This window comes from Microvirga vignae, from assembly GCF_001017175.1.
Classification (GTDB): Bacteria; Pseudomonadota; Alphaproteobacteria; order Rhizobiales; family Beijerinckiaceae; genus Microvirga; species Microvirga vignae.
Map to the genome: position 1 here is coordinate 9,025 of NZ_LCYG01000033.1, position 54,058 is coordinate 63,082.

At 62.8% G+C, this 54,058-nt stretch carries 59 protein-coding genes, 2 pseudogenes and 3 riboswitches (1 of these 64 cut by a window edge); of the genes and pseudogenes, 27 read left to right on the plus strand and 34 right to left on the minus strand.

Annotated elements, in window-relative coordinates; all coding sequences use genetic code 11:
• From AA309_RS14075 to AA309_RS14095, 6 genes and pseudogenes are all read left to right on the plus strand, one after another.
• On the plus strand, window positions 1–537 hold a 537-nt coding region (locus AA309_RS14075), incomplete at its 5' end, for a pantoate--beta-alanine ligase (RefSeq protein WP_150117560.1).
• On the plus strand, window positions 534–1,175 hold the full coding sequence (locus AA309_RS32035) for a hypothetical protein (RefSeq protein WP_052954722.1): 642 nt from the start codon (window positions 534–536) through the stop codon (window positions 1,173–1,175). The genes AA309_RS14075 and AA309_RS32035, both read left to right, overlap by 4 nt.
• Window positions 1,172–1,399 (plus strand): hypothetical protein, encoded by a 228-nt coding sequence (locus AA309_RS14085; RefSeq protein WP_047189663.1) that lies wholly within the window; start codon window positions 1,172–1,174, stop codon window positions 1,397–1,399. Before AA309_RS32035 ends, AA309_RS14085 begins: the two co-directional genes overlap by 4 nt.
• Window positions 1,396–1,761 carry a hypothetical protein gene (locus tag AA309_RS14090; RefSeq protein ID WP_150117555.1) on the plus strand — a complete coding sequence of 122 codons (366 nt, stop codon included), beginning with the start codon at window positions 1,396–1,398 and terminating at the stop codon, window positions 1,759–1,761. The genes AA309_RS14085 and AA309_RS14090 overlap by 4 nt, the downstream gene beginning before the upstream one ends.
• Window positions 1,762–2,411: 650 nt before the next feature.
• Complete coding sequence (locus tag AA309_RS36095) at window positions 2,412–2,564, plus strand: hypothetical protein (RefSeq protein ID WP_210166513.1); 153 nt, start codon at window positions 2,412–2,414, stop codon at window positions 2,562–2,564.
• Between the two features lie 851 nt (window positions 2,565–3,415).
• Window positions 3,416–5,022 (plus strand): annotated as a pseudogene (locus AA309_RS14095) (MFS transporter).
• Between the two features lie 352 nt (window positions 5,023–5,374).
• On the opposite strand, the gene AA309_RS33095 reads toward AA309_RS14095, so the two are convergent.
• Window positions 5,375–5,521 (minus strand): DUF1127 domain-containing protein, encoded by a 147-nt coding sequence (locus AA309_RS33095; protein WP_084731233.1) that lies wholly within the window; start codon window positions 5,519–5,521, stop codon window positions 5,375–5,377.
• A gap of 281 nt (window positions 5,522–5,802) precedes the next feature.
• Between AA309_RS33095 and AA309_RS34260 the strand changes: the two genes are divergently transcribed.
• Window positions 5,803–6,018: a hypothetical protein gene (locus AA309_RS34260; RefSeq protein ID WP_150117556.1), complete on the plus strand. Its 216-nt coding sequence runs from the start codon at window positions 5,803–5,805 to the stop codon at window positions 6,016–6,018.
• A 297-nt stretch (window positions 6,019–6,315) separates the two neighbouring features.
• Here AA309_RS34260 and AA309_RS14100 read toward each other — a convergent pair whose 3' ends face one another.
• From AA309_RS14100 to bioB, 6 genes are all read right to left on the minus strand, one after another.
• Window positions 6,316–6,546 carry a hypothetical protein gene (locus tag AA309_RS14100; protein ID WP_047189665.1) on the minus strand — a complete coding sequence of 77 codons (231 nt, stop codon included), beginning with the start codon at window positions 6,544–6,546 and terminating at the stop codon, window positions 6,316–6,318.
• 1,106 nt (window positions 6,547–7,652) lie between these two features.
• Window positions 7,653–8,645: a beta-ketoacyl-ACP synthase III gene (locus tag AA309_RS14105; RefSeq protein ID WP_047189666.1), complete on the minus strand. Its 993-nt coding sequence runs from the start codon at window positions 8,643–8,645 to the stop codon at window positions 7,653–7,655.
• Window positions 8,642–9,919 carry an adenosylmethionine--8-amino-7-oxononanoate transaminase gene (locus AA309_RS14110; RefSeq protein WP_047189667.1) on the minus strand — a complete coding sequence of 426 codons (1,278 nt, stop codon included), beginning with the start codon at window positions 9,917–9,919 and terminating at the stop codon, window positions 8,642–8,644. Before AA309_RS14110 ends, AA309_RS14105 begins: the two co-directional genes overlap by 4 nt.
• Window positions 9,919–10,557, minus strand: coding sequence for a dethiobiotin synthase (bioD, locus tag AA309_RS14115; RefSeq protein WP_047189668.1), 639 nt, complete (start codon window positions 10,555–10,557; stop codon window positions 9,919–9,921). Before bioD ends, AA309_RS14110 begins: the two co-directional genes overlap by 1 nt.
• Window positions 10,554–11,699, minus strand: a complete 1,146-nt coding sequence (locus AA309_RS14120) for an 8-amino-7-oxononanoate synthase (protein ID WP_047189669.1) — start codon at window positions 11,697–11,699, stop codon at window positions 10,554–10,556. Before AA309_RS14120 ends, bioD begins: the two co-directional genes overlap by 4 nt.
• Entirely contained in the window at window positions 11,696–12,688 is a 993-nt protein-coding gene (gene bioB / locus AA309_RS14125) for a biotin synthase BioB (protein WP_047189670.1), read from the minus strand. The genes AA309_RS14120 and bioB overlap by 4 nt, the downstream gene beginning before the upstream one ends.
• Before the next feature lie 155 nt (window positions 12,689–12,843).
• On the opposite strand from bioB, the gene AA309_RS14130 reads away from it, so the two are divergent.
• Window positions 12,844–13,476, plus strand: coding sequence for a GntR family transcriptional regulator (locus AA309_RS14130; RefSeq protein WP_047189671.1), 633 nt, complete (start codon window positions 12,844–12,846; stop codon window positions 13,474–13,476).
• A 243-nt stretch (window positions 13,477–13,719) separates the two neighbouring features.
• Here the strand turns inward: AA309_RS14130 and AA309_RS14135 are convergent, their stop codons facing one another.
• From AA309_RS14135 to AA309_RS14150, 4 genes are read right to left on the minus strand one after another with little or no spacing between them, the layout of a single operon-like run.
• Window positions 13,720–14,568, minus strand: a complete 849-nt coding sequence (locus AA309_RS14135; protein WP_047189672.1) for a metal ABC transporter permease — start codon at window positions 14,566–14,568, stop codon at window positions 13,720–13,722.
• Entirely contained in the window at window positions 14,565–15,422 is an 858-nt protein-coding gene (locus AA309_RS14140) for a metal ABC transporter permease (RefSeq protein WP_047189673.1), read from the minus strand. The genes AA309_RS14135 and AA309_RS14140 overlap by 4 nt, the downstream gene beginning before the upstream one ends.
• Window positions 15,406–16,341 (minus strand): manganese/iron ABC transporter ATP-binding protein, encoded by a 936-nt coding sequence (locus AA309_RS14145; RefSeq protein ID WP_047189674.1) that lies wholly within the window; start codon window positions 16,339–16,341, stop codon window positions 15,406–15,408. The genes AA309_RS14140 and AA309_RS14145 overlap by 17 nt, the downstream gene beginning before the upstream one ends.
• Window positions 16,338–17,234: a metal ABC transporter substrate-binding protein gene (locus AA309_RS14150; RefSeq protein WP_150117561.1), complete on the minus strand. Its 897-nt coding sequence runs from the start codon at window positions 17,232–17,234 to the stop codon at window positions 16,338–16,340. Before AA309_RS14150 ends, AA309_RS14145 begins: the two co-directional genes overlap by 4 nt.
• A gap of 365 nt (window positions 17,235–17,599) precedes the next feature.
• Between AA309_RS14150 and AA309_RS14155 the strand changes: the two genes are divergently transcribed.
• The 3 genes from AA309_RS14155 to AA309_RS14165 all read left to right on the plus strand — a co-directional run bounded on the left by AA309_RS14155 (window position 17,600) and on the right by AA309_RS14165 (window position 19,596).
• Window positions 17,600–17,839 (plus strand): hypothetical protein, encoded by a 240-nt coding sequence (locus tag AA309_RS14155; protein WP_047189676.1) that lies wholly within the window; start codon window positions 17,600–17,602, stop codon window positions 17,837–17,839.
• Window positions 17,840–18,016: 177 nt separating this feature from the next.
• Entirely contained in the window at window positions 18,017–18,685 is a 669-nt protein-coding gene (gene trhA, locus AA309_RS14160; RefSeq protein WP_047189677.1) for a PAQR family membrane homeostasis protein TrhA, read from the plus strand.
• A gap of 242 nt (window positions 18,686–18,927) precedes the next feature.
• Complete coding sequence (locus AA309_RS14165; protein WP_047189678.1) at window positions 18,928–19,596, plus strand: class I SAM-dependent methyltransferase; 669 nt, start codon at window positions 18,928–18,930, stop codon at window positions 19,594–19,596.
• A 233-nt stretch (window positions 19,597–19,829) separates the two neighbouring features.
• Here the strand turns inward: AA309_RS14165 and AA309_RS37700 are convergent, their stop codons facing one another.
• From AA309_RS37700 to AA309_RS14190, 6 genes are read right to left on the minus strand one after another with little or no spacing between them, the layout of a single operon-like run.
• Window positions 19,830–20,117 carry a zinc finger domain-containing protein gene (locus AA309_RS37700; RefSeq protein ID WP_425286881.1) on the minus strand — a complete coding sequence of 96 codons (288 nt, stop codon included), beginning with the start codon at window positions 20,115–20,117 and terminating at the stop codon, window positions 19,830–19,832.
• A complete protein-coding gene (locus AA309_RS14170) occupies window positions 20,008–21,330 on the minus strand; it encodes a cobyrinic acid a,c-diamide synthase CobB (protein ID WP_047189679.1) in 1,323 nt (440 codons plus the stop codon). Before AA309_RS14170 ends, AA309_RS37700 begins: the two co-directional genes overlap by 110 nt.
• On the minus strand, window positions 21,327–22,175 hold the full coding sequence (gene cobA, locus AA309_RS14175) for a uroporphyrinogen-III C-methyltransferase (RefSeq protein WP_244470359.1): 849 nt from the start codon (window positions 22,173–22,175) through the stop codon (window positions 21,327–21,329). The genes AA309_RS14170 and cobA overlap by 4 nt, the downstream gene beginning before the upstream one ends.
• A complete protein-coding gene (gene cobM / locus AA309_RS14180) occupies window positions 22,172–22,945 on the minus strand; it encodes a precorrin-4 C(11)-methyltransferase (RefSeq protein WP_047189680.1) in 774 nt (257 codons plus the stop codon). The genes cobA and cobM overlap by 4 nt, the downstream gene beginning before the upstream one ends.
• The gene (locus tag AA309_RS14185) at window positions 22,942–23,328 is read right to left on the minus strand and encodes a cobalamin biosynthesis protein (protein WP_052954723.1); all 387 of its coding nucleotides are present in this window, start codon (window positions 23,326–23,328) and stop codon (window positions 22,942–22,944) included. Before AA309_RS14185 ends, cobM begins: the two co-directional genes overlap by 4 nt.
• On the minus strand, window positions 23,325–24,578 hold the full coding sequence (locus AA309_RS14190; protein WP_047189682.1) for a bifunctional cobalt-precorrin-7 (C(5))-methyltransferase/cobalt-precorrin-6B (C(15))-methyltransferase: 1,254 nt from the start codon (window positions 24,576–24,578) through the stop codon (window positions 23,325–23,327). Before AA309_RS14190 ends, AA309_RS14185 begins: the two co-directional genes overlap by 4 nt.
• Here AA309_RS14190 and AA309_RS14195 point away from each other — a divergent pair.
• Window positions 24,577–25,329, plus strand: coding sequence for a cobalt-precorrin-6A reductase (locus AA309_RS14195; RefSeq protein ID WP_047189683.1), 753 nt, complete (start codon window positions 24,577–24,579; stop codon window positions 25,327–25,329). The genes AA309_RS14190 and AA309_RS14195 overlap by 2 nt on opposite strands.
• On the opposite strand, the gene cobJ is transcribed toward AA309_RS14195, so the two are convergent.
• Genes cobJ through AA309_RS14240 form a run of 9 tightly spaced genes read right to left on the minus strand, consistent with a single transcriptional unit; the run spans window position 25,311 to window position 34,486 of the window.
• Window positions 25,311–26,075: a precorrin-3B C(17)-methyltransferase gene (cobJ, locus tag AA309_RS14200; RefSeq protein ID WP_047189684.1), complete on the minus strand. Its 765-nt coding sequence runs from the start codon at window positions 26,073–26,075 to the stop codon at window positions 25,311–25,313. The two genes, AA309_RS14195 and cobJ, sit on opposite strands and share 19 nt — an antisense overlap.
• Window positions 26,072–26,812: a precorrin-2 C(20)-methyltransferase gene (locus AA309_RS14205; protein WP_052954724.1), complete on the minus strand. Its 741-nt coding sequence runs from the start codon at window positions 26,810–26,812 to the stop codon at window positions 26,072–26,074. The genes cobJ and AA309_RS14205 overlap by 4 nt, the downstream gene beginning before the upstream one ends.
• Window positions 26,813–26,819: 7 nt before the next feature.
• Window positions 26,820–27,452, minus strand: coding sequence for a precorrin-8X methylmutase (locus tag AA309_RS14210; protein ID WP_047189686.1), 633 nt, complete (start codon window positions 27,450–27,452; stop codon window positions 26,820–26,822).
• Window positions 27,449–28,747 carry a precorrin-3B synthase gene (gene cobG, locus AA309_RS14215; protein ID WP_047189687.1) on the minus strand — a complete coding sequence of 433 codons (1,299 nt, stop codon included), beginning with the start codon at window positions 28,745–28,747 and terminating at the stop codon, window positions 27,449–27,451. Before cobG ends, AA309_RS14210 begins: the two co-directional genes overlap by 4 nt.
• Window positions 28,744–32,058, minus strand: coding sequence for a cobaltochelatase subunit CobN (gene cobN, locus AA309_RS14220; protein ID WP_047189688.1), 3,315 nt, complete (start codon window positions 32,056–32,058; stop codon window positions 28,744–28,746). Before cobN ends, cobG begins: the two co-directional genes overlap by 4 nt.
• A gap of 1 nt (window position 32,059) precedes the next feature.
• Complete coding sequence (gene cobW, locus AA309_RS14225) at window positions 32,060–33,097, minus strand: cobalamin biosynthesis protein CobW (protein ID WP_047189689.1); 1,038 nt, start codon at window positions 33,095–33,097, stop codon at window positions 32,060–32,062.
• A gap of 24 nt (window positions 33,098–33,121) precedes the next feature.
• Window positions 33,122–33,517: a DUF1636 family protein gene (locus AA309_RS14230; RefSeq protein ID WP_047189690.1), complete on the minus strand. Its 396-nt coding sequence runs from the start codon at window positions 33,515–33,517 to the stop codon at window positions 33,122–33,124.
• Between the two features lie 3 nt (window positions 33,518–33,520).
• Window positions 33,521–34,294: a CbtA family protein gene (locus AA309_RS14235; protein WP_047189691.1), complete on the minus strand. Its 774-nt coding sequence runs from the start codon at window positions 34,292–34,294 to the stop codon at window positions 33,521–33,523.
• 12 nt (window positions 34,295–34,306) lie between these two features.
• Complete coding sequence (locus AA309_RS14240; protein ID WP_047189692.1) at window positions 34,307–34,486, minus strand: CbtB domain-containing protein; 180 nt, start codon at window positions 34,484–34,486, stop codon at window positions 34,307–34,309.
• Between the two features lie 31 nt (window positions 34,487–34,517).
• Window positions 34,518–34,708, minus strand: a riboswitch (cobalamin riboswitch).
• A gap of 104 nt (window positions 34,709–34,812) precedes the next feature.
• Here AA309_RS14240 and cobO point away from each other — a divergent pair.
• Window positions 34,813–35,418 (plus strand): cob(I)yrinic acid a,c-diamide adenosyltransferase, encoded by a 606-nt coding sequence (gene cobO / locus AA309_RS14245; protein ID WP_047189693.1) that lies wholly within the window; start codon window positions 34,813–34,815, stop codon window positions 35,416–35,418.
• An 11-nt stretch (window positions 35,419–35,429) separates the two neighbouring features.
• Window positions 35,430–36,881: a cobyric acid synthase gene (locus AA309_RS14250; protein WP_047189729.1), complete on the plus strand. Its 1,452-nt coding sequence runs from the start codon at window positions 35,430–35,432 to the stop codon at window positions 36,879–36,881.
• Here AA309_RS14250 and cbiB read toward each other — a convergent pair.
• Window positions 36,871–37,857: an adenosylcobinamide-phosphate synthase CbiB gene (cbiB, locus tag AA309_RS14255; protein ID WP_047189694.1), complete on the minus strand. Its 987-nt coding sequence runs from the start codon at window positions 37,855–37,857 to the stop codon at window positions 36,871–36,873. The genes AA309_RS14250 and cbiB overlap by 11 nt on opposite strands.
• Before the next feature lie 12 nt (window positions 37,858–37,869).
• Here cbiB and cobD point away from each other — a divergent pair, with 12 nt between their 5' ends.
• Entirely contained in the window at window positions 37,870–38,916 is a 1,047-nt protein-coding gene (cobD, locus tag AA309_RS14260) for a threonine-phosphate decarboxylase CobD (protein ID WP_047189695.1), read from the plus strand.
• Window positions 38,913–39,680, plus strand: coding sequence for a precorrin-6A synthase (deacetylating) (gene cobF / locus AA309_RS14265; RefSeq protein WP_047189696.1), 768 nt, complete (start codon window positions 38,913–38,915; stop codon window positions 39,678–39,680). The genes cobD and cobF overlap by 4 nt, the downstream gene beginning before the upstream one ends.
• A 402-nt stretch (window positions 39,681–40,082) precedes the next feature.
• On the opposite strand, the gene AA309_RS14270 is transcribed toward cobF, so the two are convergent.
• The gene (locus AA309_RS14270) at window positions 40,083–41,513 is read right to left on the minus strand and encodes an aldehyde dehydrogenase family protein (RefSeq protein WP_047189697.1); all 1,431 of its coding nucleotides are present in this window, start codon (window positions 41,511–41,513) and stop codon (window positions 40,083–40,085) included.
• A gap of 569 nt (window positions 41,514–42,082) precedes the next feature.
• Between AA309_RS14270 and AA309_RS34265 the strand changes: the two are divergent.
• From AA309_RS34265 to AA309_RS14290, 4 genes and pseudogenes are all read left to right on the plus strand, one after another.
• Window positions 42,083–42,169 (plus strand): annotated as a pseudogene (locus tag AA309_RS34265) (7-cyano-7-deazaguanine synthase QueC); the annotation flags it as partial.
• A gap of 73 nt (window positions 42,170–42,242) precedes the next feature.
• Window positions 42,243–43,625, plus strand: a complete 1,383-nt coding sequence (gene pabB / locus AA309_RS14280; RefSeq protein ID WP_052954725.1) for an aminodeoxychorismate synthase component I — start codon at window positions 42,243–42,245, stop codon at window positions 43,623–43,625.
• Window positions 43,626–43,634: 9 nt separating this feature from the next.
• Complete coding sequence (locus AA309_RS14285; RefSeq protein ID WP_047189699.1) at window positions 43,635–44,234, plus strand: anthranilate synthase component II; 600 nt, start codon at window positions 43,635–43,637, stop codon at window positions 44,232–44,234.
• Window positions 44,221–45,048: an aminotransferase class IV gene (locus AA309_RS14290; RefSeq protein ID WP_047189700.1), complete on the plus strand. Its 828-nt coding sequence runs from the start codon at window positions 44,221–44,223 to the stop codon at window positions 45,046–45,048. The genes AA309_RS14285 and AA309_RS14290 overlap by 14 nt, the downstream gene beginning before the upstream one ends.
• A 58-nt stretch (window positions 45,049–45,106) precedes the next feature.
• On the opposite strand, the gene folK is transcribed toward AA309_RS14290, so the two are convergent.
• The 3 genes from folK to folP are packed head-to-tail and all read right to left on the minus strand — an operon-like array spanning window position 45,107 to window position 46,753.
• The gene (folK, locus tag AA309_RS14295; RefSeq protein WP_047189701.1) at window positions 45,107–45,580 is read right to left on the minus strand and encodes a 2-amino-4-hydroxy-6-hydroxymethyldihydropteridine diphosphokinase; all 474 of its coding nucleotides are present in this window, start codon (window positions 45,578–45,580) and stop codon (window positions 45,107–45,109) included.
• Window positions 45,573–45,941, minus strand: a complete 369-nt coding sequence (gene folB / locus AA309_RS14300) for a dihydroneopterin aldolase (RefSeq protein WP_047189702.1) — start codon at window positions 45,939–45,941, stop codon at window positions 45,573–45,575. Before folB ends, folK begins: the two co-directional genes overlap by 8 nt.
• Window positions 45,938–46,753: a dihydropteroate synthase gene (gene folP, locus AA309_RS14305; protein ID WP_047189703.1), complete on the minus strand. Its 816-nt coding sequence runs from the start codon at window positions 46,751–46,753 to the stop codon at window positions 45,938–45,940. The genes folB and folP overlap by 4 nt, the downstream gene beginning before the upstream one ends.
• Before the next feature lie 269 nt (window positions 46,754–47,022).
• On the opposite strand from folP, the gene AA309_RS14310 reads away from it, so the two are divergent.
• From AA309_RS14310 to queC, 4 genes are read left to right on the plus strand one after another with little or no spacing between them, the layout of a single operon-like run.
• The gene (locus tag AA309_RS14310) at window positions 47,023–47,307 is read left to right on the plus strand and encodes a hypothetical protein (protein ID WP_047189704.1); all 285 of its coding nucleotides are present in this window, start codon (window positions 47,023–47,025) and stop codon (window positions 47,305–47,307) included.
• Complete coding sequence (queE, locus tag AA309_RS14315; RefSeq protein WP_047189705.1) at window positions 47,308–47,940, plus strand: 7-carboxy-7-deazaguanine synthase; 633 nt, start codon at window positions 47,308–47,310, stop codon at window positions 47,938–47,940.
• On the plus strand, window positions 47,940–48,317 hold the full coding sequence (locus AA309_RS14320) for a 6-pyruvoyl trahydropterin synthase family protein (RefSeq protein ID WP_047189706.1): 378 nt from the start codon (window positions 47,940–47,942) through the stop codon (window positions 48,315–48,317). The genes queE and AA309_RS14320 overlap by 1 nt, the downstream gene beginning before the upstream one ends.
• The gene (gene queC / locus AA309_RS14325; protein WP_047189707.1) at window positions 48,304–49,017 is read left to right on the plus strand and encodes a 7-cyano-7-deazaguanine synthase QueC; all 714 of its coding nucleotides are present in this window, start codon (window positions 48,304–48,306) and stop codon (window positions 49,015–49,017) included. Before AA309_RS14320 ends, queC begins: the two co-directional genes overlap by 14 nt.
• Before the next feature lie 28 nt (window positions 49,018–49,045).
• Here queC and AA309_RS34270 read toward each other — a convergent pair whose 3' ends face one another.
• The 3 genes from AA309_RS34270 to AA309_RS14340 form a co-directional block, all read right to left on the minus strand.
• Window positions 49,046–49,351, minus strand: a complete 306-nt coding sequence (locus AA309_RS34270) for a hypothetical protein (protein WP_150117558.1) — start codon at window positions 49,349–49,351, stop codon at window positions 49,046–49,048.
• Entirely contained in the window at window positions 49,335–50,135 is an 801-nt protein-coding gene (thiD, locus tag AA309_RS14335; protein ID WP_047189731.1) for a bifunctional hydroxymethylpyrimidine kinase/phosphomethylpyrimidine kinase, read from the minus strand. Before thiD ends, AA309_RS34270 begins: the two co-directional genes overlap by 17 nt.
• 19 nt (window positions 50,136–50,154) lie before the next feature.
• Window positions 50,155–50,826 (minus strand): hydroxyethylthiazole kinase, encoded by a 672-nt coding sequence (locus AA309_RS14340; protein ID WP_052954726.1) that lies wholly within the window; start codon window positions 50,824–50,826, stop codon window positions 50,155–50,157.
• Window positions 50,817–50,920, minus strand: a riboswitch (TPP riboswitch). Its footprint overlaps the gene before it by 10 nt.
• Before the next feature lie 96 nt (window positions 50,921–51,016).
• Window positions 51,017–51,124: riboswitch (TPP riboswitch) on the plus strand.
• A gap of 58 nt (window positions 51,125–51,182) precedes the next feature.
• Between AA309_RS14340 and thiC the strand changes: the two genes are divergently transcribed.
• The 3 genes in view from thiC to thiS are tightly spaced (at most 10 nt apart) and all read left to right on the plus strand, a layout consistent with a single transcriptional unit that may run on beyond the window.
• The gene (thiC, locus tag AA309_RS14345) at window positions 51,183–53,033 is read left to right on the plus strand and encodes a phosphomethylpyrimidine synthase ThiC (protein ID WP_047189709.1); all 1,851 of its coding nucleotides are present in this window, start codon (window positions 51,183–51,185) and stop codon (window positions 53,031–53,033) included.
• Window positions 53,034–53,037: 4 nt separating this feature from the next.
• Window positions 53,038–53,997: a glycine oxidase ThiO gene (gene thiO, locus AA309_RS14350; protein WP_047189710.1), complete on the plus strand. Its 960-nt coding sequence runs from the start codon at window positions 53,038–53,040 to the stop codon at window positions 53,995–53,997.
• Window positions 53,998–54,007: 10 nt separating this feature from the next.
• A protein-coding gene (thiS, locus tag AA309_RS14355) for a sulfur carrier protein ThiS (protein WP_047189711.1) crosses the window boundary here: on the plus strand, window positions 54,008–54,058 show its start. Its footprint extends 147 nt past the window's final position; only the first 51 of its 198 coding nucleotides appear in the window; the start codon lies at window positions 54,008–54,010; the stop codon falls past the right edge of the window.

A 54,058-nucleotide genomic window follows, 5' to 3' on the forward strand; every position in this document is an offset into this window, starting at 1 on the left:
AAGCTGTTCCACATCGTGCAGCCCCATGTGGCGTTCTTCGGCCAAAAGGATCTTCAGCAATGCGCCGTGATCCGGCAACTGGTGCGAGATCTGAACTTGGCCGTCGAGATCGCGACGGCGCCGACCGTGCGCGAGCCTGATGGGCTGGCGCTCAGCAGCCGCAACAGCTACCTGAGTTCTGAGGAGGGAGAAAGGGCCCGCTGCCTCAGCCAGGGCCTGTTTGCCGCTCAGGTGGCTTTCGAGCAGGGGGAGCGCGACAGCCAGAGGCTGGTCGAGACCGCCCAAGCCCAGATAACGGAGGTCGATCAGCTGCAGTACCTGCAGTTGGTGGATGCGAGCACGCTTGAGCGTGTTACGGGTCCGGTTGACCATCCCGCCGCGCTGTGTGTCGCCGCTTATGTCGGGGCCACGCGCCTGATCGACAACGTGCTCCTGATCCCTTCGCCGACAGCTCTGTCCGATCACGAGCTGGAGTTGGTCTCGCATGCGATCAATTGGCAGGCCGCAGCCGGTGCGGACGGACCGCGATCGTCATGACGGCACGATCCGACACCAATGCCCTTATTCAGGAGCTGAGCACCCGCCTGATCGCCGGGGCCACGGCCACCGAAACGCTCCTGGTGTGGTGCGAAGAGCATGGCCTCTCGCACGGACCGATCAGCGTTGCGTGCCATCAGCGGCAAGTGCTTGCAGCCGTGCCGGATGATGTCAGCACAGCTTTAGCCCCTGCCGCAGGCGAAACCGTCCAGTTCCGGCAGGTTCGCATCATGCGGGGCCCGCTGCCGCTCGCGACGGCCGAGAACTGGTTCGTGCCACAACGCCTGGCGGCAGGCATGAATGAGGATCTGCAAACGACCGATGTGCCGTTTGGAACCATCGTTGCTCCGCTCCGTCCCTCCCGGCGCACGCTCGCTGCGGACGCTCGGCTCCTCACGGCTGATCCTTCTGAGGCTCCGTCGCGGCTCAGCGCCTCAGGGCGCCCGTCCCAACCTGCTATCATCCTGGAGCATACAGCTGTGATCTCCAGCGGGACCGGGACCGCGCTCGCGCTCGTGAAGGAGCGGTTTTTCGCCGAGCGCGTCTCGTTTGCGGCCGTGAAGCCACCCTTGAGCCGAGTCCTCGATGAGAGATCGCGAGCAGGATCAGCGCCGCAGCCTGTGAGGCTTGAGCGATGACACCCCACCTTGGCCTGACGTCTCATGCCTTCCATGATCCTGGCTTGATCGAGGAGATCCAGCTCCTGGATCACCGGATCCGGTTTGGACCGACGCACACCGGCTGGGTGTCCTTTGTGGCGCGTCAGGGCCAAAGTCCGGCCATCGTTCTCGCGCCTGATCGCGAAACCCTGCTCGCGCAGTTGCACAAGCTGGTCGAGCAGCAGATCCCGGGGAGGCGATGATGGGCTATCAGCTTCGGCAGCTGGCGTCCGGCAGCTATGACCTGCTGCTTGGCAACGAGATCATCGGCAGCGCCGTGTGCAGCGGCTCGCGCAGCAAGAGCGTGACGTGGATTGCCGAGCTTCTGGACGACAGCCCGGCAACTCCGCGTCCCTCTCCCTTTGCAGCCGTCGCGGAGGAATCTGAAGCCCTGAGGCGGTGTGCCGGTGGCTGGGAGGCGCTCCCGTTTGGCTTCTGCGCAAAGGCAATGACGTGTCGGCACGTCCCGTTCAGCGATGAGGTCACCAATGGATTTCATGGCCCGTCGCGAATGGCGGTACCTGAGGCGAAGAAGGACTGGAGCTGTGCCGGAGGTGCATCGTAGCTACAAGCTATGCTTATAGGAGCGTGCACGAGATATGAAGCACGCGACATTCCCGTCGCATCGCAGGCAAGTGTTTGACACTTGAACTGCAGCTTTCACTGAGAATGCACCTGTTCAACCCTTACATTTCAGGAGATGTCATGTTGAACCGCATTGTGAACTATCGGCCAGGAACGCTCATCGACCTGTCTCTGATGATCTCTACCGCTTCGTCTGCAGTCACCATCGTTTACTTGTGCTCGCAACTGCCCTAGGTCGGGACAGCGCATGCTCGCATTCCACGGCATGCAGGTGCATGTGGCGGGTGGGGCAGCAGCGTTTCTTCTGCCGGCGCATGGAATGGCTGCACCAGTGCCGTTGGCGCTTTGTTCGAAGGGCCGCGTCGTGCCGCAGCATGCTGCGTTGCTAATAAGCATCCCGGGTAGCCAGCGTGTTGCCGAGCTTTAGTGCCGAGAGGATCTCGGCACCTTTATGCTGTGTGACAGATGAGAATGCGCGCCACCTCGACACCTGCTGCAGGTAATGATAGATGAAAGCGACGGAGCAAATTCTTCTACTTGTTGGCTGTGACATCAGCAGCATGCATCCAGTGCAGCCCTTTCATGAGGCATGTTGCATTGCAAATAAGTCGAATGCAGCCGATATGGGCAGTGGCTGATTTCAACGCGGCACCGCTTTTCTTCCTCCCGGCGCTGCCGTGTCGGCCGTTCCCTCTGGAAGGTTTTGACTTTTATTTGTCGGACCTCAACTTTACGCCGGGCTTCGTGCCCGGCTTTTTTATGGTGGACGCTACAAAGCCGTAGATGCGTCTGGGCGAAAAAGTTGGCCGCAAGCGCCCCGACTTCCGTCTGGGCCGACGTGTGCTTTGCAACTCGGCGACCACGGCTGGCGATCGTGCGCCCATGCGGCGAGACGCTTGAGCGCGCATTGACGCGAGGCGTCGTGCCACTGCGGATCCAGTCGAAGCGCGTTCGTGAAGATCTATGACAGAGTAATCGGCACGCCGCCTGAAGGCTCCGCATCAAAGCACGCCCAGTTCTAGTGCCAGGAGTTCCGCGCGAACTGTGCACGGATGCGACGCAGGGGCTACAGATTGCGCGGAGACAGGCAGGATGTTCTCTGTTAAGGGAGCAGTTCAGATCCAAAATCGGCGACGAAGCAGAGCCACAAGCTATACGCTCGTCGGTTGATCCGGCAGTATTCGTGCCGGAACTCACTGACCTCCCGGAGACTCTCGCATGCCTCCACCCGTGACTTCATCCCACTTGTGCATATGCCCGATGTCACAAACAACTCTTGGATTGTCCTGCGGAGAGCGCGCCTGCAGCGCCTCTCGGCATGCCATGGCTCTCCAGGATCGCGGCCGCCCCGTCACACACCGTCTCAACCTCGCTCGGTCTTTCCGAGCATGCGGGCTTAAACCTATTCCCGATTGAAGCGGCGCGTCTCTGCGGCGCTGTGCGCGGGTTTCATTGGCTCGCAAACCGGTCGGCACCACCGCGTTAGGCGGGGAAAAGACCTAAGATAGAACAGTCAGAAATGCCCTGGCCGACCCGTTCCGGGTTCGGAATGAGTGATCATCCCGCCCTCTTCACACCATCATTCCCGAAGCTCGTGTTGCGCCACCACGATGTCATGACAGAGTCCACCTACCATGTCGAAGAGACCGTCTCCGCTCGTCCTGTTTCAGTACAAAACCTTCCGCTCCCTCTGGTCAGCGTCTCTGGTGTCGAACCTGGGCAGCCTGGTCGAGGGCGTGGCGGCGGCGTGGCTGATGACGAGCCTTGCCACGTCCCATGATATGGTGGCCCTCGTCCAATCCTCGGCTACCCTGCCGGTCATGCTGTTTTCGCTCGCCGCCGGAGCGCTCGCCGACAACTTCGATCGGCGCCGGGTCATGATGGCGTCTCAGCGTCCCTGACAATTCTCGCCTATGCAGGGGCCCTGACCCCGTGGATGCTGCTGAGCCTGACCTTCCTGATCGGCTGCGGCTGGGCGCTGAACGACCCATCCTGGTACGCCTCAACGGGCGAGATCCTTCCCCGGCAACACTTGCCCAGTGCGGTGGCCCTCAACAGCATGAGCTACAATCTCATGCGCAGCATCGGACCGGCGATTGGCGGCCTCATCGTTGCAACCGCCGGGGCGGCCTTTGCGTTCCTGTTCAACGTCGTTTGCTACTTCGCCCTTCTCATCGCGCTCTGGCACTGGAAGACGAAACCGGCGCCACAGTTGCTGCCGCGGGAACCGTTCGGCAGTGCGATGGCGGCAGGCTTCCGCTACGTGCTGTTGTCGCCGAACCTTCTCAAGGTGATGGGTCGGAGTTTCGTATTCGGTCTCACCGCCGTGGTCATTCTGGCGCTGCTGCCCCTCGTGGCCCGGGAGCAGGTCGCGGGCACGGCGATCACCTACGGCATCATGCTTGGGTTCTTCGGCCTCGGGGCGATTTTAGGCGCGCTGCTCATTGGACGGATCCGGGACGTTCTCAGCCATGAATGGGTCATTCGCGGCGCCTTCGTCGCGCTGGCCCTCGGCTGCATCGGTCTGGCCTGGAGCGCCCACGTTTGGTTGAGCTGTCTGCTGCTCGTGCCGGCGGGTATGGCGTGGGTGCAAGCCTGGTCGCTGTTTAATGTGACGGTTCAGCTGTCGACGCCGCGGTGGGTGGTGGGACGCGCCCTGTCCCTCTATCAAACGGCGTCGTTTGGCGGCATGGCGACGGGCAGCTGGCTCTGGGGCGCGGTGGCGGACGCGCAGGGTGTTGCGGGCGCCTTGCTCATGGCGAGCGTTGCTCTGGTCGCCGGTGGGCTGCTTGGCCTGGTTCTGCGTCACCCGGATGGTGAAACCCTGAATCTCGATCCCGCCAACCAGTTCTGCGAACCGGCACTGCAGCTCGACCTGCGGCCGCGCAGCGGACCGATCATGGCGATGGTCGATTATCGTATCGATCACGACGATGTTGCCGAATTCCTCAGCGTCATGGCCCTGCGGCGACGCGCCCGCCTGCGGGATGGAGCCCGCCAATGGGCGCTTCTGCGCGACCTGGAAGAGCCGCACCTCTGGACCGAGCGCTACCACGTCCCGACCTGGGTCGAATACGTGCGCCATAATCAGAGGCAGACGCATGCCGACGCGGAGATTGTGGCACGCCTGGACGCATTGCACCGGGGCGAGGGCCCGCCCAAGATCCATCACAAGATTGAACGGCAGACCGGGCGGGTCCCCGCCGACATGCCGCTCAAGCCGCACTTCGGCAGGACTTGAGGGGGAGCGCGTTGTGGCGCGAAGAGGCGGGCTGGCCACCGGCACTGGGTGACGAGGAGGACTGTGCCTTTTATCTCGGAGGTCTGCCGTGCCGTCTGTTCCGCCAGCTCCCGGTTGCGTTTCGTTGGTGTGACGATGCCGTCTGCGGCTGGAGCCGAGGAATCCTTGAAAAATCAACCGCAAATATCCTGCGATGTGACAATGCCATCAGCCCCTCGCGTCAGCATTCTCCTCCAAAAGAGAGCAGGAGGAGAGGAGGGGCGTTCGTCTGTGCCGCATGTCGTCGAGAACGCGAACGCCCACTCGTCAGCGGGCGTCGACGCGCGCTGCGGTGCCGCACGATGTTAGACCGCTATCGCCGGCGAGCGATGCGGTCGATCTGGAAGCGCCTGATGCCGAGGTCATCGAGTTCCCGATCGGAGAGCCTGGACAGCTCGTTGACGGTCGCGCGGTAATGCATGTAAGCACGGATCTGAGCAAGAATCTGGGACACGAACATCTGGAACTCCTGTCAGTTCGCTGGCGTGAGGGCGGCTGTTGTTCCTGCCTGTGCAGTGCAATAAACATATCTGTGCGATGCACAAATGAGCAGGGATGCGAGAACCGAGGCAGGCATGCTCACGATGCATGCTGGTGTCATAAATCGTTAATCGGAGAGCTCACAGAGCATTGCCGGGACGTTCCGGAGAAGGATTTTTCTGCCCATCCCTCCTTTCCTGGGAGAAAGGCAGTGAAGCGCACAGAATTGTTCACATGATGTGCAAAGAAGAGGTATCCGTCATGCAAGAGCCCGACCCAAGACAACGCACAAAGCTGCTTAAGATCGGAACGCGGCAGTGCCACTTCATCGTCTCCGACGATCCTCGACGGGCCGTCTGCTGCGGAGCACCGACCCAGGTGGGCTCGAGCTGGTGCGGCTGGCACCGGAGGCTCGTCTACATCCCGGCGCATGGAAAAGTGCAGCGCGATGTGCTGATGTTGCCGGAACGCCGTTAGGGGACAGCCACTACAGGCTCAACCCAAGCCAGTACCATCGTTCCCGCGCGGACGATCTGGATACTGGCCTGCTGGACAAGCGAACGTTTCCGCCCAGTCTCAGCGACCCGGCGGAACGAACAGGTCAGGCTACGATCTGAGAAGCAACCCCATAGAGGATGCCCGGGACTCATAAGAACAATGGGAGCCCCCGTGGACATGAGTGATGTTCCGGTTCGCAACCCACCGCAGTCTCCGTACACGGTCTAATGTTGGCTAGCCATTGTGATGCCTGTTCTGTCTTGACATTGAGCTGCCTCAAGCAGCAGACACCTTGAGCCGCTGCGTTTGGCCATAAACCTCTGTCGGTTTTTTGGCGAGGTCTGGACCAATGCGGATCGGTTCGCAATGCTTCGGATCGCCAAGATTCCGCTCGAGCCACTCCATCGTCACGAGAGGGCTTTCATTGGCGGCCTGCACACGGAACGCCGAGAGATAGAGCGCGGTCACAATGGCAGTAACGGTCACCAATAGAGCTTTGGTAATCATGCTGGCCTCACGTTGAGTCACGACGCTGGCGAACTTATTTGCGTGCGGCCCGCTGGCTTCCGCGATGGAGGGAAAGATTGCCAGATCGAGGGACTTGAATGTCAGACTGGCGGCGAAGAAGCGGAGGCCACCCTCAGTGGCAACGACGATGCCGGCTGTGACGTCACCGACTTCGATAACATGCGTGGTATGTGTCGTGGAGCAGGTCTCCTGCCGCCAGCATGCGACTGGCAGTGATGCGAGTTTTCATGGAAGGAGTGGCGGAAAGTTTTTTAGACGCGATACCAGTCGCGGCCGCCGCGAACCCGACGCGCCAAGCGCCGCAGGACGAAACTCAGCAACGGAACCATCATGACCGCGATCCTTCACGTGGATCCGAGGCCCATCGGGCGCATCGTGACACTTTAGCGTTTGTTTTCGCGGCGCAAGCTGTGCACTTCAAATCACTGCGGCTGTTCGCGCGATGCGTTCGTTCAAACAGCATGGTCAGGTTGGGTTCACCCTCTCGCCATGGTCAACGAGATTGTTCTTTTAAAAGATCGTTACACGAAAAGCCTGTCTGCTTGCGGAGACCCTTGAGCTCAGGAGAAAGGCTCTCCACATAGAAATTTCATGTCACGATCCCCACTGCAATAGATAAAATGTTCTTCGTCTGGAAAGGCAGGAGATGGCTCCTGGTCAACGCCAGTTTTGTTGAAGGCGCTTATTTGTCCTGAGGCTGGTCAGGCTTAAATAACATGTGCAGTCATACAGCCGTCGCGTTCCTTATAAAGTCGAACTTCTCCGGAAGATCAGTTTTTAGATGAATCTTTGCTCCTTCCGCTATGATCTTTGGAGGATCAGTTGATTGCTGTTCTGTCCGGTTTGGTGAATAATCCAGTTGTGGCTCGCAGTGTCTTGAATGACGTCCCGCACCAAGCTGCGAATTCCCGACCAGGAGCGAGTCCATACCGACAGACCGTCAACTCAAGATGAACTTCATGCTGCATGGCGTCGACAGCGTATGAGGCCCTCGGCTGCACCGCCGCAACCATGCGCTCGCGTCGATCAAGCGACGCAGGTCCCGTCATCCAGGTTGACCTCATTGCCCAGCCAGCGCGATCGCTCTAGCCGATTCCGAGGACGACCGCCCCACCTGTCAGGCCCGCCCCAACGGCTGACAAGAGCAAGCGCTCGCCGGACGCGAAGGGGCGCTCTTGGTTGGCAAGGGAGAGGGACAATGGGATGGTGGCCGCTGACGAGTTTCCGAATTCCCCAATCGTGCACACCGTCTTTTGGCTCGCAAGACCGATCTGGTCGCAGACCGCATCGACAATCCGGGCATTAGCTTGGTGCGGGACGAAGCGATGAATGTCCGCCGCCGTGAGCCCCGCGCGCTCCATCGCCCGGACAGAACATTGCGTCATCATGCGTACGGCATAGGTGAACACCGCTCTGCCATCGCGCATGGTCATCAATAGTTCGCGCGGATCCATGCCTGCGGCAAACGGCCGTCTGCTACCGCCTGCAGGGATCGAGATCAGATCGTAGTGGTTTCCCTCTGAAGCGAGATCGACGCCAAGGATCCCGGCATTCGGCGCGCGCGATGGAGCAAGGACGATCGCGCCGGCCGCATCCGCGAACATGACTGCGCTGGCCCGTTCCTCCATGTTGATGCGGCGGCTCAAGATATTGGCGGCCACGACAAGGGCGGGTTTGCCGTGTGTCCTCACAAAGCCGTCGCCTAGCGTCAACGCAGAGAGGAACCCCGAGCAGGCTCCGGCGAGATCGACGGCTGCCGAATGAGACAAGCCCAGTCGGTGGGCCAGCAAGGGCGCGGATGGCGGTAAGAGATGGTCTGGCGTCGATGTCGCAAGAAGGGTGAATGCCACCTCATGGCGCGCGATACCCGCGTCTTCGAGCGCGGCGGCGGCGGCTTTCGCCGCAAGGTCGGTCAGCGCTTCGTCAGGAGCCGCCCAACGCCGTGTCCTGATGCCGGTTCGGCGTTCGATCCAGCCGGGTTCGAGGCCCAGGCGGGTCTCGATTTCGGCATTCTCGACGCGCCTGTCCGGCACGTGGTGACCAAAGCCGGCGGCGCGGCTTGAGTGCCAGCTGGTCATGACCTGACCGTTACGATCGTGGAGGCGGCTTCATCGATCGCGACGTAGGCGCGGTCGAGATCGTCGGCCGTCACGCAGTAAGGCGGCATCAGATAAATGACGTTGCCGAGCGGACGAATGAGAAGATCTCTTTGGCGAAAGAATGCTCTCAGCCGAGGGCCGACCTCGGAAAGGTATCCGGACCTCGCGACAGCGAGATCGAACGCCGCGATGGTGCCCGCCTGGCGGACATTGACAAAACGCGGATCAGACCGGAACTGCGCCAGCCTTTCCCGATGCATCCGCGCCAATGCTCCGATTCGCGTCGCGACCGGCTCATCTTGCCAGACGCCGAGATTGGCCAGCGCCGCCGCGCAGGCGATCGGATTGGCCGTGTAGGAGCTCGAATGGAAGAACATCCGGCTACGATCTTGGGACAGATGCGCGTCGAAGATCTCAGTCGAACAAAGCGTCGCCGCCAGCGGCAATGCACCGCCGGTCATGCCCTTTGACGTACACAGAATGTCCGGCGTGATGTCAGCCTGTTCGCACGCAAAAAGGGTACCGGTTCGTCCCCAGCCGGTCATCACCTCATCGGCGATCAGAAGAGTCTGGTGCTGCTCGGCTATCCGCTTCAGCTCGGTCAGCAGATGCGGTGGATACATCCGCATGCCGCCCGCGCCGAGCACCAGCGGTTCGACCAGCAGAGCCGCGATCTGGCCGCCGCGGCAGAATTGCCCGAATGCATCGAGTGTGTCCTGTTCGCGGCCGGGCGCGGGAAAGGGAATGGTGTCGACATCGAAGAGCAGCGGTCCATAGGCCGCGTTGAAGACGCCACGCGCGCCGGTGGACATCGTGCCGATGGTGTCGCCGTGGTAGCTGTGTTCCATGACGACGATGCGCGAACGCGGAGCGCCGCGATTGTAGAAGAAACCCAACGCCATCTTCAGGGCGACTTCGACCGATGTCGAACCGCTGTCGGAAAAGAACACATGGGCGAGGCCCGGCGGGGCGAGCCTGATCAGTCCTTTCGCCAGCTCTTCCGCCGGCTCGTGGGTATATTCGGCGAAGATGACTTGATCGAATCTCTCGCAGGCAACCCGAATCGCTTTCATGATGGCCGGATGACGATGGCCATGGGTGATCACCCACCAGGACGAAATCGCATCGAAAATCGCGCGCCCGTCCTCATCGATGAGATAGGCACCCTCCGTCCTGGCGATTCTCTTGGGAACGGGATCGAGCAGGTGCTGGGTAAAGGGACGCCAGACCGGTGATGGCTGAAGGCGGGACATCACACGCACCTTTCCTGAAACTGGGAAACATCGAAATGCCTGCGGAAGCTCTCGCGCAGCGCGTCAGGGGTCAGCGGATCAAGCCGAGGCAGCCTGCCGAGACTTGGAATGCCGCCCATCTCGACGATGATTCGTTGCGTGTCCGGTTGCGCGTCACCGATGAAGGCGATGCCGAGGACCGGGATCTGGCGGCGGCGCATCGCCTCGAGCGACAGCAGCGTGTGATTGATCGTTCCGAGCCCGGTCCGGGCGCAAAGGATGACGGGAAGCCGCCAGCGCGCGAAGACATCCGCGAAAACCTCGCGCCGCGTCAGGGGTACGAGCAGGCCGCCAGCGCCCTCGATGATGAGGGGCGAGCTTGTTTTAGGCGGGTGAAGTGCCTCGGGGCGGAGCGCCAGGCCGTCGATTTCCGCCGCCAGATGCGGCGAAGCCGGCGTCTTGAGGCGCCAGGCTTCGGGAAGGATGCGCTGCGGCGGAAGGCGGCCGAGCCGGCGGACGGTCTCGCTGTCGGTCTCTTCGTCAAGACCTGCCTGGATCGGCTTCCAGTAGCAGGCGCCCAGCGCATCGGCCAGAGCGGCTGAAAACACCGTCTTGCCGACACCCGTGTCGGTGGCGGTGACGACGAAGCGCAGGCTCATGGCCTCTCCTCCGCCATGACGTGCGCCAATCGCTCGACCATGCGGGCGATCGTTGGAGCATCGACGTTGAGCGTGATGGCGATGCGCAGGCGCGCGGTGCCCTTCGGCACGGTGGGCGGACGGATCGCGCGAATGTCGAAACCGTCTGCCTGCATCCGTTCGGCGATCCGCATGGCGCGGCCGTTGTCGCCGATGACAACAGGCAGAATCTGCGAGCCGCTGCCTGCAAAACCGAGACGATCGGCGACGAGTCTGTTGGCGAAAGCGACCAGATCTTGAAGCTTCTCCCGCCGCTCTGGCTCCGCCGCCACGACGTTCAGCGCCTGGCGGACACTTGCAGCCTGCAGCGGCGACGGCGCCGTCGCATAGATGAAGGGGCTGGCCCGATTGACGAGATAATCGCAGAGCACCCGGCTGGCGCCGACGAGCGCGCCGGATGCGCCGAGGGCCTTGCCACAGGTATGCAGCACCACGACATTCTCACGTCCTTCCAGCTCCGCCGCCAAGCCCCGCCCCCCGGCGCCGTGGACTCCGGTGGCATGAGCCTCGTCGATGACAAGAAAGCCATCGTGCCGGTTGGCCAGTTCGGCCAAATCCGGCAAGGGCGCCTTATCGCCGTCCATGGAATAGAGGCTCTCGACGATGATCCAGGGGTGTCCCGTTCCGCCGGCTTTGCGCCATCGGCTAATGGCGTCATCGAACGCGTCCGCATTGTTGTGCGGCACGGAAATAGCCTCGGCTCGCCCCGCCGCCATCCCGGCATGCGCGCTCGCATGAACCAGCGCGTCATGGACGACAATGTCGCCGCGTTGCGGCAGGGTCGACAAAACGGCGAGATTGGCCGCATAGCCGCTCCCGAAATAGAGCATCCGCTCGGATCGGAAGAACGCGGCGGCTTCGGCTTCCAGGGCTTCATGCTCGGCATGATTGCCGCGCAGAAGGCGCGATCCGCCCGCGCCGATCGGGACACCGCGTTCGAGCGCGGCGATCGCACCGGCGGTCAGACGCGGCGATCCGGCAAGAGCGAGATAATCGTTCGAGGTGAAATCGATGCCACCCGGTCCGGTCAGGACGCGCCACCGCCCCTTCTGCTGCAGCTGCCTCAGCTTCGTTTCGTAGCGGGCCAGCCGGTCAGGCATCATGCAGCCTCCGGCGCCACGGGCGTCAGGCCGAGGCGGCGCAGCAGGGTAGAATCCTGGTCGTCGCCCGGATTGGCGGCGGTCAACAGCGTGTCGCCGACGAAGATTGAATTGGCCCCGGCGAAGAAGCACAAGGCCTGCATCTCGTCCGTCATGGCCGTCCGTCCCGCGCTCAACCGGACATGGGACCGTGGCATGAGAATGCGGGCGAGCGCCACGCTCCGGACGAATTCGATCGAGTCGACCGGCGCCGCATCGGCCAGCTTCGTCCCTGGCATGGGGATGAGCAGGTTGAGCGGCACACTCTCTGGCGGCGCAGGCAGATTCGCCAGCGTCACCAGCATGTCGATGCGATCGTCCGCGGTCTCGCCCATGCCGAGGATGCCGCCGGAGCAGACCTTGATGCCGGCCTGGCGAACATGCCCCAGCGTTTCGAGGCGATCCTCGAAGCGGCGCGTGGTGACGATTTCCTGATAGAAGCGCTCGGAAGTATCGATGTTGTGGTTGTAGTAGTCGAGGCCTGCATCGGCGAGCCTCTCCGCTTGCGCAGGCGTCAGCATGCCGAGCGTCATGCAGGTTTCGAGGCCGAGCGCCTTCACGCCCTGCACCATGGCGACGACCATGTCCATGTCGCGCGGCTTAGGGCTGCGCCAGGCCGCTCCCATGCAATAGCGGGTGGCGCCGCCCTCCTTGGCCTTGCGCGCCTCGGCGATGACGCGCTCGACCTCCATGAGCTTCGACGCTTTGAGTCCGGTCGCGTGGTGCGCCGACTGATTGCAATAGCCGCAGTCTTCGGGGCATCCGCCGGTCTTGATGCTGAGCAACTTGCTGAGCTGCACGCGGTTGGGATCGAAGTTCGCGCGGTGCACCGTTTGGGCCCGGAACAGAAGATCGTTGAACGGCATCGCGTAGAGTTCGCGAGCGCCATCGAGCGTCCAAGGCTTGGTCTCTTCGACATGTGTCAGTCGCGGATTGGTCGATGGTGCTGGCATCAAGTCCTCTCTCGACAACCACGGCCCAGGCAATTGCGGCGCGGGCAGTTTGCCAAATCATAGATAATCTACTATTGCGCATCGTGTTGGGTGCACTATACGCATGATCATCACCGATGCACCCGAAATTTTCATAGATTATCTATGAGGACACCATGGCTGAGACTATTGCGGAGCGGATTGCGCGCGTTTTGGGCGAGAGGATCGTCTCCGGCGAGCTCGCTCCCGGAACTCCTCTTCGTCAGGATCGCGTCGCCGAAGAATTCGATGCGAGTCACGTTCCCGCACGCGAAGCCTTCCAGCGCCTTCGCGCTCAAGGCTTGGTCATCAGCGAACCGCGTCGAGGGATGCGGGTGGCCGCCCTGGATTCCAAATCGGTGCAGGAGATCGTTGAAATCCGCGCCGCCCTCGAGACGCTGGCGCTCACCTTCGCGGCTCCAAGGCTCAACGCGGCTTGCTTCGAAAGGATCGAGCGGGCTCTCGTCGCCGGGGATCAGGCTCAGACCATGATCGAATGGGAGCAAGCCAATCGAACATTCCACCGCGAACTCGTCGCCCCTTGCGCGATGCCCAGGCTGCTGTCCATGCTGGATGACCTTCAGCTGGCCAATTCCCGCATCATTTTTTCCGCAACCCGTTCTGCTGGCTGGCAGCCGGGCTCAAGCCTCGCGCATTGGCAAATCTTTGGCGCGTTGAGAAAGCGCGAGTTCGGAAAGGCAACGACACTCCTCCAAGCGCATATTCGCGGCCTGGAGCGCGCGACGGGAACCGGCGAGGCGGATCACTAGCGGGTGCTGAAAGTCTGCACTTAGCTAGGGGATGTCACGGGAACTCTCGATCAGGGCTTCTGCCTTATGATCTGAGATATAAACCAAATCTGTCGGTTCTGTCGCATGAATGACGACCGAGATGCTCCTATCTTGCGGCTCCATTCCGGGTTTGCGACAGAACCTTGGTGGATTGCTCGGCCGGTTGCTAAGCCAGAATTCTGCGTTTTCCTTGGCAGCGAGCGAACTGCCCCAATGTGATCGTCACTCTGCGGCATGGATACCGCCACGAAGGCCGAACCGATGCTGGAAAATGAATGCCGCAAGGAAGGTGACGGCCATGAGCAGCACAATGGTCGGAGCGGGGGCGCTGTCGATGAAAAAGCTGAGATAGACGCCGGCAAATGATGCCGCCACGGCGACCAGCGCCGATACGACCAGCATCATTCCGAACCGCTTCGTCAGCAGAAACGCCACAGCGCCCGGCATGATCAGCAGGGCGATGGTCAGGATGATGCCGGTTGAGGCGAGGGCCCCCACAATGGTCAGAGAGAGCAGCGAAAGAAAGCCGTAGTGCAAAAGCCGTACCGGCAGGCCCATGGCTTGGGCCTGCTGCGGATCGAAGGCATGAAGCAGCAGATCCCGCCACTTCACGGCAATAATGACCAGAACGACCGCGGCGATGAGCCCGCTCTGGAGCAGGTCCGGCCACTCCACGCCGAGCATGTCACCAAAGAGAATGTGGTCGAGATGCACCTCCGTCTCGACCTTGGTGTAGAGCACGATGCCGAGGCCGAACATGCCGGAGAACACGATGCCCATGACCGTATCCTCCTTGATGCGGCTGTTCTCCTTCAGATAGCCGGTGGCGAGCGCGCAGACCATGCCGGACACGAACGCTCCTACCGCCAAGGGCAGGCCTGCGATGTAGGACAGAACAACGCCGGGCAGCACCGCATGCGAGATGGCGTCACCCATCAGTGACCAGCCCTTGAGCACCAGAAAACACGACAGCAGTGCCGCCGGCACCGCGACCAGCATGGCGATCACGAGGGCCTCCCGCATGAACGGAAAGGTGAAGGGCAGGGCGAGCGTGTCGAGCAGGCCGGTCATGGGCTTGTCCCCGTTGCCACCCGCATGCGCTGGCGGGCGGCGAGCAGCCCATGCTTGGGCGCCAGGATGAAGGCGGTCAGGAAGACCAGCGTCTGCAGGACGATGATGATGCCGCCGGTGGCGCCATCGAGAAAGTAGCTGAGATAGGCGCCGATGCCGCTTGAGAGCCCGCCGACCGCCACGCTGATCATGATCAGTCGCGGGAAGCGGTCGGTCAGGAGATAGGCCGTGGCGCCGGGCGTCACCACCATGGCGATCACCAGGAAGGCGCCGACCGTCTGCAGCGCTGCGACCGTGCAGGCGCTGAGCAGCGTGAAGAACAGAACCTTCAAAGCCGCGGGATTGAGGCCGACCGAGCTGGCATGGTTCTCATCGAAGAAGGTGACGAGAAGGTCCTTCCACTTCACCAGCAGAACGGCGAGAGACACGCCCGCAATGATGACGAGCTGCAGCGTATCTTCAGGCGTGACCGCCAAAATGTTGCCGAGGACAATCGTCTGGATGTTCACGGAGGTGGGTGACAGCGACACCATGAACAGCCCGAGCCCGAAGAACGAGGTGAAGATCAGCCCGATGATGGCATCCTCCTTGAGCTTCGTGCGCTGGTTCAGGAACAGCATGGCGCCGGCCGCCAGTCCGCCCGAGAGGAAGGCGCCGAACGCAAACGGCAGGCCGAGCATGTAGGCGCCGGCCACGCCCGGGACGATGGAGTGCGAGAGCGCATCGCCGATCAACGACCAGCCCTTGAGCATCAGGTAGGCGGAGAGGAAGGCGCAGACCGCCCCGACGAGGGCGCTCACCCACATGGCGTTGATCATGTAGTCGTAGAAAAACGGCTCAAGGAGCTGGGGCATCGGGCGTGCTTGCTCCCTGTGACGGCGCGGTGGCGGTTGCATCCTTGGCTTCATCCGAGGCCTTGTCGCCGTAGATGACCAGCGGCCGCTCGTCGTCGGAGATGACGTCCACCGAAGAGACCCCGGCGCGAAGACTGGCGTCAAATACGAAGTGCCGGAGCACGCCGCCGAACGCTTTTTCCAGATTGGCCTGCGTGAACACCTCCTCCGTCAGCCCTGCGGCGAGCACGGTCCGGTTCAGCAGAACAGCGCGGTCGCAGAATTCGGGCACGCTGCCGAGATTGTGCGTTGAGACCAGGATCACCCGGCCTTCGTCGCGAAGCCCGCGCAGCAGCGCGATGATGGCTTCCTCCGTCGTGACGTCGACACCGGTGAACGGCTCGTCAAGGAGAATGACATGGGCATCCTGGGCCAGCGCCCGCGCCAGGAAGACCCGCTTTTTCTGGCCGCCCGAGAGCTCGCCGATCTGGCGCTTCCGGAAGGTCGCCATCCCGACGCGTTCCAGCGCCGCGTCCACGGCTTCGCGATCCTGGCGCCGGGGCAGGCGCAGCAGGTTCATGTGGCCATAGCGGCCCATCATCACCACGTCCTCGACCAGAACGGGGAAGTTCCAGTCGACGTCCTCGCTCTGGGGCACATAGGCAACGACATTGCTCCTGAGCGCCTGGGCAACGGACCCGCCGAGGATCGAGATCGTTCCGGGCGAGACGGGGACAAAGCCCATGACGGCTTTGAACAGGGTCGACTTACCGCTGCCGTTGACCCCGACGAGGGCCGTGATGGTGCTGCGCGGGATCGCAAAGCTCACGTCGCGAAGGGCCGTATGACCATTCCGGTAGGTGACCGTTGCGCCGCTCACGGTGAGACCCGCACCCGCAGAACCGGAATGAGGACCGCCTCTTTGCAGGGGAGCGTTCATTCGGTGAGCCCCTTGGCAATGGTCTCCGAGGTGACGCGCAGGAGATCGAGATAGGTCGGCACCGGACCCGAGGCGTCGCTCAGGGAATCGACATAGAGGATGCCCCCGTACTTGGCGCCGGTCTCGCGGGCGACCTGCCTGGCCGGATCGGGCGAGACGGTGCTCTCCGAGAAGACAGCCGGAATCTTGTTCGCGCGCACAGCATCGATGACCTTACGCACCTGCCGCGGCGTGCCCTGTTGGTCGGCGTTGATCGGCCAGAGATAGAGCTCCTTGAGCCCGAAGTCGCGGGCAAGATAGCTGAACGCGCCCTCGCTTGTCACGAGCCAGCGCCGCGGTTCAGGGATTGCTGCCAGGGTCGACCGGATCGGGGCGACGGGTGCCTGAATCTTCGCCTTGTAGGCCTCCGCGTTAGCCCGGTAGGTCTCAGTATTCATGGGGTCGTGTTTGACGAGCGCGTCGCGGATGTTGTCGATGTAGATGAGGGCGTCGCTAGGTGACATCCAGGCATGGGGGTTGGGCTTGCCGGTGTAGGGGCCCTCCTGGATCCCCATCGGCTTCACACCCTCGGACACGACGACGCTGGGAACCTCCTTCAGATTGCGGAGGAACTTCTCGAACCAGAGTTCGAGATTGAGGCCGTTCCACAGGATGAGCTTGGCATCCTGCGCCCGCAGAATGTCGCCGGGCGTCGGCTGGTAATTGTGGATCTCCGCTCCAGGCTTGGTGATCGACTCCACAATGGCCGCGTCGCCGGCCACGTTCTGGGCCATATCGGCGATGATCGTGAAGGTCGTGACGACCTTAAACCTGTCATCGGCGGCCTGAGCCGGCGACGCGACGGCGAAGCCCAGGGTTGCAAGGCCGAACAAAAGGGCAGCGAACTTCATCATCATCTCTCCAGTAGCCATCTAGGCAGTTAATGCAATTGCAAATCATTTGCAACACGCCAGTGGGGCGAAGTGGCATTTGGAGGCCCAAGAAGGCCCTGTTCAGGAACCGGACGCCGGCGAACGTGCAAGGGAGCATGAGAAAGTGTGGGGCTGGGAGCGTCCAGATAGGACAACACCGCACTGAATAGATGGCGTTGGCTCCAGCCATGCCTTCGCTATTGGGACGGTAGATCTACCGGGAGCGTGGTACCATGCCTCAGTTTTGGGCTCATTGACGCGCAGGCGTTGAAAGGCGGACTCGCTGCCCACGCGGAAGTCCACCATACTTTCTTTCGGCAACGACCTAGGTGCGGAGCATAGGCCCGATGATCGAGACCTACCAGAGGATCGACGTCCATACGATGGCTTTGGTGCGAGAGTTTGCAGAGCACCACGGCTGCTCAGTCGAAGTTGCGTTGAAATTCCTGCTCAAAACAGGACGCTCCCCTCAAAAGGCCGGTGAAGACGATGAGGCCTACGCGGCTCGACTCGACGATTTGCCAGATCCAGTGATCGTAGAATATCGAGCGTTTGAGCCAGCGAATGAGCCAGCGAATGACGTTTGATGTCTTGCAGCCGACATTCGAAGCGGGTGGAAATTTCTACGCGATCTGGGCGGTCGCGTCCAAGTTGGTGTTCCGAGTGTGCCAGGGGGGCAGGCCCGCGCTCAGATGTCACTGCGGCCACGTCCGGCCTACTCTTGTCTCACTAGGCTGGTACACGCGTCAAGATGTTTAAGGAGAATGGGTTTGCAAAGACCGGCCGTCGGGCGTTTTGAGTATGATCGTGCTGAACTTTGGGCCGATGGTATCATCCATGGACTCGGCCTCGTTCTTGGACTTGGTGCCGTTGCAGTGCTTGTGGCTGCGATACTGCCCAACTCATCGCCTTTGGACCTAATCCCAGTGCTGATCTATAGCGTCGCGATGATAGCGGCGCTGGTGATCTCGGCAGCCTACAACATGTGGCCGATCTCGCCTGTGAAATGGTGGCTTCGCCGCTTCGACCATGCGGCAATCTATGTCCTGATTGCAGGCACCTATACGCCATTCCTAACGCGCATGAGCGGCGCAATCATGCCGCTGGTTCTCATGATTGTTGTCTGGGTAACCTCTCTGGTCGGGATCATTCTCAAGATCGCGCTGCCTGGGCGCTTCGATCGGCTGTCGATCGGGCTCTACCTCCTGCTCGGCTGGAGCGGGATTGTCCTGTGGGATCACATTCTCGCACTCCCGAGCGCAACGCTCTGGCTGCTTGGAGCCGGCGCGTTGCTTTACACTGCCGGGGTGCTCTTCCATGTGTGGCATAGCCTGCGCTTTCAAAACGCGATCTGGCACGCTTTCGTACTGGTGGCGACTGCATGCCACTACGGTGCTGTGCTCTCCTCATTTGTTGTGGCACCGGACGCATGACGAACGGGCTGGAGTCTCTGGTTCATCTTGAGTGTCCGTTTGCCGTACTGGCTTAAAGTCAGTACGCTGAGGGTCTCTTGCTGATCCAAAACGGACTGCGCCAAGACTGTCTAAAAAACAAGACGCAAGACGTTTACCCAGCGCTGGGCGAGCCATGGACCGCAATTGCGCGCTCCGATCCGGTATGTCACTCAATGATCTCGCGGCTGCACACTTGTTGACACTCAGATGAGAGGAACGCGATGAGAACTCAGCAGGACCAAGTTGGCGCGGCGGTCATGGCCGGACAAGCTGTCTACACCCGACGGACGCTCGATCTTTACGATGTGGTAGTGCTCGGCCTGTCCAACGCGCTGATCTGGAAATGCCCGACCAGACGTCTGCTCGCCCACTATAATGAGTATATATCCGACAGGCATCTGGATGTTGGTGTCGGCACAGGCTGGTTTCTCGACCACTGCCGGTTTCCCACAGACAGGCCAGACGTCACCTTGCTGGACCTCAATCCCGTCTGCCTTGAGCGGGCCTCAGCTCGCATCGAGCGTCACGCCCCCAAGGTCGTACGGGCCAACGTGCTTGAACCGTTTGAGCTCGAGACAGGTCCCTTTGCCTCCATCGGCCTCAATTATCTCCTTCATTGCCTGCCGGGTGCCTTGGAGCGGAAGGCAGTGGCCTTTGACCATCTCAAGCCATTTCTTGCTCCCGGCGGGGTCGTGTTCGGCTCAACCCTTCTGGCGGAGGGCGTCGAGCGCTCCGGGACGGCTCGGGCGCTGATGCGCTTCTACAACGCGAAGGGGATCTTCTCGAACCAGCAGGACAGCATCGAGGGGCTGCGCCGTGAACTGGCTGCTCGGTTTGAGCAGGTGAGGGTGGAGATTGTCGGGTGTGCCGCGCTGTTTGCGGCTCGGTGATGCTGTCCTGCCCGTAACGATATCCTTGCCGGCCGCATCGGTCGGTTCTGGCGAGACAAGGGCGTGCGGCCGAGGGACAGAGCCAAGTCGAACTTGTGCTTTGAGCGGCCAAGCGGACCTCGACACGGCCACACTGCATGACCGGTTCGACCCAGAGCGGTCCTTCGGGCCAAGACCCGAGGTTCGTTTCTGCCCTGAGCGGATCATGAAGTCTGAGGCACGGTCTGCTGCACTCAACGCCCGCCTGCCTTCGCGATACGACCCTCGTGCGGCTCACGATCAATGCCTGCTTTTGTTGTACATGGCTGACCTCGCGCTGCTCCGCAGCGCGGGCAACGAACGTTGAAAGGGCGCGTGAAGGTCACCTTTTCCTTCGCAAGCTCTCCCGATGCGTCGTTGGATGAACGATGCTCATTCGCGTGCGATGGCATGGAAAAAACTGCCTGTGACAAAACCTCTGCGGTGGCCGGCGGCTCCCAGTTGAGTCTCCTCAGCATCCATGATGGCGGCAAAGGCAGCATCCGGAGAGCTGTCGCTTTGTGTGACCGAGGCATAGTGAAACTCGTGTCCGACGAGACGGCTGCCTGCCGGTCCCAGCACCCCATTGTGGAGCAGATGCGCGACCCGATAGCCGAGATGCATCTTGCGCTTGGCATAGCTCGTCTCGACGGGCAGCAGCCCCGCCATAGGATGAACGTGGCCGCTCCCGTCCTCAAGCGTCTTGCCCAGGACCATGTATCCTCCGCACTCCCCATGGATCGGATGATGTGTGGAGAAGGTGCGCAGACCTTGAAGAAAGCGGTGCGCGCCAGCGATGCGGCCTGCATGAAGCTCCGGATAGCCCCCCGGCAGCCAGCACGTATCGCAATCCGGCGGTGGAGGCTCGTCTGCAAGCGGGGAGAAGGTCACGATCTCCGCTCCCGCCTCTCGCCAGCCTGCGAGCACATGGGGATAGATGAACGAGAAGGCCTGATCCGATGCAAGCGCGATGCGCTGTCCGGGCGGCGGCAGGGCCCGTACGGCGGCGTCCCTGTCAATGAGGGTAGGGCGGCTCAGCGCGATGAGCCGGTCGATGTCGATTGCGTTTTCCACCGCATCGGCCAGATGTTCCAGCCGCTGATCGAGTTCAGCTGTTTCACCCGCCTGCACGAGGCCAAGATGGCGCTCGGGCAGGGACAGCGTGTCGGTTCGCATGAGCGCGCCAAGCACGGGCATGCCGATGCGCGCCATGCCGTCCTCCACGAGTCTGCGGTGACGTTCGCTCGCGACCCTGTTCAGCACGACGCCGGCGACCGTTATCCTCGGATCGAGACGGGCGCAGCCAAGCGCGACCGCTGCGGCCGATTGCGCGTGCCCGGAGACGTCGAGCACAAGAACCACCGGCCAGCCGAACAGAGCGGCGATGTCGGCGCTGGCTCCGGTGCGACCGATCTCCTGGCGTACCCCATCGAAGAGACCCATCGATCCTTCAGCGATAATGAATTCCGCATTGAATGCAGCCTCGGCGGCAAGAGCCTTCAGCAGGGGCGTGCTCATGGCAAAGCTGTCAAGGTTGTAGCTCGGCGTGCCGGTGGCTTCTGCATGGAAAGCCGGATCGATGTAGTCCGGACCGCATTTCATCCCACGGACACGCAGGCCACGCCGCGCCAGCGCTCTTTGAAGCCCCAGCGTGATTGTCGTCTTGCCCGATCCGGAGCGGGGGGCTGCGATGAGAATGCCCGAAGCCTGAGTCACTGAGCAGCCTCGCTGCCGAATTCCAGGAGATGGTTGACGATGGCCGAACGGAAGGTCGCGATTGCCCCAATGACGATAATTGCGGGAGAGCGGATCATGCCTTTCTCGGCAAGACCTGGCAGACTTTCGAGCGTTGCCTCCACCACGCTTTCCCGGGATGTCGTGGCCTCATGGACAGTGAGCGTCGGTGTGTCGCCGGCGAGTCCACCCTCCATCAGGGCGCTGACGATCAACGAAATGCTTGAAACGGCCATGTAGAGAACGATCGGAACGCCTGTGCGAGCCAGAGAGGTCCAGTCGATTTTCTCACCGGGCGCCGGATGACCGGTTGCGAGAATGACGGCGTGGTTGGATTTGCGGAACGTGGCCGGAACGCCATGCATCGCCAGCGATGCGAGACCGCTCGACACGCCTGGAACGATGCGGAACGAAACGCCGGCTTCGGCGAGCGCCAGCGCCTCTTCACCTCCTCGTCCGAAGATGAAGGGATCGCCCCCCTTCAGCCGCAGCACCCGATGTCCCTCGCGGGCAAGCTGGATCAGTCGCTCACAGATCTCCCGCTGAACCGCCGAGGGCCTGCCTCCGCGCTTGCCGGCGAATTCGAGCACGGCGCCTTCGCGGGCGAACGACAGGATGTCCGGTCCAACGAGCGCGTCGTAGACAATGACATCCGCCGTCGCGAGCGCATTAAGGGCATGGATGGTCAACAGGCCCGGATCGCCCGGACCGGCGCCGACGAGCCAAACGGTGCCGGGAGCAAACGACGGTGTGACACGGGACAGGCGCGCCATGCGCATTTCTACGTCCTCGCCTGATCCAAGGTTGACGGGCGGCGTGTGCTTCATCGGCGGCCCTCGCGCAGGCTGGGACGGAAGCGTCGGTCGTAATCCGTCGAGTAGAGTGCGCTGTCCCTAAAATCCTTTGCCTCGAGTGTCCGGCCAACCAGGATCAGCGCCGTTCGCTCCAGCTTTTCGGCTCGTACCATGGCGACAATGGTTCCGAGAGTCCCTTTCAGGACCCGCTCGTCCGGCCAGGACGCGCGCCAGACCACCGCTACGGGACACTCGGAGCCGTATGCCGGCAGCAGGTCCTCGACAACCTGTTCGATCACGTGGATCGACAGATGGATCGCAAGCGTCGCCTTCGTCTGGGCGAATACTGTGAGACGCTCCGTCTCCGGCATGGCCGACGCCCGGCCCGAGGTGCGGGTGAGAACCACCGACTGGCCGACCTCCGGTACCGTTAGCTCTCTCGCGAGCGCCGCCGCCGCCGCCGCAAAGGCCGGAACGCCGGGCGTGATCGTATAGGGGATGCCGAGCGCATCAAGACGACGGATCTGCTCGCCCATGGCGCTCCAGATCGAGAGGTCGCCGGAATGCAGACGCGCCACGTCCTCGCCGTTCTCATGCGCGCGCACATACTCGGCGGTGATAGCATCGAGATCCAGGGGCGCCGTGTCGACGAGGCGTGCACCGGGCGGGCACCACGAGAGGATTTCGGGCGGCACGATGGAGCCTGCATAGAGGCAGACGGGACAGCGCTCGATGAGACTGCGCCCACGGACGGTGATCAGGTCGGCGGCTCCGGGACCGGCTCCGATGAAATGAACGGTCATGAATGGATCTCCCGTCGCGCCAGGGCGCATGTGACGCAGGCTGAGGCGATGCGCTCCAGGATGAGTTCCGCTTGCGGTCCTCCGGCCGCAAGCGCAGCGGCTTCCGCGACCGACCCGACCCCGTGCGCCGCCATGGAGCGCGCCGAGTTTGTGCTCCCGCGTAGAGCCGCAGCAATCAGGGCCTGTTCTGTAACAGAGACGGGGGTGACGGCAAGACGGTGAGCCGCCTCATTGAAGGCGGAAAGAAAGGCGAGCGCTTCGATAGTCGCGAGCTGGGTCAAGGATTCATCTTTCACAGCTGCGCGAGCAAGAGCCTGCTCCACGAGCATTACGATCTCGCTCGCGTCGGCGCTGCGCCTGAAACCCACTCCTGCCACGATCATTGCTTCGTCACCGCCCATTGCGTGACGGGCATGGCCGCCCGCCAGCCATGCATGCTGCCAATGTGGTCCAGGCGCGAGAGCGCCAAGCGCCGCATAAGGCCGCCATGACGAGCATGGAGAGTGCCGAGCAATGTCTCGGTCTCGAGGGTCACTGCATTGATGACGAGGCGGCCGCCCGGCTTGAGAGCCGTCCAGGTAGCATCGAAGACTCTCGGCTCGGACGCGCCGCCGCCGATAAACACCGCGTCCGGAGAGGGCAGGTCCGAGAGCGCCTCAGGCACACGGCCGAGTCTGATGTCCAGGGTCGTCGCACCAAGCTCCGCCGCGTTGCGGCGCGCCCGCTCGGCCCGTTCTGCGTGCTCTTCGATGCCGATGCAGCGGTTTCGCGGATGGCGCAGGCACCATTCGATGCCGACCGAACCTGCGCCTGCGCCGATATCCCACAGCAACTCGCCTGCTCGCGGTGCGAGCACCGCCAGCGTCAGCGCGCGGATTTCCGCTTTCGTGAGCTGACCGTCATTCTCGAACCATGTATCGGGAAGGCCCGGCGCAAGGGAGATCATGCGGGCATCATCCACCGCCGCGATCTCGATGGCGACCGAATTGAGCGGGGCTATTTCCGCGATGTCGAATTCGGCGGCGGCCTTGGATCGGATGCGCTCGCGCGATCCGCCCATGGCCTCGAGCACCGTGATCGTCGAAGTGCCTAATCCTCGTGCCTTCAGAAGTTCCGCGAGTTTGCCCGGCGTGGTTCCGTCCCACGACAAGGCAATGATGCGAGCGTCCGGCTGCAAATAGGGCACGATCCGTTCGATTGCCCTTCCATGAAGACTCACGCAGTCGCAATCGGGCAATGACCAGCCCATGCGCGCAGCAGCGAGGCTGAAGGCGGAGGGCTGTGGGAAACTGATGATCTCACCGGCCGGGATGTGGCGGGCGAGTTCGGCGCCGATGCCGTAGTGGAAGGGATCGCCTGTCGCGAGCACGCATGTGGGCTGGCCCCGTCGTTCCAAGACCATCTTGTATCCATCCGAAAAGGGGCTCGGCCAAGCGAGAGTGCGCGCAAAAAGGGGAGCGGCAAGGTCGAGATGGCGCGTGCCGCCGATCACGAGCTCTGCTGCGTCAAGGGCGGCGAGAGCGGCCGCCGACAGGCCCGCCCGTCCATCTTCGCCGATTCCAATGATGGTCAGCCAGGGGCAGCGCGGTGGAGCGCTCGACTCGGGCTCAGAATTCGGAGAAAAGGAGCTCATGCGCATTCTCATTCTGGGCGGCACCACCGAAGCCTCCGCGCTCGCGGCGCGGCTTGTCGGCCGGTCCGGCTTCCGCCCACTCTTGTCTCTCGCCGGCCGCACCAGCGACCCGCGTCCCATGCCGATTCCAACGCGCATCGGCGGCTTCGGCAGCGTGGAGGGGCTCGCCCGCTTCCTGCGTGACGAGCAGATCGAAGCGGTGGTCGATGCGACGCACCCTTTCGCTGCCATGATGTCCCGCAATGCCGCTGAAGCCTGTGCGAAGGCCGGGGTGCCGCTGCTCGCATTGCGCCGTCCGCCCTGGACGCAGCAGGAGGGCGACCGTTGGATCGGCGTGCCGTCCATGGAAGCGGCGGTTGGCGCGCTTGGAGAGGCACCTTGCCGTGTCTTTCTCACCATCGGCCGTCTCGAGCTTCCGCACTTCGCCGATGCGCCGCAGCACACTTATCTGGTTCGCACCATCGAGCCTGTCGACGATGCGCTGCCGGTTCCGAATGTCATCGCCATTCGCGACCGTGCGCCCTTCGACGAGGCTGCTGAGCGCGCGCTCATGGAGCGCGAACGGGTCGAGGTGTTGGTGACGAAGAACTCCGGCGGCGCCGCGACCTATCCGAAGATCGCGGCCGCGCGCGCTCTGGGCCTGCCGGTCATCGTCGTGGCACGGCCCGCGATGCCTCGAGGCATCGAGGAGGTCACGACCGCCGACGCGGCGCTCGACTGGCTCGAACGGCATCACGCGCGCGCTCCGTAGAATCGAGGCGTGTACACATAGGGCGTATCGCTGTCGCTCTTCTCAATCCGCCGCGTCGTGCTGGCGCCGATGATCACCACGGTGGACATGTCGGCAAGTGAAGCCTCCACCTTGCAGAGCGGCAAGATCCGGATGCGTTCATCGGGACGTCCCACCGCGCGGGCGAGAATGACCGGTGTGTCGGGGCCTCGCGTTTCGGCAACGATCGTCAGCGCGGCGCCGAGCTGCCAAGGCCGCGCGGAGGAGATCGGGTTGTAGAGTGCCACCACGAAATCGGCTTCAACCGCTGCCCTTAAGCGTTTCTCCACGACCTCCCAGGGCTTGAGATTGTCGGAGAGCGACATGGCGCAGAAGTCGCCGCCCAGCGGCGCGCCCACCCGGGCGGCGGCGGCGAGCATGGCCGTGATGCCGGGCTCCACACGGATGTCGAGGCTGCGCCACGCGGGATTGCCCGTCTCAAGCGCTTCGAACACCGCCGCTGCCATCGCAAACACGCCGGGATCGCCGCCGGAAACCACGGCGACGCGGGCTCCGTTTGCTGCAAGACCGAGGGCAAAGCGCGCGCGGTCGAGTTCGACGCGATTATCGGAGACATGACGACACTGGCCAGGCTGTTCCGACACGCGGTCGACATAGGGGCCATAGCCGACGAGGTCCGTCGCCGAGGCGAGTGCCTCGGAAGCCGCTGGCGTCAGCCAGCGCGGATCGCCTGGGCCGAGACCGATGACAGTGAGTTGGCCCGTCATACGCGCCTCCCTTGTCCCGGCACGATGATGAGCGAGAAGTACGGAGCCTCTGTGGTCTCCGGCAGATCAGGGAGCGGAATGATCTGCTCCTCAGCCATTGTGGCGCGTTCCACATAGATCGCACGCTCCAGAAGTCCTGCGCAGGCCAGCGCCCTGCGCACCTTCGGCAGATTGCGTCCCAGCTTCATCACTACGGCGGCATCCGTTCCCGACAGACGCCGCGTCAGCTCTGCCTCGGACAGCGTGCCGGGCACCACGGTGAGCACGTCGTCGCCCCACGTGATCGGCGCGCCGGCGCGGGTCCAGGCAGCCGACATGCCGGAGACGGCCGGCACAATTTCGGTGGGCACCTTATCCTTGAGACGCCACCAGAGGTGCATGAAGGAGCCATAGAAGAAGGGGTCGCCCTCGCATAGCAAAGCGACCATGCGACCGGCCTCGATCTCCGCAAGAAGCTGCGCCGCCGCGGACTCGTAGAAAGGTCTGAGTGTGGCGGCATAATCCGGGTGATCGGCCGGGATCTCCGTCGTCACCGGATACACGAGAGCGATCTCCCGCTCCGGTTCCGCACCGACGATGGCATCCGCGATGGTGCGGGCATTGCCACGTTTGCCGCGCTTACAGAAATGGGCGAGCCTGTCGGCGGTCTCGAGCACTTTGCGGGCGCGCACCGTCATGTAGTCCGGATTGCCGGGACCGAGCCCGAGGCCGAAGAAGCGAATGGCGGTCTGGGTCATGCCTGTCTCACTCGATGGGATTGGCGAGGGCATTGACCGCTGCAGCCGCCATCGCGCTGCCGCCACGCCGCCCGTGGACGACAAGATATGGGACGCGGCCATCCCGGGCCAGTGCATCCTTGGATTCCGCCGCACCAATGAAGCCGACGGGAATGCCGATCACCGCCGCAGGCTTCGGCGCACCGGCATCGAGCATGTCGAGGAGGTGGAAGAGGGCCGTGGGCGCGTTGCCGACAACCAGGAGAGAGCCCTCAAGATGCTTTCGCCACAACTCCATGGCCGCCGCCGAGCGGGTGTTGCCGAGTTCGGCGGCCATCGCAGGCACGCGCGGATCGTCGAGGGTGCAGATGACCGCATTGTCCGCAGGCAACCGGGAACGGGTGATGCCGTTCGCCACCATCTTTGCGTCGCACAGGATCGGCGCGCCGCGCTTGAGAGCTTCTTCCGCGGCTTCCGCGAAGTCGGGCGAGAGTTCGACATCCCGCGGCAGGTCCGTCATGCCACAGGCATGAATCATGCGCACGACGACGCGCTCGGCGGCACCGGAAAAGCGGGACAGGTCCGCTTCGCTGCGGATGATCGCAAACGAGCGGCGATAGATCTCCGCTCCCTCGCGGATGTAGTCGCGGGCGTTGCTCATCGTGCGCTCTCCGTAAGGGCGTGGCGCAGGTCGTCCAAGATTTTCAAGGGCAATAAACGCGTCATGAGATCGTCGATGGAAAGGTGAAGGCAGGCGGCGTCCTGCGGGGAGCCGTTCGGAATCACGTCATAGCGGCCATCGTCGCAGCCTACCAGCGTGAGGTTCGCCCGGCTCGGATGGGCGCAGCCCTTTCGGCAGCCTGAGACATGAAGGGTCACGCCTTGCGACAGCAGATGACCGCAGGCGCTTGCGATCCGCAGGGCGTCGGCAGGGGCAGGTGTCAAGGCGCTGGCGCAATCGGGCTTGCCGGGACAGGCAAGCAGCGACAGGCGAGGGTCCTGCGCTTCGGTGATGAAGCCGGAGCGGTGGGCCTCGTCAAGGAGTGTGGCAAGATGGGTTTCCGCTATGCCCGGCAGCATAATTCCGCGCGTAAACGACGGGCGGATTTCTCCCATGCCGAAACGCTCGCTCCATGCCGCAGCCTGCTCCAGCTGCGCGCTCCCACAGCGGCCGAAGGGAAGGGCGAGAAGAACGGCCTTGTCGCCCTCGGCATGGAGGATGCCGGCCCGTCGTGCAGGAGAACGCGTGCAGGGAGGCGAGGTCGGCTCAAGCGCCGCGGCATCCGCGAGTTCACGAACAAGACCCTGCTCGAGATGGCGCAGGCGCCGGGCTTTTGTCAGTCCTGCCTTCCTCATCCCGGCATATCCGGAGAGGATGCCGGCGACCGCCTCGGGCACCCGCGAGAGGCCGGCCGCCCCGATCCACTCCAGACCCTCTGGTGATGCAACGCCGAAGGCAGCGGCATTGCCCTCACCCTGGGCCAGCAGGTGAAGATCGGCTCCGATGGCATCAAGCGGCATGGAACCGCCGCCATCGACAGCAATGAAGAACTTGGCAGGAAGTCCGTCTATGCTGCGCGCCCTATCCTCGATGGCTCGGGCCAGGGCTAGGGCATCGAAACGATCATGTGGGTCGATGCCCGCAAGCGGCGAGGTCACGGCTGGATGGGGCGGACCGTTCCCTTCGGGCTCAACCAAGCCTTCGCGCTCGAGGAGCGCCAGCAATGCAGGATACGTCTCGTCGCGCACGCCACGGATCTGCAGATTGCCGCGTCCTGTGATGTCGAGATGGCCATTGCCGTGCTTGCGCGCCGCGCCTGCGACAAGGCGCGCCCGGTCGGCCGGAAGACTGCCGCCAAGGAGATGAAGGCGCACGAGCAGGCCGTCACCTGTGGCCATGGGACGGCGCACGCCCGGGCACCAGCCTCTGCGCATGACGGTGCTCACGGCTGTCATTCCGGCACCTCCTGCCGACCATCGTCGAGCAGGGCCGCCGCGGAATTAAGGCGGCTCTGCCACAGACGCCGCCGTCTCGCCTCCGCAAGACGATCCCGAATGGCTTGAGCGGCGGCAGGATTCGAAGCATCAATCTGCTCGCGAACGGATTGATCCGCGACGAGGGCATTGAACAGGAGATCGAAGGCCGCATTCGAGACCGCATGCGTCGTCGCGGCGAAGGCATAGAGCGCATCGACACCCTGCGCGATCTCGGCAGCCCCGCGCCAGCCATGGCGGAGCTGGCCTGCGATCCAGCGCGGATTCGTCAGGCGACCGCGCACGAGGCGATCCACATCTTCCCGCAGGGTGCGAGCTTTCGGATTCTGCGGATGGCTTGTGTCGAGGCTGTAGAGGGCAGGGGAGGCGCCCAAGGCCTCAGCCGCAGCCGCGTAACCGCCGATGACGTCGGCGGCGGAATCGCCATCCAGGATGTCGCGCTCAGCCACGTCGCTCACATGCACGAAGGCTTCGGCCTGACGGACCCGCTGTGGAAAGCTCTCATCCGCGCCGATTGTCCCGGACGCCCCGAAGGCATGGGAGGTGCCTTCAAGATAGGTCCGGCCCAGATCGTTTCTCGTGTTCCATTCCCCATCCAACGCGTGAGCGGATACACCGGCACCGTAGACGCCGGGCGCCGATCCGAACACACGCGAAAGCGTTTCGCCGCGCCTGCGGGTAGCGGCGAGTTCGTTCCACTCGTCATCCTCGTCGAGTGCTGCCACGGCGCGGGCTGCCTGATCGAGAAGGGCGATCTGATCAGGGAATGTATCCCTGAATGCGCCGGAGACGCGAACGGTCACGTCGGCACGAGGGCGGTCGAGCAGAGGCTGCGGCACGATCTCGAAGCCGGTCACGCGGGTGGAGGCATGATCCCATGTGGGGCGCACGCCCATGAGCGCGAGGGCATGGGCAATGTCTTCGCCACCGGAGCGGAGCGTGGGCGAAGCCCACAGGTCCATCACGATCCGGCGCGGCCAGTCGCCTTCCTCTTGCAAGTGGCGGCGCACCACTTCCGCCGCGGCGCGCCAGCCGAGTTCGGTGGCCGCGCGTGTTGGAATGGCGCGCGGGTCGAGCGTCGCAAGATTGCGGCCGGTGGGCAGCACGTTTGTTTGCCCACGCGAAGGCGAGCCTGCCGGGCCTGGAACGACGAAGCGGCCATCGAGAGCTTTCAGCAGGCTTTCGCGCTCGCCAATGCTGCACGCTTCAAGACCGTCGGGTGCGCGCCCGAAGACGTGAAGGCCTTCGCGGATCGTCACCTCGCCGAGATCGCAGAGATGGGCATCGAGGCGCGTCAGGGCCTCGTCCATGGGCGTGGCGTCATCGACGCCGCACGCAGCCGCAAGTCCGCTGGCGCGGGCGCGTTCCAGGATCTCGCTGGCCACGAGATCGGCCCGCCCCGGATGAAGCACTTGAGCGGAGGAGAACTCCTCCACCAGTTCGCGAAGCGCCGCGGCTTCACCGTGCAATCCGGCCACGCGGGTCTGCGGCGTCAGATGCCCGATTGTGACTGCACTGATCCGACGCTTGGCGGGCGCTGCTTCTCCGGGATCATCGACGATGAAGGGATAGATAACAGGAACTGAGCCGATTGCGAGACGCGGCCAGCAAGTGGAGGAGAGTGCGACTGCCTTGCCGGGCAGCCACTCGGTGGTGCCGTGCGTCCCCAGATGCAGGAGCGCGTGAATGTTCTCCAAAGTTCTCAAACCGAGATAGAAGGCGAGATAGCCGTGACTCGGGGGACAATCCGGATCGTGATAGAAGCCCTTGCGGTCTTTGCCATGGCCTCGGTCAGGCTGAAGGGCAACGAGGATGTTGCCGGCGCGCAGCGCGCAAAACCGGAAGGCATTTTCTTTCAGGGCCGGATCGCTTTCAGCATCGCCCCAACGCTCGAAGATCGCCGATCGCTGCTCCACAGGCACGTTGTCTAACCATGCGCGATAGTCGGCAAGCGGAACCTCGAACGCATATTCGCCTTTGGTCAGGCGCGGCATCAGGTCATCGGAGGTGAAGTTCCTCTGCGCATCGTAACCGGCCTCACGCAACAGATCGAGGATCGCGCAGGCGCTCGCCGGCGTATCAAGCCCCACCGCAAAGCCGGCCCTGCCGCCGCGCGCCGGATAGTCGGAGAGAACGAGCGCCAATCGTCGTTCCTGGCGCGGAGTGCGGGCAAGCCGTATCCAAGCGGCGGCCACGTCCGCCACCATGCCGGTGTTGTCAGAATCCGGCGCCTGCACGCGATGGGAGAAGCAGAGGGCCAGATCCGTGGGCATCTCGGCCTTGAAAGAGATCGGACCTGCCGCAATGCGTCCGTCGAATTCAGGCAGGGCAATCTGCATGGTGAGATCCGCAGCGGAAAGCCCGCGCGGAGAGGCTTCCCAGGCGTCCTTTGCGCTGCCGACGGGAATGGCCTGGAGGATGGGGCAATCGGCTTCATCAAGGACGAAACCGGAATCGTCGCGTGCAGAAAAGGCCGTCGTCGTCACGATCATGTCGGGGCGGCGTGTATGAAGGACACGGCGAACGACGTCGACCGCTTCCGCATCTTTCAGGCTCGAGACTGCGAGCACGAGCGGTTCGACACCGCGTTCACGAAGCGCGACTGACAAAGCCTCGATGGGCTTGGTGTCACCGGCAAGAACAGACGAACGATAGACAAGAATATACGCAAGGGGACGCTGATCGGAGCATCGGGCGAGCAGCGTCTCTGGCTCCACGATTCCTTCCTCGGGTGTCCAAGTGAAGGCGCGGGGAGCAGCCTGCGGTGGATCCGCAATCGATCCCGCTTCGCCAATCTCCTGAGCGATGCGCGCGAGCAGGCGGCTCATGTTGTCGATGCCACCAGCCCGAAAATAAGCTTCCAACGCGTCACAGAGAGCAGGGGAAACGGTGGCATAGGTTGCAAGCCGAGGATCAGGCCGGTCATCGCCCGGGATCACGGCCAGCTTCACGTCTGCCCTGCGGCAGGTTTCCGCCAATCGCTCCAGTCCGTAGCGCCAGTAATCGCGCCCGCCGAGGCAGCGCACGAGGACGAAGCGAGCCTGCGCTGCGGTCTTGTCGACATAGAAGTCGATGGAAAGCGGATGCCGCAGGCGCCGGAGCGAAGCCAGGCGGAGCAAGGGCCCGTCCAGCTTACGTTGTTGGGCAGCCGCCAGCGCACCGAGGTCACTGTCCGCGAAGGACAGGACCACGATATCCCCCGGGGGCTGCTGGAGGTCGATGGCCTCCGAGCCTTCGTCGAGGGATACCGTCGTGACCGGAAGAAGGTGCATCTCACCCGTTGCGCAGAGCGGCTTCGACGGCCTTTAGGTCGAAGCCTTTGAGGCCGATCACCACCATGCGCCCATCCCGCGCTTCGCCGGACTTCCAGGGACGATCGAAGTGATGAGCAATTCGCTGCCCGACGCCCTGTACAACAAGGCGCAGCGGCTTGCCGTCGACCGGAGCGAAGCCCTTGATGCGCAGCACACCTGCCGCCTCCGCCGCGCGCTCCACGCGGGCGACCAGCGCTTCCGGCGTGGCGACCGAACCGACCGGGATCGCCACACTCTCGAAATCGTCGTGATCATGATCATCGGCCGTCTCATGATGGGAGGGGCGCGCGTCCAGATCCGTTTCGGCGGCGGCACCGAGGCCGAGCAGCACGGCTGGATCGATCTTGCCATGCGCGGTCTCGATCACCTTCACAGCGCGAGGCAGATGCTCATTGATCTCGGCGAGGACCTTCGCCTTGTCACCGGCTGCCATCTGGTCGGTCTTGTTGAGAAGGATGAGGTCCGCACAGAGGAGCTGGTCCTCAAAGACCTCCTCAAGCGGGTTCTCGTGATCGACGGACGAGTCTGCGGCGCGCTGCGCTTCCAGTGCCTCCGGATCATCGGCGAAGGCGCCGGAGGCGACGGCGGGGCCGTCCACCACGGCGATCACGCCGTCGACCGTGACGCGGGAGCGGATGTCCGGCCAGTTGAAGGCCCGTACCAGTGGCTTCGGCAGGGCAAGGCCCGAGGTTTCGATGAGGATGTGCTCGGGCGGGTTCGGCCGGTTGAGCAGCGTGTTCAGGGCCGGCACGAAATCATCTGCCACCGTGCAGCACAGACAGCCATTCGGCAGCTCGACGATGTCTTCCTGCGTGCAGCCTTCGATGCCGCAGCCTTCGATAAAAGAGCCATCGAAGCCGAGATCGCCGAACTCGTTGACGAGCACCGCGAGGCGGCGGCCTCCGGCATTCTCCAGCAGGTGGCGCACCAGGGTGGTTTTGCCCGCGCCGAGGAAGCCAGTGATGATGGTACAGGGGATCTTGGTGAGATCGCTCATGAGGTGAGCCTTTCGGCAGCTTTCTCAAGCCGCGCTGCTTGTTTTGAACGGGGGAATGCGGGCGACCACGCCCTTGCGGAACGCTTCAGGCCGCTCGCGCCAGGGCACGAGGCCATCCGAGGTGGCGGCATAGCGGCGAAGCCCGTCGAGGATCGTTTCAACCGATGTCTCGGCGTTCAGATCGCCATAGATGTAGGTCCAGCGCCCCGGACCCGAGACTGCGATCGTGCAGGGACGCTTGCACACGGAGAGGCATTCGACCGCCTCCACCCGCACCGCAGGCGCGCCGGGCTGAGCAAGCGCCTCCGTCAGGGTTCGGTGAAGAATCGCACCGGGCCGGAGCGCCTTGTCATCCGGGCCACCTGCCTCGCGGCAAGTGATGCAGACATGGAGGCAGATCTCTGCAGGGGTTGACGTCATGGACTAAACGGCCTTGCGTCGGCTTGTGACGCGAGCCGCCTGAGACAGGAGCTCTGACGTCGTGCCGTCTTGCTGTCTCGTCCAGTACCAGCCGAGGCCAATTCCAAGGGTTGCCCAGAAGGCGAATGCAACAGCCAGCGATCGCGCTGCGAATTGTGCGGCAAGGACAGCCGGAACGTCACTTGATGCAGCAGCCGCATGGGGCGCCCCGATCACGTGGGGAAGCCCGATGGCGAGCAGACCAAGGGCAACAGCCGCATGATGACGCACCGCCGTGATCAGATACAAACCAAGTCCAGTCCCCAGGACGGTGCAGACCCACCAGATTTGCCGCTCGGCGAGATGTCCGCCTCCCATTCCGGGAAGTTCTGGAGGTAATCCGACGGCAGGAGCGAGATTGACCGCAAGAAAGCCGCCGATAGCCCATCGCACAGCCGTTTGCATGCCGATCTCTCGGCCCGCTGCAATGATCAGAGCCACAAGGATCGCGGCATAGCCGACACCGCTGACCAATGTGGCAAGAACCGTGAATGCCGTTCGCGAAAAGCCCTCACTCGGCTCCCACGCGTCCTCAGCCCCAGCGTCAGGTGAGGCATGATGCTCATGGGGCGAATTCAGGCTGCCGTGTCCAGCGCCATGCGCCTCGGGCGAGGCCGCCTTTTCATATGTCTCGGCCTGGAGGATGAGGGGAGAAGTCAGGAAGATTTGAAGGGTTGCGGCCACGCAAGCAGCCAGAAACCCAGCGACCAAAGCCGCTTTCAGCACACGCACGATCATGGGAGCCACCTCTCAGTGGCAGGGAAAATTATGCGAGTGGCGCCAGTCATGCGCCGCATTGTGCAGCGCTTCAGGCGAGGCGAAGCCCGAAATGAAAACGAGCGCGAGGCCGAAGGATGCCGCTGCGAAAACGGCCACGAGGCGCTGAGACGAAGTGGCGACGTAGGCCTGCTGCTTGATCAGGGTCGACATGGATACCTCTTGGCCACCCCTCCGGCGGCATTTGGGTTGCACGATGACGGCAGGTCTCCTGGCTCACGGGTCGATGCTTTGCGCCAACCGCCTTCCCGGGATGTGAGGCCCAGTGGCCTATGGAGCGCAGGCTCGCCGTTTACAGTTGCGGGGGCAGCCGCGGTGTCTCACCGCATTCCCTTTTCACCCCGTTGCCGGGGCACCGTCTTCTACATGCTTACCGGGGCAGGAGACATCTTTCAAGCCTGACTGTGTTCGTAAACCCGGCCTTGAAATCCGCACCGGCGCTGGTCATGGTGCGCTCCTCTCATAGGGATGAGGATCTTATGACCCCGGACGACGAGGCGCGCCATCGTGCCAAAATGATCAAGCGCAAGGAAGTGCAGGACCGCGAGGTCGCCTCGAAGACGGTCGAGAAGGGGCTTCTCATCGTCCATACCGGGCCGGGCAAGGGTAAGTCGACGGCAGCCTTCGGCCTCATGCTGCGGGCGCTGGGGCGGGGCTTCAACGTGGGTGTCGTCCAGTTCATCAAGGGAGCCTGGGAAACCGGCGAGTGCCTTGCTCTGGATCGGTTCTCCGACCAGATCGAGTGGCATACCATGGGTGAGGGGTTCACCTGGGAAACACAGGACCGGGCCCGCGACGTGGCAGCCGCCGAGCGGGCTTGGAGCAAGGCGCAGGAACTGATGACCCGCGAGGACATCCGTCTGCTGGTCCTCGACGAACTCAACATCGCCCTGCGCTACGACTATCTGCCCCTCGTTGACGTCGTGGAAACGCTGCGCCAGCGCAGAGCGGATCTCCACATCGTCGTGACCGGGTGCAATGCCAAGCCGGAACTGATCGAGGCCGCCGATCTCGTCACCGAGATGACCCTGGTGAAACATCATTTCGCCGCAGGCGTGAAAGCGCAGGAAGGCATCGAGTTCTGATGCGCGCGCTCATGGTGCAGGGCACCGGCTCGAATGTCGGCAAGTCGCTTCTCGTCGCCGGCCTCTGCCGCGTCTTCGCACGGCGCGGCCTGAACGTTCGCCCATTCAAGCCGCAGAACATGTCGAACAACGCCGCAGTGACGGCGGATGGCGGCGAGATCGGGCGGGCGCAGGCGCTTCAGGCACGTGCCGCCGGCGTGGCGCCGAGCGTTCACATGAATCCCGTGCTGCTCAAACCCCAGAGCGAGGTCGGCTCCCAGGTGGTGGTGCAGGGATGCCGCATCGGGACCGCCAAGGCTCGGGAATATCAATCCTGGAAGCCGCGCCTGATGGCTGCCGTGCTCGACAGCTTCGCGCGTCTCGGCGATGAAGCCGATCTCGTCCTTGTGGAGGGCGCGGGCTCGGCCTCCGAGGTGAATCTCCGTGCTGGTGATATCGCCAATATGGGCTTTGCCCGCACCGCCGGAGTGCCGGTCGTGATCGTCGGCGATATCGATCGGGGCGGGGTCATCGCGAGCCTCGTCGGCACGAGGGCGGTGCTCGACGAAGCGGATGCCGTTATGGTGTGTGGATTCATCGTCAATCGTTTCCGAGGCGATCCGGCGCTGTTCGATGACGGAATGCGCTTCATTGCGGAGCGCACCGGCTGGCCTGCGCTCGGTCTTGTGCCGCATTTCCCAGACGCCACACGGCTTCCGGCGGAGGACGGTCTCGGCCTGCGCCGAGACGGGGGCAAGTCCGGGACTGACACCGTTCTGATTGCCGTTCCGGTGACGCCGCGCATCTCCAATTTCGACGATCTCGATCCGCTGCGCGAGGAGCCGGGCGTCCATGTCGCTCTGATCGAGCCGGGTCAGCCGCTTCCAGTAGAAGCAGCGCTCGTCCTGCTGCCCGGCTCCAAGACCACCATCGACGATCTGCTGTTCATCCGCGCGCAAGGCTGGGACATCGACATCAAGGCGCATCTGCGCCGGGGAGGGCGGGTGCTCGGCCTGTGTGGCGGCTATCAGATGCTGGGACGGCGCATCGATGATCCCTTCGGAATCGAGGGCGAGGCAGGCCGCTCCGTGGAGGGGTTGGGGCTACTCGATGTGGCGAGCACGCTGACGGAAACGAAGCGCCTTGAGGCCGTTACGGGAACGACAATCCCGGACCGGATCCCCTTGTCGGGATACGAGATGCATGTCGGCGAGACGTTGCGGCAGAGCGCATCGGTGCAGGCGTTTGCGCGGCTCGACGATGGTCGTCTTGACGGCGCCGTCTCGGCGGACGGGCGAGTGACGGGGACCTACGTTCACGGCCTGTTTGCCGACGACCGCCAAAGAGCCCGCTGGCTGGGGCTTCTCGGAGCCGAGGCGAGCGATCTGGTGTACGAGGCGCTTGTGGACGACATCCTGGACCGCTTCGCCGATCACCTGGAGCAACACGTGGATTGCAACCGGCTTCTGGAGCTCAGCGCGTGATGAGCCACATCGCTATCAACAGCGCCGAGGCCACGGCGAAGAGCAGTCCGCAAGCCGTCCGGTAGAGGACGAGCGCCCGGTCGATGTCCTGCGCCGTCGCCTCAGAACGTCCGTCGCCCATCCAGCAATCCTCGACGCGGACATTCCCATAGATGCGCGGTCCGGCCAGCCGCAGGCCGAGGGCCCCCGCCATCGCAGCCTCGGGCCATCCGGCATTGGGCGACCGGTGATGGGAGGCATCCCGCAGCAGGGCACGCAGGGCTCCATGCGGCGAGGCATTCCGGTTCAGGGCGGCCGCTGCGACAATGAGAAAGGCCGTCAGGCGCGAGGCCGGCAGGTTCACCAAGTCGTCAAAGCGGGCGGCCGCCCAGCCGAAGGTCTCATGTCGGGGCGTGCGGTGCCCGATCATGCTGTCGGCGGTATTTGCAGCCTTATAGAGAGCCGCGCCGGTCAGGCCGCCGACACCAAGCCAGAAAGCGGGCGCAACGATTCCATCGGAAAAATTCTCGGCAAGGCTCTCGATGGCGGCACGGGAGATACCGGCCTCGTCCAGGCTCTGCGGATCTCGCCCGACGATCATTGCCACGGCGGCGCGCCCGCCCTCGATCCCATGCTCACGCAATCCTGTCGAGACGGCTGCCACATGCTCATGGAGGCTGCGCTGCGCCAGAAGGCTGCTGGCCAGGATCGCCAGAGCGCCGAGCCCGATGGCTCCAACTGAAGCGAGAGCGAACTCCACGGATCGAGCGGCGAGGCCGGTCACGGCGAGAAGCAGCAGGAGGGCGAGGGCGCCCGCAGCGCGGCGCCGCCTGCCGCTCCAGGCCTCGCGGTTGAATGAGCCGTCAAGCGCCTTGATCAGCCTCCCGATCCAGGTGACGGGATGCCCGATCCCCGTATAAAGACGACCGGGATAGCCGAAGGCAGCCTCCACCCCGAGGGCGAGGATCAGAACCAGAAAGCTATCGGACCAGGACATGGGTTGAATCGAATGGTTGAGACACAGATCCCTCACGGCGGAAATCTTGAAGAAGCCCGGAGGCTCTTTCCCGATGCGCCCGGGCCGTGGGTGGACCTGTCGACGGGGATCAATCCCATAGCGTATCCCATGCCTGCCTTGCCAGCGTCCTCGTTCGAGCGGCTGCCGACACCTGACGCTCACGCGGATCTGGAAGCGGCTGCCGCCGAGGCCTATGGAGCGACGGATGCTGCGGGAGTGGTGGCTGCGCCAGGCACGCAGATCCTCATCAGCCTCCTGCCGCATCTACGACCACGCTCGAAGGTTAGCGTGCTCGGGCCGACCTATGCCGAGCATGCGCGGGCCTGGCGCGGAGCAGGGCATGAGGTTGTGGACATCGTTTCGCCCGATGACGATCACGAGACGGATGTTCTCGTTGTCGTCAATCCCAACAATCCCGACGGTCGCGTCCTTCAGCCGCGAACGCTGGTCGATCTGGCAGCGCGGCTTCATCAGCGCGGCGGCTGGCTTGTGGTGGACGAAGCCTTTGCCGATTTCGACTCCGGCGAGACAATTGTGCCTTCTCTCCCGACCGGGGCCATCGTCCTGCGCTCGTTCGGCAAGACCTACGGGCTTGCTGGAATACGATTGGGCTTTGCCATCGCACAGCCTGACATCGCCGGTCTCGTGCGCGCGGCTCTCGGTCCCTGGGTGGTGGCCGGACCAACGATCGAGGTGGGGCGGAAGGCTCTGCGGGACAGGCAATGGCGGGTTGCCGCTGCCGAGGCCAGGGCGAACGATGCCGATCGTCTCGACAGGCTTCTGCAACAGGCGGTCGGAACAATTTCGTTGGGTACAACGCTCTATCGGCTGATCGAGAACCCTGCCGCAGCGAACCTGTTCACCCATCTCGGAAGGCGCGGAATTTGGACACGGCGTTTCAGGGAAAACCCAAATCGTTTGCGCTTCGGGCTTCCGGGATCGGCAGAGGCCTGGGCGCGCCTCGAAACGGCGCTTGCCGAGTTCGCCAGCGAGGTCGAGAGGGCTGCACCGTCCCAGCGCGAGGAGGGCATCGCATGAGAAAAATCTACGTGATCGGTCTTGGATCGGGCAATCCCGATCACATGACCATTCAGGCCATCAAGGCACTCAACGAGGTCGATGTTTTCTTCATGGTCGACAAGGGAGCGGCCGCCAGCGAACTCATCGATGTACGCGAGGAAATCTGCCGGCGTTTCATCGAGGATTCTCACTACCGTATCGTCCGCGCCCGCAATCCCGAGCGCGATGCACGATCGGCCGATTACCGGCACGGCGTCGAGGAGTGGCACAAGGCAAGGGCCGCTGTCTTCGAGGACCTGATCCGCGATGAACTTGGAGCGGATGAGTGTGGCGCGTTCCTTGTATGGGGCGATCCGTCACTCTACGATAGCACGATCAGGATCCTGCAGCACGTCTTGGCGCAGCGGAGCGTGAGTTTCGAATATGAGGTGATTCCGGGTATCAGCAGCGTTCAGGCGCTCGCAGCAGCCCACAAGATTCCATTGAACAACATCGGCGAGGCCGTTCACATCACCACGGGACGGAAACTCGCCGAGGGCCGCATGGGCGATGCCGAAAGCGTCGTGGTCATGCTCGACGGCGAGAACAGCTTCAGATCCGCTCCGGCCACGAACTCCACTATCTATTGGGGCGCCTACCTCGGTATGCCGGATGAGACGATCATTGCAGGTCCTCTTGAAGAGGTCGCGGATCGGATCGAGGAGGTCCGTCGAACCCTTCGCGAGAAGAAAGGCTGGATCATGGACATATACCTCTTGAAGCAGGAGAGAGACGATGCATGATCGCCAATCCATGCCATCAGATACGAACGCTTCCTCAATGGCTTAGCATCAGACCTTAATGCTCCTTTGCTGTTAGCAGATCAGGTCACGAAGTCCCGGCTGACCGAACACATTATCTTGCATCTTGTGAACCGCTAAATTCGATGTGCTCTCAGACCAAGGCAGATGACGAGCCTCCAACCGGTTCTGTCGCAAGCTCGTTTTTTACTGATCAATACTGTTGGTCCCGCACTGCCTGATTGCCGTGAAACCAACGGCTTAAGGCCACTGCCACAGCGCCAAATTGGCGCTGGGAATGCCTATACTTCAAGTTTGCGACCGAACCGACCGTTGTCCCGCCTATTTTCCAACCCCACACCTGCGATCCGCAAGTCCAAGGCATCTTACTGTGGGAAGAAGAGGTCAGATCTGATTGTAACCAAAGATCGATTTGAGCTCGAGGAACTCTTCAAGCCCGAACACCCCACGCTCGCGCCCGTTGCCGGACTGCTTGTAGCCGCCGAACGGCGCCGCAGGATCACTTGGCACGCCGTTCAGATGGACCATGCCGGCGCGAAGGCGCCGGGCGATCTGCTGGGCGCGCTCAAGGTCCGCCGAGGTCACATAGCTTGAGAGACCAAAGCGGGTATCGTTGGCAATTCCTACGGCTTCATCCTCGCTTTCGTACGGCAAGATGGAGAGCACAGGCCCGAAGATCTCCTCCCGTGCGATCGTCATCTGATTGTGCACGTCCATGAAGACGGTCGGACGAACATAATAGCCCCGCTCTAATCGCGTAGGGCGACCGAGCCCTCCGGTGACGAGCGTTGCCCCCTCCTGCAATCCAGAGGCGATCAGGCTTTGAACCCGCGCGAACTGCGCCTTGTTCGCTACTGGGCCGAGGGTGGTCAATAGCGAGCGCGGTTCTCCCACCACAAGTTCCTCGGCGATGCTCTTGGCGATCGCGGCCGCTTCCGGTTGTCGATGCGCAGGGACGAGCAGGCGGGTTGGCGCGTTGCAGGACTGGCCACTGTTGGCGAAGCAGGCATAGGCCCCATGTCTCACAGCTGTCGCGAAACTTGCATCGTCGAGAAGGATGTTGGGGGACTTGCCACCCAACTCCTGATGAACCCGCTTGAGGGTGTCAGCTGCGGCTTTCGCCACAACGATCCCAGTGTGGGTTGAGCCGGTGAAGGAAACCATATCAACGTCAGGATGAGACACAAGTGCCTGACCGACAGTGGGTCCGTCGCCCTGGATGAGGTTGAACACGCCCGGTGGCACGCCGGCCTCATGCAGGATTTCTGCAAAGATCGAGGCCGAGGCGGGCGCGACCTCACTGGGCTTCAGGATCATCGTGCAGCCGGCAGCAAGCGCTGGGCCAACCTTGCAGGCGATCTGCAGAAGAGGCCAGTTCCACGGGGTGATCAGCCCACAGACCCCGATGGGCTCCCGCGTGATCAGGGTCGAACCCAGTACTATATCGAATTGGTAGGTTTCCAGCGCCTTGATGCTCTGCTGCAGATGAATGAGCCCAGCCGCGACCTGCCGCTCGCGGGCCAGGATGAGGGGGGCTCCCATCTCCAGCAAGACCGCTTCGACAAGATCGTCGGTGCGTCGCCGGTAGCAGTCGACTATGGCCCGCAGGAGATCCAACCGCTCCCGTCGTGTGGTTTGGGCGTACGCTCCGAAGGCCTGCCGGGCTGCGGCAACGGCGCGGTTCACATCACCGACATCACTCGGTGCGAAGGTTGCGAAAACTGCCTCGGTGGCAGGGTTGATGAGGTCGACAAGCCGCGGGGTCTCAGGTGAGACCCACCGTCCATCGATATAGAGATGGTGAAGATGTTGCACCGACCTGCGCCCCTTGCTTCGTCGTCAGCGACAATCTCAGTCGTTCGAGCCAAATCGAGGACCCACACCACAGCGCCCCTTTCGCGAGGCTTGAGCGGTTTGTTCCTGAAAACCGGACGACATTACTCTCTTCACCATGCGACACCGCGCCGTCAAGAACCCGCGGAAAACGTTGGTTAGACCGCGCTACAGCTCGCTGGATCCGCTTTCTTGTTGGTTGGGTCAAGACACACCTTGGATCGACTCTGGTACCGGGGCCTGTGGCATCTTGAGTGAGGCGCAGCTGTTACGCTGTAACTCCCTGATAGGCCGACCGATGTGAACCCGGTCACCCGCCCTGCTGGCACAGTTCCGTAGAGAATACTGGTAATGGTGCTGACCTTGGGAAGAGAGCTGCAACCCATGTCTCGTGCCCGGGCGACCGTGTTGACACTCGCTCCGATGTAGTCCTTGATGCTCTGGCGCTAACGGGTGAGCGCATCAACGATGCCTCTCGTCCGTCTGCCGCACATTCATCGGCACGCAAGCCGATCCGGTCGCAGCCTACCCGGTCAAAACAAGGAGCTCACGTGAAGACCCTCGTCGTCTGTTCCGGCGGATTGGACTCCGTCACCCTCGCCCACAAGGTCGCGGCTGAGCAATCCCTCACCCGCCTCGGTGTGCCGCTTGTTGGATGAGGTCAGCACGCCAAGAACGCCAACCTTGATCTGATTTTCAACTGCTGATGTCATGCGACACCCGATCCATCTTGAACATCTTGGCAGCCTTGACGCATTCACCTGCGCGCAGACATTGTCGCACCTGCCCGATCTGCTGTTCCTGGATAGCGCTCTGCGCCATCCTGTGCTCGGGCGCTACTCCTTCGTCGCCGCGGACCCATTCGGCCGGTTTGTCGTACGGGGTGGACGAGCACTCTGGAACGGCGACCTCTTACCTCAACCGCCGCTATCCGCACTGCGCTCCCTCTTAGATCGGTACCGCCAATCGAGAATTGACAGCCTGCCGCCATTCCAAGGCGGTGCGGCAGGTTATTTCGCGTATGATTTTCGGCACACTCTCGAGAGGCTCACACCGGCGCCGACCGACGTCCCATGCCCTGAAGCCGTGCTCCCATTCTACGATATCGTCGTGAGCTTCGATCACCGCAGCGGCGACGCATGGCTTCTTTCAACGGGCTGGCCAGAGCAGGACCCAGACAAGCGCCAGAAGCGGGCCGCAGCTCGCGCTCAGCAATTCCGGAGGCTTCTCGGCCATGGACCGCGCCAGCTCCGTGACCGCAGGCTCGCGAGTCCATGGACGTCGAACTTCTCGGCCAGCGGCTACATGAAGGCCGTCAAGGCTGTGATCGACTCCATCCTGGCCGGAGACATCTTCCAGGCGAACATTGCCCAGCGCTTTACCGCTCAGGTTTCCGATGAGTTCGATGCGCTTGCCTTCTACGGCCAACTCCGCCGCGTGAATCCTGCGACCTTTGGTGCTTTTCTCAACTTCGATGAGAGTACGATTGCCTCGAGCTCGCCTGAGCGCTTTGTGAAGGTTGATCAGGGCTGTGTCGAGACACGCCCGATCAAAGGCACAGCTGCACGCTCCTCCGATCAGCAGCGCGACCGGGACCTGGCTGAGACGCTGCTGCGCTCCGACAAGGATCGAGCCGAGAACCTGATGATTGTCGATCTGCTGCGCAATGATCTGTCGCGGGTGTGCAAGCCACACACGGTGCGCGCCCCGATGCTGTGCAGCCTGGAGAGCTATGCGGCCGTTCACCATCTCGTCTCGGTCGTCGAGGGTCAACTCCATTCAGGCCTTACGGCGACTGACGTGATCGCCGCCTGTTTCCCGGGTGGGTCGATCACGGGGGCGCCGAAAATCCGCGCCATGGAGATCATCACCCGGATCGAACGCTGTGCCCGGCAGGTCTATTGTGGCTCCATCGGCTACTTTGGCTTCGACGGAACGGCTGATACGAACATCGCGATTCGGACCATCATGCTGACAGACGGATCAGCGGTGTTTCATGCCGGCGGCGGGATCACGGCGCTGTCCGACCCGCGGGCCGAGTACGAGGAAACCTTGGCGAAGGCCCAGCGCATTTTTGCGGCCTTTGAAGCATAGACGACCAGAATGATCCTGATCATCGACAACTATGACTCCTTCGTTTTCAACGTCGCACGGTACTTCTTTGAACTGGGTGAGACGGTGAAGGTGGTCCGCAACGACGCGATCGATCTTGGCACGATCCGCGCTTTGTCGCCGAGAGCCGTCGTGCTCTCGCCCGGGCCGTGCTCTCCGTTGGAAGCCGGCGTGTCCTGCGAGATCATCCGGCACCTGTCGGGAGTGCTCCCGCTTCTGGGGATTTGCCTTGGGCATCAATGCATCGGACAGGTCTTCGGGTGGCGGGTCACGCAGGCGCGCAACCCCATGCATGGGCGCTCCTCTGCCGTCCGTCATAGTTGTCAGGGCATCTTCAACAGCCTGCCCAATCCGTTAAAGGCGGGGCGTTATCATTCGCTGATTGTCGAGGAAGATCGGAACTCGACGGAGTTGGAGGTGACCGCACGCTCGGAGGACGGTGAGATCATGGCCCTGCAGCATCGACGCCATTCCACGTATGGCGTGCAGTTTCATCCGGAGTCCATCCTGACCGAGCACGGACACGCGCTGCTGTCCAACTTCCTCGATCTCGCGGCGAAAGCCGAGGAGGGTCGCCATGTTATGGTTTGATGGGGCGATCTCGGATGACCCACGAACCGGTTTCGATTTGCGCGACCGAGGGCTTCTGCTGGGCGACGGCTTGTTCGAAACGTTGGTTGTCACAGATGGCAGAGCCTTCATGCTTGACGCGCACCTCGATCGTCTTCTCGCCGGTGCGGCTGCATTGAACATCCCAGTGGGCCGGGAGTCCCTGCGACAGCCGGTCGATGATCTGACTGCCGCTCTCACCGACGGGGGCATCATTCGCCTGACCCTGACCCGAGGCGCAGGACCCCGCGGCTTACGACTTCCAATCCACCAACAACCCACCATCTTTGCGGCTGCGTCCGCACCATGGCTCCCAAATCCGACGTCAGCGGAGGTGCGCTTGGCAACGGCGCGGATTCGGCGCAATCCTTCTTCGCCTACATCACGATACAAAACGCTCGCCTATCTCGATAATGTCCTCGCCCTACAGGATGCGTTGGACCGAGGCGCTGACGACGCGCTCCTTCTGGCAGCTGGCGGGCAGGTGGCCTGCACCAGCGCTGGGAACATTTTTATCATCGAGGGTGAGAGGCTCCTCACCCCATCCCTCGACAATGGAGTGTTGCCTGGAATCACCCGCGCCCTTGTTCTCAATGTCTTGGCACCCGAACTCGGTCTGATCCCACAAGAGGTGAACCTGTCGAAGGACAGTCTCTTTCAAGCCGATGCCGTGTTCCTGACCAATTCTGTGGTGCTTGTGGCGCACGCGACGGAACTCGATGGCAAGCCGCTCTCTCGCCACAGGCGGGAAACAGTCGAGCATATTCGCGCCAATCTCCTCGCCTTGATGAACTGACAGCGGATCATGCGATTGGCCTGAGACTGGAAATTGGCGGCAGCAGCCGTGTACTCAGCTAGGCCAGCTTCGTGATGCCACTGCAATTCAAGTCAGCGAGGATGTCGGCAAGCATTTTCCGACCGAGCTTCAGATCAGGTGCGATCTCGGCCAGCGGCACCAGAACAAAGGCGCGCTCCGCCAGATACGGATGGGGAAGCATCAGGCTGGGGGTGTTCACCTCAAGATCATCGTAGGTGAGAATATCGATATCGATCACCCGAGGTCCCCACTTGACCTCGCGAACCCGTCCCAGCTCCTGCTCCACCCGAAGGCACAGGGCCAAGAGGTCATGCGGCGCGAGCTCGGTTTCGGCGACTGCGCAGGCATTCACAAACCAGTCCTGAGCCACGGGCCCCCACGGCTCCGTGCGAAAGTCGGCCGAGCGGGTGAGAATTCTTGCCCCACCCGCGTCAAGAGCTGACAGCGCTTTGGCAACGTTGCCGCGCTTGTCGCCGAGATTGCTGCCGAGGCTGAGCGTGACCCTAGCCATCGCGCGACCGCCTGATCTCGACGCTCACACCATCGAGGATGAACGGAACCGGAGCCTCAGGTTTTTCAACACGGACGGCCACAGATGTAATCCGTGGGGATCGCTCGAGCGCGCCTGCGGCAATTGCCTCAGCCAAGCCTTCGATGGTGTGGAAGCGACGTGTCGTGCCGATCTCATGAACGAGCTTGGCGAGGCTCGCATAGCAGACGGTCTGCCGGTAATCATCGGCCTGCCCGGCCGGCTTCAGGTCGAGCGAGCAGGTCAGGCTGACGTAAAACCGCTGCCCCAGACGGGCCTCTTCGGCATGAACGCCGTGGTGGGCGTACAGCGCCAGACGAGAGAGTGTGATCGTGTCGGTCAAGGTACATTCCTCAGCAGGATGTCAGCTACGCGGCAGGCTTCCACATGAGCCTGCACGTCGTGGACGCGAACGATGTCGGCACCCCGGCTCACGGCGGCCAGATGCGCTCCCAAGGTGCCAAAGAGCCGGTCTCGTGGGGGGACTTGGGGGTGGTAAAAGCGGCTCAGGACCGATTTGCGGGAGCCTCCCACGAGCACCGGGAAGCCCAGCGCTTTCAGCTCCGGCAGGCGGCGGAGGGCTTCAAGGTTCTGGTCGGCGGTTTTGCCGAAGCCAGTGCCGGGATCAAGGATCAAACGTGCATCCGGAATGCCGGCTTGGCGGGCGAGAGTCAGGGAATGCTCGAAGAAGCGCAGCATGTCGGCCATGATGTCGAGCGAAGCATCGACCTCTGCGCGATTGTGCATCACGATCGCGAAAGCATCATGTTCCGCTACGACTGTGGGCATGTCGGGGTCATGCTGAAGGCCCCAGATGTCGTTCACAATCCTCGCTCCCGCCCTGAGGGCAGCCTGGGCCGTCAACGCCCGATAGGTGTCGATGGAGATCGGCACCTTCAGGATCTGCGCAAGCTCACGAATAACCGGGACGACGCGCCGCTGCTCCTCATCGGCCCCCACGGGCGTATGCCCCGGCCGCGTGGACTCTCCGCCGACATCAATGATGTCAGCGCCCGCCTGCTCCATGTCATGGGCATGTGCAACGGCAACGGCGGGGTCCCGGAACAGGCCGCCGTCGGAGAACGAGTCGGGCGTGACGTTCAGGACACCCATGATCAAGGTGCGTGTGCCGAGTTCTTTCAGGATCGCTGTCATGGTTCACTTCAGGTCAGAACGGGTCTCCTTCTGTCGCGGTTTGCGCCAGAAGTCGAGCTTTGGTTGATAGGAGGGCCAAGAGGCACTGCTCGAAGCCAGCCGCAATTTCAGTCCATCCTCGGCTCCGGTGCTTGAGCAGATCAGGCTTCTTTATCCCTCCTGCTGAGAAGCCATGGCGGCTCTGAGGAAGCGTGTGATGGAATGCATTCTTATTGACACCTGCATGTCTATTGTCGTTTATGCCGCGCAGAAGCAGATGGGGTGAGCGCTTGGTAGAGCCGCGCGTTCACAGGTCCATCCACTTCACGTTCATCGGCACGCAAGCCGATCCGGTCGCAGCCTACCCGGTCAAAACAAGGAGCCCTGGTGAACACCTCGTCATCGGTTCCGGCGGATTGGACTCCGCCATGCTCGCGCACAAGGTTGCAGCTGAGCGAACCTTCACGCTGCTCAGCGTGCCGCACGACACCATCGAGATCTCCGCCGTCGGATGTCTCCCGACCGGCGCTGACCAGCTGCCGCGTGTCAGGCACAGGCTCACCAACGAGACCTGAATGACTTACGCAGTCAAAGAGATCTTCCTGACGCTTCAGGGCGAAGGCGCGCAAGCCGGCCGAACCGCCGTCTTCTGCCGCTTTGCCGGCTGCAATCTCTGGTCAGGGCGGGAGAGCGACCGGGCCGCGGCTGCTTGCCGGTTTTGCGACACAGACTTCGTGGGCACCAATGGGACCTTCGGCGGACGCTATGCCACCGCCGCCGACCTGTGCCACCGAATCGAGGAGCTTTGGGGACCCGGGACCGATCATCGGCTTGTCGTGCTGACGGGAGGCGAGCCGCTGCTCCAGGTCGACGCCGCTCTCATCGATGAACTGCATCGCCGCTCCTTCACAATTGCGGTCGAGACAAACGGCACAGTCGAGCCGCCGCCGGGCCTCGACTGGATCTGCGTCAGCCCGAAGGGCAGCACCGCGCTCAAGATCCGCGCTGGTCATGAACTGAAGCTGGTCTTTCCGCAGGAGGATGCGCCGCCCGAGCGGTTTGCCTCCTTGTCCTTCGAGCGGTTCTCGCTTCAGCCCATGGACGGGCCGGATCAGGTCGTGAACACGGCGCGGGCCGTCGAGTATTGCCTGGCTCATCCGCAATGGCGGCTGAGCCTCCAAACACACAAGTACTTAGGGATCCGCTGATGTGGGAACTCACCAAGTCGTTTAACTTCGAAGCCGCCCATACTCTGACTGGCACCACGCTCGGGCCAGCGAGCGAGGAGATCCATGGCCATTCCTTCCGGGCCGAGGTCGCCGTGCGCGGGCTGCCCGATCCCGAAACGGGCATGCTGATCGACCTCGGCCTGCTGGAGGGCAAGCTCGCAGAGACGCGCCGGACGCTCGATCACAAGTTCCTCAACCGGATCGAGGGGCTGGAGCGACCAACCTTGGAGAATATCACCCGGTTCATCTTCGAGCGGGTCCAGCATGTCGGGCCCATCGCAAGGGTGACGATCTACCGCGATAGCTGCGGCGAAACCTGCACCTACTACGCGCCGGCTGACCATGAACGCCGCTGACTTCTCCGCTCTCGTGGTCTTCTCGGGTGGGCAGGACTCGACCACCTGTCTGGCTTGGGCGCTGTCGCGTTATGAGCGGGTCGAGACGATCGGATTCTCGTATGGCCAGCGCCACGCGGTCGAAATGGACTGTCGGGAGCCAATCCGGCGGGCGCTTGCCAGTCTGTCGCCGTTCTGGGCCAGCCGCCTCGGACCGGACCGGGTGATCCCGCTCGATGTGCTGGGCGAGGTGAGTGTGAGCGCGTTGACCGCAGACCTGCCGGTGGCCAGCAGCCGTGCGGACGGGCTTCCTGCGACCTTCGTTCCCGGGCGCAATCTGGTGTTCCTCACCTTTGCGGCGATCGTGGCCTTTCAACGTGGCTTGAAGCGCGTGGTGACAGGCGTCTGCGAGACGGACTTCAGCGGTTATCCCGATTGCCGCGACGACACGGTCAAAGCACTCCAGACCGCGCTCAACCTCGGCATGAACGCGCGGCTGGTGCTCGAGACGCCACTGATGTGGATCGACAAGGCCGAAACCTGGGCTCTCGCTGAAACGGTGGGCGGGGACGCGCTCGTCGAGCTGATCGTGCGGGAAACCCACACCTGCTACAACGGAGATCGCGGCACCCGGCACGACTGGGGCTTTGGGTGTGGCGAGTGCGACGCCTGTCGGTTGCGGTCAGCGGGGTGGCAGCGTTACACCCAGGTGCGGAGCTGACGAATCTGGAGCTGAATCATGAGTGGGATTATGGGGAGGCATGTGATGCCGTGTGCCCCATCCCGACGGTTCCATTCGAGACCGCATCGAGCACCGCAACCGGCGGCACGATCTCGCCTGTAGTAAAAACGTGGATCTGAAGTCGGCCGCCGCTCATCGCATTGATGCGCTCGGCGATCAGGTGCGTGGAGATTCCGAGACCGGTGCGGTTCTTTGGCCACGAGGTGACCCTGTGCCAGTGCAGGGGCTGAGCGCGAACGACAGTCGGGGCGGCAAGAGCCGAGGCACCAATGCCAAGCGCCGCACGGCGTGAGTGATTAGGACCACTTGGCATGGAAGTGATGCACGGGTCCGTCCCCGCGCCCGATCTGGAGTTGGTCGGAGGCACCGATGGCGGCGCTGATGAAGCTCTTCCCGGCTGCAACCGCGTCGTCGAGCGACAGGCCTTTGGCAAGCCCGGCTGCAATGGCCGAGGACAGGGTGCAGCCGGTGCCGTGCGTGTTGCGGGTGTCGATGCGAGAAGCCGCAAAGCGCCGTATGCCCTGCTGATCCATGAGAATGTCGGTGCTCTCCAGTCCTGTGCCGTGGCCGCCTTTCACCAGAACGGCTTTGGGGCCCAATGCGAGGATGCGCTCGGCCTGGCGGCACATGGCCTGCTCGTCCTGAGCCAGCGGCTCGTCGAGGAGGGCCGCGGCCTCTGGAAGATTGGGCGTGACGAGCAGCGCCATGGGAAGCAACACGCGGCGCAGCGCGTCAACGGCCTGCGGCGCGAGCAGACGGTCGCCGCTTGCCGCCACCATCACGGGATCGAGTACGATCCGCGTCGCACTGTAACGCGTAAGCCCTTCCGCCACGGCTTCGATGATAGCGGGTTGTGACAGCATGCCGACCTTCACCGCGTTGACGGTGAGATCGGAGAAGACGCTGTCGATCTGCTGCGTGACGAAGGTGGGCGGAACATCGTGAATGCCCTGAACACCAATAGTGTTCTGCGCCGTGAGCGCGGTAATCACGCTGGCCCCATAGACACCGAGTGCCGAGAAGGTCTTGAAGTCCGCCTGGATGCCGGCGCCACCGCCTGAATCCGAGCCCGCGATCGTGACGGCGATGGCAGTCATGCCGGAACGCTCCGCGATGTCAGGGCCTGATCCACCATATGCCGCAGCCGCCGCTTCGAGTGGTGCCATGCAGGGTCGTGAAGGCTGCCATCAGGGCCGTTGCGGCGCATCCCATGGCGTTGACGCGGGTCATCAATGGGTGACCGTTCTCGATATGAAAGGTGCGCATACCATCCGTAATCAGATCCACGGTACCTGTAATGTCGACGACGGTGCTGTGCGAGTGTGCAAGATCCTTCACGACATCAGGCGTCGCATGGCCGCCCGCGACAGCTGCAAACTCACTCGCGTTGCGGCGCAAGACCCACGGTCTGTTCGCGAGACACGCGCGGGCGAATTCCAGACGGAGAGGCGATGCATCGACAAAGACAGGATCGAGGATCCACGCCTTGTTCTGGGCTTGAGCAGTGGTGATGACTCGGGGGATCGCTGCGCGGCGATCAGTATCGAGTGTTCCGAGACTGACGGGCAGCGCAGCTGAATGGCTTGTAAAGGCAGAGACTTCATTCGGGGCGAAGGTCAACGACGGAATACCGCCTGCGGCCAGAAGGAGATTGGCGGTGAAGGTCTGAGCTGCGGCGTTCGTAAGCGCATGCACACGCGTGTGCTCGCGGCGAAGACGGTCGAGCAGAAGCCCTGCCAAATGTGGAAGATTGTGGGCGTCGCAATTGGACGCTGGTGCGCTCGTCATCTCGCAGTCCCTCCGCCGGCATGATCCGGATCAGGTTCGATGGGTTGGTCTCGAAAAGACCTCTCAGCCCGGATGGGCACCCCAAGGAGATGGCGCCGAAGTAAGCACCCTCTGCTCCGTTTGGCAAGACGCAATCTCTCGCTGTCATGCACGACCGCTTGACACGAGAGGATACCTCGCTGACTATTCGCCTCGTTCCGAGGGGAGCCCTGTGAGGGGCTGAGAGTCGGCTGATCCGCCGTGACCCTTGAACCTGATCCGGGTCATACCGGCGGAGGGACTGGAACTATCGAGCACGACAAGAATCCCTCAGCTCGCTTTGCCCGGATCTCCCTTTGTCCCAGAGGAGAGATCCAGTGACCGTATACATCGACAAGCCTAAGGGCGCTCCCCAATCCGTCACCACCGGTCCGATTCAGGGATCACGCAAGGTCTATGCCACACCGACGGGCGGACCGGACATTCGTGTGCCTTACCGCGAGATCGTGCTGACCGATCCTAGCGAGGCGCCCGTGCGCGTTTACGATCCTTCCGGCCCCTACACGCAGGACGATGCAGCCATCGATCTTCGCCAGGGACTTCCGCTTGTGCGCGAAACATGGATTGCAGCGCGGAACTGTGCGGCGGTGGAGCCGCGGCCGGTAAAACCTGAGGACAACGGAAATGTCTCGGCCGACGCGCTTGTGGCGCCATGCCCGGCCGAGCGCGTCGTGCGCCGTGCCGCGCCCGGTCAGCTGGTGACACAATACGAGTTCGCCCGCGCCGGCATCATCACAGAGGAGATGATCTACGTCGCGCATCGCGAGAACCTCTGCCGCGAGGCAATGCTGGAAGAGGCGGAAGAGAAGATTGCCGACGGCGAGAGCTTCGGGGCCGCCATCCCGCCCTTCATCACGCCGGAGTTCGTGCGCCAGGAGGTAGCCCGAGGCCGCGCCATCATCCCGGCCAACATCAACCATCCGGAACTGGAGCCCATGGCGATCGGGCGCAACTTCCTGGTCAAGATCAACGCCAATATCGGCAATTCCGCGGTCGTTTCGACGGCAGCCGATGAGGTGGAGAAGCTTGTCTGGGCGATCCGCTGGGGCGCCGACACGGTGATGGATCTTTCCACTGGCCGCAACATCCACAACATCCGCTCCTGGATCCTGCGCAACTCGCCAGTGCCGATTGGCACGGTGCCGATCTATCAGGCGCTGGAGAAGGTGGGGGCCGATCCGACAAAGCTCGACTGGGAGGTGTTCAAGGATACATTGATCGAGCAGGCTGAGCAGGGAGTCGACTACTTCACGATCCATGCCGGTGTGCGCCTGCCTTATGTACCCCTCACGGCCAACCGCGTCACGGGCATCGTCTCCCGAGGCGGCTCGATCATGGCGCGTTGGTGCCTGGCGCACCACAAGGAGAGCTTCCTCTATGAGCGCTTCGACGAGATCTGCGACATCATGCGGTCCTATGATGTCTCGTTCTCGCTCGGGGACGGGCTGCGCCCCGGCTCCATCGCCGACGCGAACGATGCGGCGCAGTTCGCGGAACTCGAAACGCTGGGAGAACTCACGAAGGTGGCGTGGGACAAGGGCTGCCAAGTGATGATCGAGGGCCCCGGCCATGTGCCGATGCACAAGATCAAGGTGAACGTGGACAAGCAGCTTCGTGAATGCGGCGAGGCGCCATTCTACACACTCGGACCACTCACGACCGATATCGCACCTGGGTATGACCACATCACCTCCGGCATCGGGGCTGCGATAATCGGCTGGTTCGGCACGGCGATGCTCTGCTACGTGACGCCGAAGGAGCACCTGGGTCTGCCGAACCGGGATGACGTGAAGACGGGAGTGATCACCTACAAGATTGCAGCCCACGCGGCAGATCTCGCAAAAGGACATCCAGCCGCACAAGTTCGGGACGATGCATTGTCTCGCGCCCGCTTCGACTTCCGTTGGGAGGATCAGTTCAATCTCTCTCTCGATCCGGACACGGCGCGCACCTATCATGACGAGACACTGCCGAAGGATGCGCACAAGGTCGCGCATTTTTGCTCGATGTGTGGTCCGAAGTTCTGCTCAATGAAGATCACCCAGGACCTGCGGGCGGCGGTAGCGGCGATGAGCCCGGAGGCTCAGGAACAGTTGGCCGGCATGCGTGCCAAGAGCCAGGAATTCCTGAGCGGCGGCGGCAAACTCTATGTCTCAGCCTCGGAGTAGCGGCATGCACATCCGTGTCATTGGCGCCGGAGTGGCTGGCCTGACAGCGGCACTGGAATTGGCCGAGCGAGGCGCTAGAGTCGAGGTGATTGACCGTGGCCCGCACCTCGGCGCGGCCGCCTGCTCCTGGTGCGCGGGCGGTATGCTCGCGCCCTGGTGCGAACGCGAGAGCGCAGATCCTACCGTGGCGGAACTGGGCCATCGTGCAATCGACTGGTGGCTGCGGCGATTTCCAGGGACCACGCGCAAAGGGACGTTGGTGATCGCACAGCCACGCGATGTAGGCGAACTCACTCACTTTGCGCGCAGAACGGAACGCTTTGACTGGGTCGACGCTGATCAGATTGCTGACCTCGAGCCTGATCTTCAAGGACGGTTTCATAAAGGCCTGTTCTTCGCCGACGAAGCACACCTCGACCCCCGCAGCGCGCTGACAGCACTCGCCGCCCGTCTTGTAGAGCTTGGTGTCTCTCTGCGATTTGGTGTCGAGGCCCCCACCGGGGACAGAGATGTGGATCGCACCATCGACTGTCGCGGCTTTGCCGCGCAGGGCGATCTTCCGGACTTGCGCGGCGTCAAGGGTGAGATGCTGCTCGTCAAGACACGGGAGATCTCCCTCCAACGTTCTGTCCGCCTCCTGCATCCGCGCATCCCCCTCTACATCGTGCCGCGCGCGAACGGGCTCTTCATGATTGGAGCGACGATGATCGAGAGTTCAGATCGGGGTCGCGTCACGGCGCGCTCAGCGGTTGAGCTCCTCAATGGAGCGTACTCTGTCCATCCGGCCTTCGGCGAGGCCGAGATCATCGAGTTTGGAGCCGATGTGAGGCCTGCCTTTCCTGACAACTTGCCCGCCATCCGCGAATGCGGCCGAACGATCTACTTCAACGGCCTGTACCGTCACGGATTTTTGCTCGCCCCTGCCTTCGCGACCCAGGTCGCTGATGCCGTATTCCACAACTAGGAGACCAGGCATGAAGATTATCCTGAACGGTGAGGAACGTGAGATTGAGGAACGGATCTTG

What these genes read in the sequence shown, in the direction of transcription:
- AA309_RS14100 (WP_047189665.1), bottom strand. Translation starts at nt 6,546, where the DNA reads ATGATTACCAAAGCTCTATTGGTGACCGTTACTGCCATTGTGACCGCG.
- AA309_RS33095 (WP_084731233.1), bottom strand. Translation starts at nt 5,521, where the DNA reads ATGTTCGTGTCCCAGATTCTTGCTCAGATCCGTGCTTACATGCATTAC.
- pabB (WP_052954725.1), top strand. Translation starts at nt 42,243, where the DNA reads ATGCGACACCCGATCCATCTTGAACATCTTGGCAGCCTTGACGCATTC.
- folP (WP_047189703.1), bottom strand. Translation starts at nt 46,753, where the DNA reads ATGACAGCGATCCTGAAAGAACTCGGCACACGCACCTTGATCATGGGT.
- cobW (WP_047189689.1), bottom strand. Translation starts at nt 33,097, where the DNA reads ATGAGCGATCTCACCAAGATCCCCTGTACCATCATCACTGGCTTCCTC.
- cobG (WP_047189687.1), bottom strand. Translation starts at nt 28,747, where the DNA reads ATGACAGCCGTGAGCACCGTCATGCGCAGAGGCTGGTGCCCGGGCGTG.
- AA309_RS14195 (WP_047189683.1), top strand. Translation starts at nt 24,577, where the DNA reads ATGCGCATTCTCATTCTGGGCGGCACCACCGAAGCCTCCGCGCTCGCG.
- AA309_RS14145 (WP_047189674.1), bottom strand. Translation starts at nt 16,341, where the DNA reads ATGAACGCTCCCCTGCAAAGAGGCGGTCCTCATTCCGGTTCTGCGGGT.
- cobM (WP_047189680.1), bottom strand. Translation starts at nt 22,945, where the DNA reads ATGACCGTTCATTTCATCGGAGCCGGTCCCGGAGCCGCCGACCTGATC.
- AA309_RS14230 (WP_047189690.1), bottom strand. Translation starts at nt 33,517, where the DNA reads ATGACGTCAACCCCTGCAGAGATCTGCCTCCATGTCTGCATCACTTGC.
- AA309_RS14140 (WP_047189673.1), bottom strand. Translation starts at nt 15,422, where the DNA reads ATGCCCCAGCTCCTTGAGCCGTTTTTCTACGACTACATGATCAACGCC.
- trhA (WP_047189677.1), top strand. Translation starts at nt 18,017, where the DNA reads ATGGGTTTGCAAAGACCGGCCGTCGGGCGTTTTGAGTATGATCGTGCT.
- AA309_RS14105 (WP_047189666.1), bottom strand. Translation starts at nt 8,645, where the DNA reads ATGACCAGCTGGCACTCAAGCCGCGCCGCCGGCTTTGGTCACCACGTG.
- AA309_RS14290 (WP_047189700.1), top strand. Translation starts at nt 44,221, where the DNA reads ATGTTATGGTTTGATGGGGCGATCTCGGATGACCCACGAACCGGTTTC.
- cobN (WP_047189688.1), bottom strand. Translation starts at nt 32,058, where the DNA reads ATGCACCTTCTTCCGGTCACGACGGTATCCCTCGACGAAGGCTCGGAG.
- queC (WP_047189707.1), top strand. Translation starts at nt 48,304, where the DNA reads ATGAACGCCGCTGACTTCTCCGCTCTCGTGGTCTTCTCGGGTGGGCAG.
- AA309_RS14155 (WP_047189676.1), top strand. Translation starts at nt 17,600, where the DNA reads ATGATCGAGACCTACCAGAGGATCGACGTCCATACGATGGCTTTGGTG.
- AA309_RS14250 (WP_047189729.1), top strand. Translation starts at nt 35,430, where the DNA reads ATGGTGCAGGGCACCGGCTCGAATGTCGGCAAGTCGCTTCTCGTCGCC.
- AA309_RS14190 (WP_047189682.1), bottom strand. Translation starts at nt 24,578, where the DNA reads ATGAGCTCCTTTTCTCCGAATTCTGAGCCCGAGTCGAGCGCTCCACCG.
- AA309_RS14120 (WP_047189669.1), bottom strand. Translation starts at nt 11,699, where the DNA reads ATGATGCCTGACCGGCTGGCCCGCTACGAAACGAAGCTGAGGCAGCTG.
- thiD (WP_047189731.1), bottom strand. Translation starts at nt 50,135, where the DNA reads ATGACTGCCATCGCCGTCACGATCGCGGGCTCGGATTCAGGCGGTGGC.
- AA309_RS14130 (WP_047189671.1), top strand. Translation starts at nt 12,844, where the DNA reads ATGGCTGAGACTATTGCGGAGCGGATTGCGCGCGTTTTGGGCGAGAGG.
- AA309_RS14205 (WP_052954724.1), bottom strand. Translation starts at nt 26,812, where the DNA reads ATGACCCAGACCGCCATTCGCTTCTTCGGCCTCGGGCTCGGTCCCGGC.
- bioB (WP_047189670.1), bottom strand. Translation starts at nt 12,688, where the DNA reads ATGCCAGCACCATCGACCAATCCGCGACTGACACATGTCGAAGAGACC.
- folK (WP_047189701.1), bottom strand. Translation starts at nt 45,580, where the DNA reads ATGGCTAGGGTCACGCTCAGCCTCGGCAGCAATCTCGGCGACAAGCGC.
- cobJ (WP_047189684.1), bottom strand. Translation starts at nt 26,075, where the DNA reads ATGACGGGCCAACTCACTGTCATCGGTCTCGGCCCAGGCGATCCGCGC.
- AA309_RS14210 (WP_047189686.1), bottom strand. Translation starts at nt 27,452, where the DNA reads ATGAGCAACGCCCGCGACTACATCCGCGAGGGAGCGGAGATCTATCGC.
- cobF (WP_047189696.1), top strand. Translation starts at nt 38,913, where the DNA reads ATGAGAAAAATCTACGTGATCGGTCTTGGATCGGGCAATCCCGATCAC.
- AA309_RS14235 (WP_047189691.1), bottom strand. Translation starts at nt 34,294, where the DNA reads ATGATCGTGCGTGTGCTGAAAGCGGCTTTGGTCGCTGGGTTTCTGGCT.
- cobA (WP_244470359.1), bottom strand. Translation starts at nt 22,175, where the DNA reads ATGAAGCACACGCCGCCCGTCAACCTTGGATCAGGCGAGGACGTAGAA.
- AA309_RS14085 (WP_047189663.1), top strand. Translation starts at nt 1,172, where the DNA reads ATGACACCCCACCTTGGCCTGACGTCTCATGCCTTCCATGATCCTGGC.
- bioD (WP_047189668.1), bottom strand. Translation starts at nt 10,557, where the DNA reads ATGAGCCTGCGCTTCGTCGTCACCGCCACCGACACGGGTGTCGGCAAG.
- AA309_RS37700 (WP_425286881.1), bottom strand. Translation starts at nt 20,117, where the DNA reads ATGCTGCCTTTGCCGCCATCATGGATGCTGAGGAGACTCAACTGGGAG.
- AA309_RS32035 (WP_052954722.1), top strand. Translation starts at nt 534, where the DNA reads ATGACGGCACGATCCGACACCAATGCCCTTATTCAGGAGCTGAGCACC.
- AA309_RS14165 (WP_047189678.1), top strand. Translation starts at nt 18,928, where the DNA reads ATGAGAACTCAGCAGGACCAAGTTGGCGCGGCGGTCATGGCCGGACAA.
- AA309_RS14090 (WP_150117555.1), top strand. Translation starts at nt 1,396, where the DNA reads ATGATGGGCTATCAGCTTCGGCAGCTGGCGTCCGGCAGCTATGACCTG.
- AA309_RS14110 (WP_047189667.1), bottom strand. Translation starts at nt 9,919, where the DNA reads ATGTCCCGCCTTCAGCCATCACCGGTCTGGCGTCCCTTTACCCAGCAC.
- cbiB (WP_047189694.1), bottom strand. Translation starts at nt 37,857, where the DNA reads ATGTCCTGGTCCGATAGCTTTCTGGTTCTGATCCTCGCCCTCGGGGTG.
- AA309_RS14150 (WP_150117561.1), bottom strand. Translation starts at nt 17,234, where the DNA reads ATGATGAAGTTCGCTGCCCTTTTGTTCGGCCTTGCAACCCTGGGCTTC.
- AA309_RS14240 (WP_047189692.1), bottom strand. Translation starts at nt 34,486, where the DNA reads ATGTCGACCCTGATCAAGCAGCAGGCCTACGTCGCCACTTCGTCTCAG.
- cobD (WP_047189695.1), top strand. Translation starts at nt 37,870, where the DNA reads ATGGTTGAGACACAGATCCCTCACGGCGGAAATCTTGAAGAAGCCCGG.
- queE (WP_047189705.1), top strand. Translation starts at nt 47,308, where the DNA reads ATGACTTACGCAGTCAAAGAGATCTTCCTGACGCTTCAGGGCGAAGGC.
- thiO (WP_047189710.1), top strand. Translation starts at nt 53,038, where the DNA reads ATGCACATCCGTGTCATTGGCGCCGGAGTGGCTGGCCTGACAGCGGCA.
- AA309_RS34260 (WP_150117556.1), top strand. Translation starts at nt 5,803, where the DNA reads ATGCAAGAGCCCGACCCAAGACAACGCACAAAGCTGCTTAAGATCGGA.
- AA309_RS14340 (WP_052954726.1), bottom strand. Translation starts at nt 50,826, where the DNA reads ATGACGAGCGCACCAGCGTCCAATTGCGACGCCCACAATCTTCCACAT.
- AA309_RS34270 (WP_150117558.1), bottom strand. Translation starts at nt 49,351, where the DNA reads ATGCCAAGTGGTCCTAATCACTCACGCCGTGCGGCGCTTGGCATTGGT.
- AA309_RS14320 (WP_047189706.1), top strand. Translation starts at nt 47,940, where the DNA reads ATGTGGGAACTCACCAAGTCGTTTAACTTCGAAGCCGCCCATACTCTG.
- AA309_RS14285 (WP_047189699.1), top strand. Translation starts at nt 43,635, where the DNA reads ATGATCCTGATCATCGACAACTATGACTCCTTCGTTTTCAACGTCGCA.
- cobO (WP_047189693.1), top strand. Translation starts at nt 34,813, where the DNA reads ATGACCCCGGACGACGAGGCGCGCCATCGTGCCAAAATGATCAAGCGC.
- AA309_RS14185 (WP_052954723.1), bottom strand. Translation starts at nt 23,328, where the DNA reads ATGATCGTGGCAGGAGTGGGTTTCAGGCGCAGCGCCGACGCGAGCGAG.
- AA309_RS14135 (WP_047189672.1), bottom strand. Translation starts at nt 14,568, where the DNA reads ATGACCGGCCTGCTCGACACGCTCGCCCTGCCCTTCACCTTTCCGTTC.